Source organism: Prosthecobacter sp. (assembly GCF_044227185.1).
Classification (GTDB): Bacteria; Verrucomicrobiota; Verrucomicrobiia; order Verrucomicrobiales; family Verrucomicrobiaceae; genus Prosthecobacter.
On record NZ_JBGAFO010000006.1, the window covers coordinates 457014 to 505529 of the forward strand.

Sequence of the window (48516 nt, forward strand, 5' to 3'; positions counted from 1 at the left end):
CGCTGGATTCCTTCACGATGAAGCTGGAGCCCGGGGTGTATTCGGTGATCGTGCCGTTTCCATAGGTGGTGGTTTGGGTGGTGGTCGTCGTGGTTTGCTGCTGGTCCTGCGCATTGAGGGCAGCCGCGCCCAGGAACGTGCAGGCGAGAACAAGAGACAAGGATTTCATAGAGGTTGTTTTTGTGAGTTTAGGTTTTGAACCATCCTGATGGATGGCTGGTAAAGATCGGGGTGTCTGCAGAGGGTGGATGTGAAGCAGCGCCCCCTGAAGGCGGACTCGGCCCCCAGGAGGTCAGGCGCCGGCATGAGGCATCCCTCAGCAGCGTGGCCGGAGGGGTGATCTGCCCCATGCCATCTTGATTTAAAACTGCCACCTGACCGGGCGAGCAGCCCAGTCCCCTAGAGCTCCCGGTTTTGCATGCGCGATGTACCATTATCATGAAAACTTCATCACACTTACTCACTGTTTTTTCGTTGGCGGCACTTTCGTGGCCGGTGGCCGCGCAGGTGGCGGGTCGGCCGGCAGCGTCTCCGTCTTCTTTTGTGGAACCTGCCAACACTCCTGCCGCGGCGCCCGGCGACGGGCTGGTGGTGGACCGAGGTCAGGCCTATCTGATGCGCAATGGCCGTGCCGCCCGGATCAGCAGGGCGCTCATTCCAGACGGGCAGGTGCTGACCTGGGAAGGGCGGCTGGTGCCGCTGCCTACAGGGTTCAGAATTTACGACCAGGCGGCTACTCAGCCTGACGGCATCATGATGTTTGGAGGAACTCCTTATTGGATTCATCAGGGACGTGCCTCGCTGATCAACAACACAGTCGTGCCACAGGGGCAGGTTCTCACCGCGCGTGGACAACTGGTGCCACTGCCGCCTGACTTCAGCGGTTTTGTCCCAGATGCAGGCGGTGCCGCGCAGCCCATCAGTACGGAATTGGGCGCATCACCAGCGCCAGCGCCGCGCACCATCCAGACCGGAGGCGCTGCCTCGCCCGGAAGTCCGGGCGGTGCACCTGCCGGAGGAGGCGCGAATGCAGGGAGCCCAGGCGCGAACGGAGCCGGCAATCTCCCGGCGGCCGGAGCTGCCTCAGGCGCATCCGGCGGGGGGGCGAATGTTTTCAGCGGAGCTGACACCGTCTTTATAGGCGACGGGGGAGGCGTGCGCCCGGTTGGTGGTGTCTCTCCTGCTTCGGGAGTACAAACCTTTCCGGGAAACTCCGCAGCACACATCACCAACGGGGCCACGCGACCGTTTGTCAACGGACCGCCGGGGAGCACCGCTGCGAGAACCGTGGGCAGCGGCCCCAGAGACAATGGCACCCGGGCGCAGCTCGCGGGGACGCCCTCCACGACACTGGGTGTGGGGTCGGGCGTGAACACCGGCGGGGGCGTTCCTGCAGTGAGTACGGCCGGGGCAGGCACCACGCTGCCTGGAGGCACCGCCGCGAATGGCGCAACGGTGAACGGAGCAGTCAATGGAACGACTGCAGCCAGCGTCGGTGTCAACGGAACCGCCGTCAATGGGGCGACGACGAACGGGATGACCACCAACGGAACAACCACCAATGGAACGACTAGCAACGGCGCCGCCACCAATGGGACGACGACGAATGGAACCACAACCAATGGCACAACGGCAAACAGCGCAGGCGGAGTGCCCGCGACCACGGCTGGCGGTGCCACCGCTGCGACGGCTGGCGGGGTTCCGGCGACCACCGCTGGAGGAGTCCCTGCAACGACGGCTGGGGGAACACAGGCCACAACGGCAGGTGGAACTCCCGCCACGACAGCCGGCGGTGCTCCTGCGACCACCGCTGGAGGTGTGCCAGCCACGACAGCCGGCGGAGCCCCTGCGACCACGGCCGGAGGAACTCAGGCCACAACGGCCGGCGGTGTCCCAGCGACGAGCGGAGGCACATCCAGCGGCGGAACTTCAGGCGGGACCACGAGCGGTGGTGCCTCGGGTGGCAGCACCGGAGGCGGGACTTCGGGTGGCAGCTCGGGCGGCGGGACTTCGGGTGGCAGCTCGGGCGGCGGGACTTCGGGTGGCAGCTCGGGCGGCGGAACTTCGGGCGGCAGCTCCGGTGGTGGTACCTCGGGCGGAACCAGCGGCGGTGGTGGCGGGGCCGCTGGCAGCGGGAGTTGAGGCGCACTGCTTCAGGATTCCAGATTCTTTTCACATTCACCTTCAATCTTCGCCAATTTATGAAAACATCCCTGCTTTTGCTTTTCTCGCTCGGTTTCGCCCAGGTGCAGTTGCGTGCCCAGGCTGTTGCGGCGCCGACGACGGCAGTCCCTGCCGTTACTGTCCGCACGCTGGATCCCCTGGCTGCGCAACGTCAACTGCTCATCACTCCGAAGTCGGTGCCTCTGCCGGCGTCAGCCGTGCCGCCGGTCACGGCACCACCGCAGCCGGTGGTGAAGACCACGAAAACCACCACGACCGTGGAGACGCCGGGTCTGCCGCCCCGTGTTTATCAATCTGAGCGGAGTGTGGTCGTGGTGGGAGATCAAAATCAAACGCGGGAGCTGCCGTATGTGACTCTGCCGGTGTTGTTCGTTCAAGGCACCGCGGACCTGCTCGATGCTGAATCGCGTTCTGCTTTGGAACAGATTGCCAACGTGATCAAAACCGTGATCGCGGCGGAACCGACGGCGATGTTTGACATCGAAGGCCACACCAGCACCGATGGACTGCCGGATTTCAACACCGCTCTCTCCGTGGCCCGGGCTCAGCGGGTGTATGACGAGCTGACGCTGCGCTACGGCGTTCCTGCCACCGTGCTGAGCGCCCATGGCTACGGCTCCAGCTATGCGATGTTTCCGAATGGTACGGAACCGCAACTGCAACTGGACCGCCGGGTGCTGGTGGTGCGGACGAGGTAGGAGTTCACGCCTTTCCCTCAGTGCTTCAGCCAGGGTACCCACACAAACCAGAGCATGTAAGAGAGGGCGAGTGCGAGCAGACCATTGATGCGTCCGGCAGGCGGCTGCCGGACGCAGCCTGCCAGGCCCAGCATGAGGACACCGCCGTGGACGAGCAGTGCCAGAAAAAACCACCACGGGCTGCTAAAAAGAACCGCATACCAGGCCACCGCGAGAAAGGCGGATGCCAGCGCCAGGCCCGCCGCCGTTCTAGGACCCCAGCGCACCGCGAGTGTTTTTTTGCCTGCGGCAGCGTCTGCCTCCCTGTCTGGAAAGCCTGCGAGAATGATGGCCGGAAGCACCGCGAAAAACATGGGCAGGGCCAGAAGTCCTGCGCCCTGCCAGTCTCCTCCGCCCTGCGAAACATGCCCCAGCAAAACCACCAGGGCGCTGTGGGTCAGTGCCACGGCCAACTCTCCCCAGGTGCGATACGCCAGCTTCAGCGGGGGCGCTGTGTAGCCAATACCCAGCACCAGCCCTGCGCCTATGAGTGTGGAGACGGCGGCCAGGGATGTCTCCGGCAGAATGGTGAGGCAAAGAATGACGCACGCGAGACCACCGGCGGCTACATTTCTCCCTTTGTGAAGCTGTTTGCTGCTCAGCACCCCCTGAATGATGACCCGTGAACCTCCCGTGAACGGGCCGCTGTTGCGGTTCAGAGTGTCAGTCTGCACGTCGTGGATTTCGTTCGTGAGCACCGCCATGGCTTCCAGCAGCCAGGCGGCGGCCCAGCAAAGCAGATACGGCTGCCACCGGAAAGCAGCGCCCTTGGCATCCGAGGCGCTGACGGCCCCCGCAGTCAGGGCCAGCCAGGGGAAAAAGTAAAACTGTGGACGCAGGGCCTGAAGCCAGGCTTTGATCCGCGCCCTGGCGCCAGTGCGCAAAATCCTCTCCAACTGATGGCCCTCCTGCCGTGCCCGCTGCAGCCAGGACTGCCGCTGTTCGGGAGTGGAGGTCCGGACCGGTGAGAAAAGCAGCACACGGACCGGACCGATGCCGCAGAATCTCAGCGTGGCATCCCGCAGGGCACGGATGCTGCAGGAGTGCAGGATGCTGCCAAAGATCCAGCGTGGAGTGTCCATGGTGGCGATCAGAGTCGCGGACCTCCCGCCCAGCAGTCCCTCCCATCCGCCGTCCTCCCGTTCCACGAAGGCAAAGCCGGGCTGCAGCACGCGGTCCAGCCAGCCTTTCAGCAGAGCGGGCATGGTTCCCCACCAGACCGGGTACACAATCATGAGGTGCTCCGCCCAGAGCAGTTCCTGTCTGGATCTCTCAAGGCAGGGTTCCAGGGCCTGGCCGGTGTGGTTGAAATCAAAACTCAGCTCACGCAGCGCGAGCCAGCGCACCTCATGCAGTGCGGCGGAAGCGCCATTGGCGGCGGCCGCGACGAGTCCGCTGCAGAAGCTGTCCGCACGGGGATGCGCATCGATCACCAGGACGTGACGCCTGTGCGGTTTTGCCGCTGTGGCTGAGGAAGCATTCATTGAAGTGTAAAGCCGGCGCACCGCCCGGCTGGAATGCCAGGGAATCGTTTGAGGCAGGCTGGATGCGTGTCAGCCTGTGGGGCGCGGCACGAAGATTTCGATGCACGGGCCAGCGGGGCTCAGGGTTCCGGCACCTCTGTTCCGTGAGCGCCACGTTTGTCTCCGGCGTTTTCCTGCTCTCTGGCCGCCGCGGTCCATTGCAGAATTTCCTGCGGTTTCATCTCCACGCCTGGCCCGAGCCGCGCATCGGTGTAGCCGCCGAGCTCCACATCGTCCAGATACTGAAGACGCGAGAGCAGCGTGCCGCGGCAGAGCCGGCCCGCCTCAAACACATTCACGGACCTGAGCTGGGAGACCAGGCGCTCCAGGACCCACTGCGGCACGGATGCCCGCTCTCCAGGAAAGACATAGGTGAAGAGCACCAGATGACTCAGCAGCACCGGCCAGTCCGGGCCGAACCTGCGCAGCAGGCGCTCCCAGTTCATTTCTTTGCCGCAGCTCCGCAGCAGGTGCTGCACGTCCGCGCCGTCGAAACGTTCGCGCTCCATGATGTAGGCCTTCTGCCAGATCATCTCCTCGGCCGGGCAGACGAGCAGCGGCGAGCCGAGGATTTCCTCTTCACGGGCGAATTCGAACCATTCGTCATCCACATCGCAGAGGCCGTTGCCGGAGCGGAAGATGAGGTCGATGAAATGATCCTCCTGCCATACCTTGGCCAGCCAGTGGGAGAAGGTCAGCTCCACGCGGAACCCCGCCTTGCGCAGGACATCCAGAGTGACCTCCACATCCCGCGGACGTATGAGGAGATCGAAGTCCTTTGTGTCGCGCCGGATGCCGGTGTGCACACGCAGTGCAAACGCCCCGCCGACGAGAAAATTCAGCGATGCGGCACGCATCGCCGCGATGGCGGAACGGTAGAATTCATGTCCGCTGCCGGACGATGGAGCGAGAGGTTGCATTCATGGGCTATCGGCTGCCGGACGGATGGTGCGCGTCCTGTTTAAACGGCTTTTTGACAAGGCAGAAGCGGAGCCTGGAACGATTGCATCATAAACCACCACCTCCTTTTCTATGCGGATCGCCGCCACTGCAGACCTTCACTACGCCAAATCGTCCCAGGGCACTCTTCAGGCGCTCTTCGCCGACGCCTCGGCCGCGGCAGACGTGCTTCTGCTCTGCGGTGATCTGACCGACTACGGCGAAGTGGAGGAGGCGCGCATCCTGGCTCATGACATCAAGGCGCACCTCACCATCCCCGCGCTCGCCGTGCTGGGGAATCATGATTTCGAGTCCGGCCATGCGGACAAGGTGACAAAAATTCTGGCGGAGGCTGGAGTGACCATGCTCGACGGGGAAAGCGTGGAGATCAACGGGGTGGGATTTGCGGGGGTCTGCGGCTTTGGCGGGGGCTTTGGCTCCAGCATGCTCAGCGCCTGGGGAGAGCCGCTGATCAAATCGTTTGTGCAGGAGGCTGTGAATCATGCGATGCGGCTGGAGCGGGCTCTCGCGCGGCTGGAGACGGAGCAGCGGGTCGTGCTTCTGCACTACTCACCCCTTCGTGAAACCGTGGTCGGGGAGAATCCGGAAATCTTTCCCTTCATGGGATCCACCCGGCTCGAAGGGCCGCTGAACCGGCACCAAGTCACCGCCGCGTTTCATGGTCATGCGCATCATGGGACAGCCGCAGGCCACACGAGCGCCGGAGTGCCCGTGTATAATGTCTCGCTGCCCCTGCTCAAAAAGGCAAATCCCGCCCAGCCATGTTTCAGGCTGCTGGACCTGGGAGAAGGCCCGGCAACCGAGGGCCTGCCCGCACAAAAAGCATGATGGCTACGCTCACTCGTTTTGTCCGGCGCGATAGATTTTCAGGTGCCAGCCAATGCCAGCCGCCCTGGATCTTTTTCCCTCTCTTCCCCGCCTGATCATGACTGAGACCCCCGATCCATCACGCCGTCTGCCAGTGGGAGCTGAAGTGCAGCCCGGAGGCGGCGTACATTTCCGGACCTGGGCTCCGTCATCGCGGCAGGTCACGGTGCTTCTGGCCGAAAAGGAGGACATGAGCGGCGTGGCAGAGATCGCGCTGAGCCCCGAGGCCGGCGGTTACTGGTCGGGCTGGCATGCGGCTGCAAAGAGCGGCATGCATTACCGTTACAGGCTGGACAGCGGCGAGTTTCCTGACCCGGCTTCACGTTTCCAACCGCAAGGTCCGCATGGCCCATCTCAAATTGTCGATCCCGGCACGTTTGCGTGGACGGACGACCCATGGCAGGGAGTCTCCCGGGAGGGGCAGGTGCTCTATGAGATGCACATCGGCACCTTCACTCAGGAAGGCACATGGGAGGCCGCCACGGAGAAACTGCCCCATCTTGCGGACCTGGGAGTGACGTTGCTGGAGGTCATGCCCGTGGCGGATTTTCCGGGTCGTTTTGGCTGGGGCTATGACGGAGTGAACCTGTATGCGCCCACACGGCTGTACGGGCGTCCCGACGACTTCCGCCGTTTTGTCGATCGTGCCCATGAGCTCGGGCTCGGTGTGATCCTGGACGTGGTGTACAATCATTTCGGACCGGACGGCAACTTTCTCAAGGAGTTCTCCCCGCACTATTTCACCTCACGTTATTCCACAGACTGGGGCGAGCCGCCGAACTTCGATGACGAAGCCAGTGCTCCTGTGAGAGAGTTCATCACGGCAAACGGTGGCTATTGGATTGACGAATTCCACTGCGATGGTCTGCGCCTCGACGCAACGCAGAACATTTACGATGCCTCCAAGGAGCACGTGCTTGCCGCGATCACGCGCTGTGCGCATGCCTCGGCACGGGGGCGGGGCATCTACATCGTGGGTGAAAACGAGCCCCAGGAGGCACGTCTGATCCGCCCGCGCGCGCAGGGGGGCTATGGTCTGGACGCGCTCTGGAATGACGACTTTCATCACACCGCCATCGTGGCGATGACGGGGCGCAATGAAGCCTATTACACCGATTACAAGGGCTCGCCCCAGGAATTCATTTCATCGGCCAAATGGGGCTTCCTGTTTCAGGGGCAGCGCTACAAATGGCAGAAGGCGCGCCGCGGGACGCCCGGCTTTGATCTGACGCCGGGCAATTTTGTCAACTTCCTGCAGAACCATGACCAGATTGCCAATTCGCTGTGGGGACGGCGGGCGCATACGCTGACCAGCGCGGCAAAGCTGCGGGCGCTGACCGCCCTCCTGCTGCTGGGACCGAACACACCGATGCTGTTTCAAGGGGAGGAGTTTGCCGCATCGACTCCCTTCCTCTATTTTGCCGATCACAAGCCGGAGCTGGCGACCCTGGTGGCCAAAGGGCGTGAAGAGTTCCTGGCGCAGTTTCCCAGCATCGCTTCCGAAGATGTCGCGGCGCTCATTCCGAATCCTGAGCGCGAAGAGACCTTCCGCCGCTGCAAGCTCGACTTTGCTGACCGGGAAAAGAACGCGGAGGTGCTGCTGCTGCACCGAGACCTGCTGCGACTGCGCAAGGAAGACCCGCTGCTGGGAAATGCGCAGAGAGGCACCTATGATGGCGCGGTGCTGGGCGCTTCAGCTTTTGTGCTGCGCTTTTTCGGGCGTGATCAAAACGACCGCCTGCTTCTGGTAAACCTGGGCGCGCACCTTCATCTGGATCCCGCACCGGAGCCGCTGCTCGCTCCGCCTCTGGGCTGTGTGTGGGAGACCGCCTGGTCCAGTGAGGATCCGCGTTATGGCGGCGGAGGCACGCCGGCCATCGACACCGACGACAACTGGAATCTTCCCGCCGAATCCGCCGCACTGCTCACCCCCATCTCAGCATCATGAACTCCGAACTCATCCGCCGTATCGACGTTGCCCAGGCGCAGGCTGACAACGCCCGTGAAATCCTGCGCCGTGAATGGCTCATCACAAACGGCCTTGGCGGCTACGGCTCCGGCACCATTTCTGGCATGGTGACGCGCCGGTACCATGGCCTGCTGGTGGCGGCGCTGCCCGCGCCCTTTGGCCGCGTGGTCATGCTCAATCATCTGTCCGAGCATCTGCGTTTGAATGAAAACCGCTGTGTGCAGATCGGCGGGGAGGAATCTCATCAGGCGGGTGAAAACGGCGAGCGGGAGCACTATGTGCGCGAGTTCCGCCTCGAGCACGGCCTGCCGGTGTGGGTGTTTGAAGCCTGGGGATACACGATCGAAAAACGGCTGCTTCTCATTCACGGGCAGAACACCGTGCACGTCACCTACCGGCTGTTGTCCGGACAGGAGAGTGCCAAGCTGGAGCTGCGCCCCTCGGTACATTTCCGCCGTTACGAGCATGATGTGGCGGAGCCTTTCACCTCCGGTTATTCGCTGCTCATTCATGAGCGCCGCTATGAACTGGCCACCGCCGGACTGCCGTATTCGCTGCGTCTGTATGTCAGCGACGACAAGGCCTGCTTCAGGCACGAAGGCGGCCAGGTGCGCGAAATCGGCTACCAGACCGAGGCCGACCGCGGCTACCATTCGCGGGGCGTCTTGTGGACGCCGGGGGCGTTTGTGATTGATCTGCGTCCGGACCGTCCTGTGACTCTGGTGGCCTCCACGGAGGAGTGGGCGTCCATCCTGGCGATCGAGCCCCAGTCTGCTCTGTCTGCAGATCTGGCTCGGCGTCAACGTTTGGTGACGGCCACCACACCCGATCTACAAAGCGCGCCAGCTTCAGAGCTGGTGCTGGCTGCCGACCAGTTCATCATCACTCCGGCGGGCCGTATCGAGGACGCCGCGCGTGCGAAGGCCGCGGGCGACGAAGTGCGCACGGTCATCGCCGGCTACCATTGGTTTACCGACTGGGGCCGGGATACAATGATCAGTCTCGAAGGCCTGACCCTCACGACGGGCCGTCATCACGAGGCGGCGTGGATTCTGCGCACCTTCGCGTATTACATCCGCGACGGGCTGATCCCAAACTACTTTCCCGACGGCGAGCGGGAGGGCGTCTATCATACGGCGGATGCCACGCTGTGGTTCTTCCATGCGCTGGACCGTTATGTGAGCGTGACGAAGGACCGCGGCACGCTGCAACTGCTGCTGCCGAAGCTGGTGGACATCATTGATCACCACCTGCGGGGTACGCGTTTCGGCATCGGCGTGGATAACGCTGATGGTCTGCTGCGTCAGGGCGCGGAGGGCTATCAGCTCACGTGGATGGATGCGAAGGTGGACGGCTGGGTCGTGACGCCGCGCCGTGGCAAAGCAGTGGAGATCAACGCCCTGTGGTACAATGCACTGTGCCTCCTGGCGGAGTGGCTGCGCACGGAGAAGAACCAGGAAACAGCCGCGCCCTATGAGGAGCACGCACGGCGGGCCCGTGAGTCCTTCAACCGCAGGTTCTGGTGTGAAGAGCGCGGGTGTCTTTTCGATGTGGTGGATGGAGAGCACGGAGATGATCCCGCGATCCGTCCGAATCAGATCTTCAGCTTCTCTCTGCGGAATCCGGTGCTTGATGAGGCCCGATGGCCGGCGGTTTTGGAAAAAGTGCGGTCCGAACTCCTCACGCCTGTCGGGCTGCGCTCCCTTTCGCGGGGTCATCCCGATTACAAGGCGCGTTATTTCGGCGATCTGCGCGCACGCGACGCAGCCTACCACCAGGGTACCGTATGGGCATGGCTCATCGGACCCTTCATCGATGCCTGGCTCAAAGTGCATCCGGAGGACAAGGCTGGGGCGCGGCGGCTTCTCGGCGGGCTCATCAAGCACCTCGACGAAGGCTGTGTCGGCTCGATCAGCGAAGTCTTTGATGCCGAAGAGCCTTACACGCAGCGCGCCTGCATCGCCCAGGCGTGGAGTGTTGCGGAGGTGCTGCGCTGCTGGGCCAAGACGGAGGAGCCGGGGAAATGATTGGGACGGTGCTTACATCCGCTCCGCGGCTGGTCTGCGATCCTGAGGCGAGTTTTTCGCATCCGACCACATGAATTCGTTTCGACTTAGGCAGGGCCATTCTTATCCCCTCGGGGCAACTTGGGATGGCAAGGGCACCAATTTTGCACTTTTCAGCGAGCATGCCGAGAAGGTGGAGCTCTGCCTCTTTGATCCGCAGCAGCCTGAGAGAGAAATCGCGCGGCGGAGGCTGGCGGAAAAGACGGATCACGTCTTTCATGGCTACCTGCTCGGAGCAAAGCCCGGGACGCCGTATGGATACCGGGTGCATGGCCCTTGGAAACCAGAGGAGGGCCATCGTTTCAATCCGCGCAAGCTGCTGCTGGATCCGTATGCCAAAGCGATCACGGGAGGCTTCAAGTGGAAGGACGAGATGTACGGCTACCGGATCGGTGGCAATGAGGACTTTGATCTGGACACACGGGATAATGCCGGGCTGACGCCGCGCTGCGTGGTGGTCGATGACAAGTTTGACTGGACGGGAGACCAGCGCATCGACCGGCCGATGGCGGAAACGGTCATCTATGAAGTTCATGTGAAGGGCTTTTCAAAGCTATGGGCATCGATGCCGAAGAAGCTGCGGGGCACCTACGCGGGCCTCGGCTCGCGCATGGCGATTGCGTATTTCAAACAGCTCGGCGTGACCGCGGTCGAACTTCAGCCGGTGCACCATTTTGTGAACGACCATTTCCTGGAGTCACGCGGGCTGACGAACTACTGGGGCTACTCCTCGATAGGCTACTTCGCGCCTGAGTCACGCTACTCCTCCAGTGGAACGGCCGGGGAGCAGGTGGTGGAATTCAAGCAGATGGTGAAGAACCTGCACGCGGCGGGAATCGAGGTGATCCTGGACGTGGTGTACAACCACACGGCGGAAGGCAACCACCTGGGCCCGACACTGTCGTTCAAGGGCATCGACAACCGCAGTTATTACCGCTGCGTGGCGGATTCGCCCCGGCACTACATGGATTACACAGGAACGGGCAACACCCTCAACATGCAGCACCCGCGTGTGCTGCAGTTGGTGATGGATTCACTGCGCTACTTTGCCACGGAGTGCCGGGTGGACGGCTTTCGCTTTGACCTTGCCTCCACACTCGCGCGCGGCCTGCATGAAGTGGACAAGCTGGGCGGCTTTTTTGACATCATTCACCAGGATCCGGTGCTGCAGCGGGTGAAACTCATCGCTGAACCCTGGGATGTGGGAGAAGGCGGATACCAGGTGGGAAACTTCCCGGTGGGGTGGGCCGAATGGAACGGCAAGTACCGGGACTGTGTGCGTGCCTACTGGAAAGGCGACGACTCCCAGGTCGCAGAACTCGCCGCGCGTCTGACGGGATCCAGCGACCTCTATCAGGACGACGGCCGGAGGCCTTACGCGAGCATCAACTACGTGACTGCTCACGACGGTTACACACTGCATGACCTGGTGAGCTACAATGACAAGCACAACGAGGCCAACGGTGAGAACGGCAACGACGGGGACAACCTCAACCACTCGTGGAACTGTGGTGCGGAGGGCCCCACCGAGGATGCAGGCGTGAATGCGTTGCGCCGCCGGCAGAAGCGAAATTTCCTGACCACGCTCATGCTTTCACTGGGAGTGCCCATGATCTGCGGCGGGGATGAATACGGACGCACGCAGCAGGGGAACAACAATGCATACTGTCAAGACAATGAAATTAGCTGGCTGAGCTGGAAACGGACCGCGGAGGAGGATGCGCAGATGGAGTTCACCGCAAAGCTCATCGCCTTCCGTCGCCAGCACCCCATCTTTCGCAGGCCGAAGTTTTTCTACGGGCGCAAGGTGCGCGGCGTGGACGTGAAGGACATCATGTGGCTGAACCCGCTGGGGCAGGAGATGAACGATGATGAATGGAACACGCACTTTGTGAAGACCCTGGGCGTGCTGCTGTATGGTGATGTGCATGACGTGAGGGACTGGCACGGCATGCCTGTGCACGATGACACTTTCCTCATGCTGCTGAACGCCTCCCATCAGCAGGTGGACTTCACGCTGCCGAACTACGCGGTACAGCGCTGGGCGGTGGTGCTGGACACGGTGTCGGAAAAAGGCTTCCTGGACACGCCTGTCGAACACGATGCCGGAACCGTGCTGCCGCTGCCGGAGCGCTGTTTCGTACTGCTGCGCCGCGTCGCGTGAGGATTATTTTCCCGCGGGATAGCCCTGCCAAAGCCACTCCAGCGCCTCTGGAAGGAGCTGCGGCTTCGCAGGCCCGACGCCGTGGCCGGTATTGAGGCAATAGACATACTGGTAGTGGTAGCCTTTTTCCTTGAGGACTCTGGCCATGCGATTGTTCGCCTCCACCCAGTCGTGCATGCCGTCGCGCATCACATTGGGATTGAGGAGATCGCGGTCGCCCACGGCCATCCAGATGCGCAGGGGCTTCACAGGGCTTTCAGGTATGATCTTGCTGTGGAAGCCCCAGGCGCCGTCCGGAGTTTCTGGATTGAAGGGCCACTGCTGATTCACAAAGGTTCCGGAGAAGGTGAGCACGCGGTGATACAGGTCCGGATGGTACCAGGCCATGGCCAGGGCGGCGGAGCCTCCGGAGCTGTTGCCCATGGTGGCGCGGCCTTTCGGGTCCTTGGTGAGTTTCACCCCGCAGTTCTTTTCGACCAGGGGCAGGACTTCGTTTTCGATGAACTCGGCGTAGAGCCCTGACATCGTGTCGTATTCGCGGCCGCGTTCGTGGCCCTGCGCGTCGCCGCCGCCGCTGGAAATCATGATGGCGATCATGGCGGGCACACGCTTCTGGGCGATGAGGTTGTCGAGGATGTGCGCCAGGTTCATGTCTGGCCTGCCCATTCCGGGCCCGTCATGAGTAACGATGAAGGGGGCTGCGCTTCCCGCCACATACTGCGCGGGGAGATAGACAGTGACCGTGCGTTTGTAGTCAACGGGGTGGGTTTCGACGATCAGCGTTTTGGGATTCTTGGGATCGACGATGCCAAACACGTCGCGCGCGATGCCGGGATTGAAGAGCTTGCAGTCTTTGGAGTCGATCTGGAACTGCTGAACCTTTCCTTGCGGGACACCCGCCACGACTTTGGTCTCTGGAGCGGGCGTGTAGTCGGGGCCGACAACGAAGTCACCTTCGGCTGCGACGGGCGGCACTGCGCCAGGTTTGCCATCCAGCCGCGTGAATTTCGGCGCGCCCGGTGCATCGAGCGGACGCGTGGGCGGCTGGGCACGCTCGGGCTTCTTCATCTCCACCACGTCCACCACATTGAGCTGGATGAACTGGCCGTTGTACGGCTGCGGGGCAGGGGGGACGTCTGGCACCACGAGCTTGGCGAAGTTGGTGATCATGTGGCCGTTCTGGCCGTCGCCGTGGAAGGAAAGGGTGGCGCCGCCGTCGATCTCAACCGTGGCGGTGTAGTCGATCGTGAAGATGCGGTGGCCGACCTTGTCGTCCCGATTGAAGAAGAAGTGGGAGGAAGGGGAGGAAATGCTGAGCTGGTAGATGTTGTAGGTGGCGTTGTTGGGTGTCCCGCCGACGTAGAAGCGTTCACCCACCTGCCGGCCGTCCTTGTACATCATCGGCTCCACCACGCCGCGAACGCGCAGCGTGACCCGGTAGCGCTTGCCGGGATCGCCGCCGAATTTCTTCACGTCGGTGAACTTGTCATTGGTGGCGGGGTCGCTGGTCATGCGCGCGGAGATGCCGTCCGCGCCGGGTTTCGGATTTTCCGGCATGGGGTCCTTGCAGGGAAACTCATAGCGGTAGCCGTCGATGGCGGCGGCGGTTTTCTTCAGGTCGGCATCGGCCCATGACGATGTGGCAGACAGGGCATGGAAGGACAGGAAGGCGAGGAGGCAGAGACGGTTCATGGTGGGAGGCGGGGTGCGGCGGCGAGTATGAAGCAGGCTGCGGCAGGGAGTCGAGGATTTGATGCATTTTTCCGCATGAGCCATCTTCCTAGCTTAGGATGGGCAATGGAGGTGCGGGGTCCTTCCTGCATGCCGCAATCAGGGAAACCCTGTACATTTCGTTCTTGTATTCAAAGTAGCCTCGGTTTCATCTTTGTTCATAGTTAAAGGAGCTGCCTTCAAAAGTGAAAAAATCCGAGCCTGCTTTTGTTTCCTCAGTACCGCATCACATGACCACCCCGCCCACCGAAACCATCCTCATTGTGGACGACCAGGAGGAGAATCTACGCAGTGTGGGCAATGTGCTGACCATGATGCGCTACGAGGTCATGCTGGCCAGCAATGCGGAGGAAGCCTTCCAGCAGCTCTTCAAGCGAACCCCGGATCTCATTCTGCTGGATGTGATGATGCCGGAAACCGACGGGCTGGCGGTCTGCCGTCGTATCAAAACCAACATCCAATGGGCGGACATTCCGGTGATTTTCCTTTCGGCTGACGATGACAAGAACATCGTTGTACAGGCCCTCGAAACAGGCGGGGTGGACTATGTGACCAAGCCTTTCAACCGCGCGGAGCTGGTCTCCCGCGTGCGCACCCAGCTCGCGCTCAAGCAGGCCCGGGACCGCCTGCACGCGCTGGCGGAAGACAAGGATGAGATTCTGGGCATTCTGGCGCACGACCTCAAAAACAGCCTGGCCGGGATGAAGCTCAGCGCCGGGCTGCTGCAGAGCCGCAAGACGGAGATGCCGCCGCGCTGCGTGCCCCTGGTGGAGAACATCATGAGCGCCACCGAGCGCATGCTGGCCTTCATGCAGGAGTTCCTGGCGAACCAACGTGCCGAGCAGATTCAAATCAAGCATGTGACGGTGGACCTGGCCAATGTGGCGGCGCAGGTGGCCGCCAGTCATCAGCCGGCGGCGCATGCCAAGACGATCACTCTGACCACGCACATTCCCAAGGTGCCGGTGCTGGTGGAGGCGGATCCCGAAGGGGTGATGCAGGCTCTGGAAAACCTGGTGTCCAATGCAATCAAATTTTCCTCTGAAGGCGGTGAGGTGACCGTCACCGTGCACCGGCCCATGGGGGGAATGGCGAAATGCCATGTGAGCGACACAGGCCCCGGCTTCACCGCGGAAGACCGGACAAAACTATTCCGGCGCTACGGGCGTCTGAGCGCCCAGCCGACAGGCGATGAACCCTCCACGGGGCTGGGCCTGTCCATTGTGAAGCGTTTGATCGATGCCATGGGTGGCAGCATCACGCTCGCGGAAGGCACCGCTGCAGGCGCTGAATTCATCATTGCCCTGCCCGTGCCCAATTCCAAACCCTCATCCGACTGAGAGGAGGCTGCAAAGACATGAACATTCTAATCATCGACGATGAAAAAATCATCCGCGAAGCTGTCAGCCAGCTGGTGGAAGACGCAGGCCATGGCGCGGTCAGCGCAGGCCGGGGCGCAGCCGCGCTCATAGCCATGAAGCGAACCCCCTTTGACCTCGTCCTGCTGGACATCAATCTGGGCCGTGAGAGCGGATTTGATCTCCTGGGGAAGATTCAGCAGTCGCATCCGAAAATACCGGTGGTTATTTTTACCTCCGCTGCGACCCTGCCGATCGAGGAGGAGGCCATCCGGCGCGGTGCGCTGGACTTTTGGGAGAAGCCCTTTGCTCCGGAGCAGCTGCACCAGATGCTCGTCCGCGTGGAAACCACCCCTCCGGCCCTGCGCTTGTGAGTGAATGGAGCTTGAGTCGGGCCCGCTGACAGGCCCGGCATCCTGCGTCATTTGGCAAGACCAGCACGCCACTGCGGGACGATTCATGGGTGTAACACACACCTATTCCAAATCCCATGAGAACTTCATTTTTTGCCCCCGCAACCCTCACTGCGGAAACACTCAAGAAAGATGTCCGCACCCTGGCTGACGACACAATGAAGGTGGCCCGCCAGCAGGTGGTGGAACCCACGCTGGAAGCCGCCCGCCGCGCCAGCGCCTATGCCCGCGATGCCGTGCAGGAAACCCGGCAGCGTCTGGCAAAGCAGGTCACGCAGGCGGAGCGCTATGCAGCGGCTCAATATGACCAGACGGCCCGCTGGGTGGTGACTCATCCTCTGAAGTCGGTCGGTATCGCCCTGGTGATCGGCATGGCTCTCTCCAGCCTGTTTGGTCATTCATCCAAGCGCTAGCGGCCTTCGACAAACCTCATTCATCCCCGATGGATCCTGCCTGGGAAACGGGCAGGATCTTTTCGTCTTCCTATGACAGTACGCACGGATTTTCTTTTATGAACGCCGGTTTTTGTCCACGATGGCGATGATAATGAGGACAAAGGCGACCAGACGGATCATGTAAACATAGGGGGTCCATTCAGTCTCCGCGGTTTCCACCGCCATGACGGCGCGGACGACGCGCTCGATCATCAGAAACACAAAGGCGCCTGCAAAAAACAGAAAGAGACGGTCGCCGGTGCGCTTCCAAAAACGCAGGAAGAAGAGGGAGATGACAATCAGGCTGATGGTGGCGGCGCCAGCAAGGAATTGGTTGAGCATGGCTAGTCGGATTCAAAGATAAGGCCGTAGATGAGCACCAGCAGGGCGATCTGGGAGACGCCGCTGCGCCAGGGGAGAATGTAAACTTCCGGGAGAAGCACGAGGTCGAGGATGAGCAGTCCGTTTGAGACCGCCATGATGGCAAAACACAGAGCGCTCCAGTACAAGAGGCGCTGACGACTGCGCCGATAACCACGCCACAGCAGGACCGCTGCTCCGAGGCAGGTGAGGGCGCAGAGAAGATAGATGATCGGGCCCATTACGAGTGTGATTCGGGGTTTTTGATTTTGAATGCGTCAGCAAAACTTTGCGCCGCATGAGTGTCGCGCCGGTAAATGGCTTCGATGACACGGACCGGAGAAATACGGTAGATTTCCGCCAGCATATCGATTTGGGACCGCAGGCCTGCATCCGAGCAGCAGCGGTAGCCGACAGGATCGGTGGCCTTTTCCAGGAGTCCCTGGCCTGCCAGTTCATTCAGCCAGCGCTCCACGGAGGAGGGGGTGCTCAGAATAGCATCATAGACCTCCCTGGCGGACCACAGCGTGCCGGGCTTCCGACTGAGGAGCAGCAGAATCTCCAACTGTTCGATTGAACGAACGTGGCGGGAGAGAAAGTCTCGTATGGAAGATGAAAATTCCGGAGGCGGCACGGATTCAGCATAGGACATTGGTTCTCATCAGCCAACTGATTGAGAATAAATCAGGGATACCCTGATCAAATTATGACTGACAGTCGAAGCCTAATACGGCCTGATAGTAGCCTGGGACAGCCATCCATTTAAACTCTCACCGCCATGGCCAAAACGAAGACTCTTTCCGCCTCCGCCTCTCGGGTATCAGTTGCCACTCCCAAACGGATGCCGCCTTCATCCAACGGGACGGGTGCGAATGGTGAATCCTGGGAGCTGGAATTCCTGGCCGCGATGCTCGCATTCCGAAAAGGCGACTTCACGATGCGGCTTCCTGAGGGCTGGACCGGTGTGCGCGGCAAGATTGCCGATGCGTTCAACGACGTGCTGAGCATGAGCGAGCGCCGCGCGCATGAGGCCGCGTGGGTCTCGCGCGTGGTGGGCAAGGAGGGGCGCCTCCGCCAGCGCATGGCCGTCACCGGCATGATCGGCGGCTGGGCGGATGAGGTGCAGGCGCTCAACACGCTGATGGATGACCTGGTGCGACCCACCACGGAGGTGACGCGCGCGATCGGTGCTGTGGCGAAAGGCGACCTGGGCCAGGCGATGGCCATCGAAGTGGACGGCCGGCCTCTGGAGGGCGAATTCCTCCACTCCGCCAAGCTGGTGAACCGCATGATCGACCAGCTCTCCGTGTTCACCTCCGAAGTGACGCGCGTGGCGCGTGAAGTGGGCACGGAAGGCAAGCTGGGCGGCCAGGCCCAGGTGAAGGGAGTGTCCGGTGTGTGGAAGGACCTGACCGAATCCGTGAACCAGATGGCGGGCAACCTCACGGCACAGGTGCGAAACATCGTGGACGTGACCATTGCGGTGGCTGCGGGCGACTTGTCCAAGAAGATCACGGTGGACGTGCGCGGTGAAATCTTGCAGCTCAAAGAAGCCATCAACACCATGGTGGATCAGCTCCGCTCCTTCGCCTCTGAAGTGACGCGCGTGGCGCGCGAAGTGGGAACGGAAGGCCGTCTCGGTGGTCAGGCCGTGGTGCCTGGTGTGGCGGGGACGTGGAAGGACTTGACCGACTCGGTGAACGCGATGGCCTCCAACCTCACGGCGCAGGTGCGCAACATCGCTGCCGTGACGACGGCCGTGGCGCGCGGCGACCTTTCCCGCAAGATCACGGTGGACGTGAAGGGTGAAATTCTCGAACTCAAGGAAACCATCAACACGATGGTGGACCAGCTCAATGCCTTCTCCTCCGAAGTGACGCGCGTGGCGCGTGAAGTGGGGACGGAAGGCAAGCTCGGCGGCCAGGCGGAAGTGTCTGGTGTGGCGGGAACGTGGAAGGACCTCACCGACTCCGTGAACTCGATGGCCTCCAACCTCACCGGCCAGGTGCGAAACATCGCGGACGTGACGACGGCGGTGGCGCGCGGTGACCTTTCCCGCAAGATCACGGTGGACGTGAAGGGGGAAATTCTGGAGCTGAAAAACACCATCAACACCATGGTGGACCGCCTCAACTCCTTCGCCTCTGAAGTGAGCCGCGTGGCGCGCGAAGTGGGTACCGAAGGGAAGCTCGGTGGTCAGGCGGAAGTGGGCGGCGTCGCCGGTACGTGGAAGGACTTGACCGACAACGTGAACTCCATGGCCTCCAACCTCACGGGCCAGGTGCGAAACATTGCCGATGTGGCCACGGCCATCGCGAAAGGAGACCTTTCCCGCAAGATCACGGTGGACGTGAAAGGGGAAATTTTGCAGCTCAAGGAAACCATGAACACGATGGTGGACCAGCTCAACGCCTTCGCCTCTGAAGTGAGCCGCGTGGCGCGCGAGGTGGGAACGGAAGGGAAGCTCGGCGGTCAGGCGCAGGTGCAGGGGGTGGCGGGAACGTGGAAGGACCTGACTGACAACGTGAACTTCATGGCGAACAACCTCACCGACCAGGTGCGAAACATCGCCGACGTGGCGACGGCCATCGCCAGCGGTGACTTGTCCCGTAAGATCACGGTGGACGTGAAGGGAGAAATTTTGGAGCTCAAAAACACTCTCAACACGATGGTGGACCGCCTCAACGCCTTCGCCTCTGAAGTGAGCCGCGTGGCGCGCGAGGTGGGGACCGAAGGCAAGCTCGGCGGCCAGGCGGAAGTGGGTGGCGTCGCGGGTACGTGGAAGGACTTGACCAACAACGTGAACTCCATGGCCTCCAACCTCACCGGCCAGGTGCGAAACATCGCGGAAGTGGCCACGGCCGTGGCGAATGGCGACTTGTCCAAGAAGATCACGGTGGACGTGAAGGGAGAAATCTTGGAGCTCAAAAACACGCTCAATACGATGGTGGACCAGCTCAACGGCTTCGCCTCGGAAGTGAGCCGCGTGGCGCGCGAGGTGGGTACGGAAGGCAAGCTCGGTGGTCAGGCCCAGGTGCGTGGTGTGGCCGGTACGTGGAAGGACCTTACTGATAACGTGAACTCGATGGCCTCCAACCTCACCGGCCAGGTGCGAAACATCGCTGACGTGGCCACGGCCATCGCGAAAGGAGACCTTTCCCGCAAGATCACGGTGGACGTGAAGGGGGAAATCTTGCAGCTCAAGGAAACCATGAACACGATGGTGGACCAGCTCAACGCCTTCGCCTCTGAAGTGAGCCGCGTGGCGCGCGAAGTGGGCACGGAAGGGAAGCTCGGCGGTCAGGCGCAGGTGCCCGGTGTGGCCGGCACGTGGAAGGACCTCACGGACAACGTGAACTCGATGGCAAACAGCCTCACGGCGCAGGTGCGAAACATCGCGGAAGTGACCACCGCCGTGGCCCGCGGTGACTTGTCCCGCAAGATCACGGTGGACGTGCAGGGGGAAATTCTCGAACTCAAAGACACCATCAACACCCTGGTGGACCAGCTCAACGCCTTTGCCTCGGAAGTGAGCCGCGTGGCACGTGAGGTGGGCACGGAAGGCAAGCTCGGAGGTCAGGCCCAGGTGTCCGGTGTGGCCGGAACGTGGAAGGACCTGACTGACAACGTGAACTCGATGGCCTCGAACCTCACCTCCCAGGTGCGCAACATCGCGGAAGTGACGATTGCCGTGGCCAATGGAGACTTGTCCAAGCAGATCACGGTGGACGTGCGCGGTGAAATTCTCGAACTCAAGGAAACCATCAACACGATGGTGGAGCAGCTCCGCTCCTTTGCCTCTGAAGTGACACGCGTGGCGCGCGAGGTGGGTACGGAAGGAAAGCTCGGTGGCCAGGCGCAGGTGCCGGGTGTGGCCGGCACGTGGAAAGGCCTCACGGACAACGTGAACTCCATGGCCTCCAACCTTACGGGACAGGTGCGAAACATTGCCGACGTGGCCACGGCCATTGCGAAAGGCGACTTGTCCCGTAAGATCACGGTGGACGTGAAGGGGGAAATTCTGGAGCTGAAAAACACCGTCAACACCATGGTGGACCAGCTCAATGGTTTCGCCTCTGAAGTGAGCCGCGTGGCGCGCGAGGTGGGTACGGAAGGTAAGCTTGGCGGTCAGGCCCAGGTGTCCGGTGTGGCCGGCACATGGAAAGACCTGACCGACAATGTGAACTCGATGGCCTCCAACCTCACCGGCCAGGTGCGAAATATCGCGGAAGTGACCATTGCCGTGGCCAATGGAGACTTGTCACGCAAGATCACGGTGGACGTGCGCGGTGAAATTTTGCAGCTCAAGGAAACCATCAACACGATGGTGGAGCAGCTCCGCTCCTTCGCTTCTGAAGTGACGCGCGTGGCGCGCGAAGTGGGTACGGAAGGCCGTCTCGGCGTGCAGGCCGTGGTGCCTGGTGTGGCCGGAACGTGGAAGGACCTGACCGACTCCGTGAACGCCATGGGTACCAACCTCACGGACCAGGTGCGAAACATCGCGGAAGTGACCACGGCCGTGGCCCGCGGTGACCTTTCCCGTAAAATCACGGTGGACGTGAAGGGGGAAATTCTGGAGCTGAAAAATACCATTAACACGATGGTGGACCAGCTCAACGCCTTCGCCGCGGAAGTGACGCGCGTGGCGCGTGAAGTGGGTACGGAAGGGAAGCTCGGCGGACAGGCCCAGGTGTCTGGTGTGGCCGGAACCTGGAAAGACCTCACCGACTCCGTGAACGTGATGGCCGCCAACCTGACTGACCAGGTGCGCGGCATCGTGAAAGTGGTGACGGCCGTGGCGAACGGCAACCTCCGCCAGCGCCTCACGGTGCAGGCGAAGGGTGAGGTGGCCGCTCTTGCGGAAACCATCAACAACATGACGGATACGCTGGCCACCTTCGCCGACCAGGTGACGAACGTGGCACGCGAAGTGGGCGTGGAAGGCCGCCTCGGCGGCCAGGCCAACGTGCCCGGTGCGGCCGGTACCTGGAAGGACCTTACGGGGAACGTGAACCTTCTCGCCGCGAATCTGACCACGCAGGTGCGCGCCATCGCCGAGGTGGCCACCGCTGTGACAAAAGGGGACCTCACACGTTCCATTCAGGTGGAGACGCGTGGTGAGGTGGCCGAACTTAAAGACAACATCAACACGATGATCGACAACCTCCGTGTGACCACGGAGCGAAACAAGGAGCAGGACTGGCTGAAGACGAACCTGGCCAAGTTCACCCGAATGCTGCAGGGCCAGCGCGACCTCTACACGGTGGGCCAGATGCTTCTCTCCGAACTCGCTCCGCTGGTGGACTCGCAGCAGGGGACTGTGTATCAGCTCACCTCAGGCGACGAAGAAAATCCGCGCCTGCAGCGCCTTGCCGCATACGCCAATGAAAAGGAGCTGCCCGAGCACATCGCCCTGGGAGACGGTCTCGTGGGCCAGTGCGCCCGGGAAAAACAGCGCGTGCTGCTGGTGGATGTGCCGGAGGATTACACGCCCATTCACTCCTCTCTCGGCAGCACACGTCCTGCCAATGTGGTGGTGCTGCCCGTGCTCTACGAAGGCCAGACCAAGGCGGTCATCGAACTGGCGGCCATGCACCCCTTCACAGACGGTCACCTCAACTTCCTCGAACAGCTCACCCAGTCCATCGGCGTGGTGCTGAACACGATCGAGGCGACGATGCGTACGGAAGGTCTTCTGCAGCAGAGCCAGCAGCTCACCGCAGAGCTGCAGGCCGGGCAAAAGGAACTCCAGCAGACCAACGAGGAGCTGGAGCAGAAAGCGCAGGAGCTTGCAGATCAGAACGCCGAAGTGGAGCGCAAGAACAAGGAGATCGAGCAGGCGCGCCGCGCGCTGGAGGAAAAGGCGGCCGAACTCGCGCTCACCTCGAAATACAAGTCCGAGTTCCTGGCAAACATGTCGCACGAGCTGCGCACGCCGCTCAACTCCATTCTCATTCTGGGGCAGCAGCTTGGCGAAAACTCCGGCGGCAACCTCAATCCCAAGCAGGTGGAGTTTGCCCGCAACATTCACTCCGCCGGTTCCGACCTGCTCAACCTCATCAATGACATTCTCGACCTGTCCAAGATCGAGTCCGGCACGGTGTCGGTGGATGCCGAGGAGATCAGCTTCCTTTCTCTGCGAGACTCCGTGGAGCGCAGCTTCCGCCACATTGCGGAAAGCAAGAACCTGCCCTTCATTCTGGACTTTGACAACGGCCTTCCCCCCGCTTTCACCAGTGACTCCAAGCGTCTGCAGCAGATCATCAAGAACCTGCTGTCCAACGCGTTCAAGTTCACCGCGGCAGGCCAGGTGAAAATGAATGTAAAGATCGCCTACGACGGCTGGAGCCCGGACCATCCGAGCCTGAACCGCGCAAACGCGGTGATCGCCATCGCCATCACGGACACGGGCATCGGCATTGCTCCCGAAAAGCAGCGTCTGATCTTCGAAGCCTTCCAGCAGGCGGATGCCGGCACCTCGCGCAAATACGGCGGCACTGGTCTGGGGCTAGCCATTTCGCGTGAGCTGGCCTCGCTGCTCGGCGGTGAAATCAGGCTGGCCAGCACGCCGAATGAAGGCAGCACCTTCACGCTCTACCTGCCGCTGGTTTACTTCGGCCCGGCATCTGCGACGACCAGTCCGGTCGGCATGAGCCGCAGCTCCCGGACTCCCTCCATTGCACTGCCGGTGGCCGCGGCGCGTGATGAGCATATCGAAGATGACCGCGCGACCGTGATGCCCGGAGATCTGGCGGCCCTCATCGTCGAAGACGATCCTCATTATGCGAGGGTGCTGCTCGGCCTGGCTCGCGACAAAGGTTTCAAAGGCCTGGTGGCGACACGCGGCCATGAGGCGCTTTCGCTCGCGCGGCAGTATCACCCCACGGCGATCACTTTGGACATCTTCCTCCCGGACATGCTGGGCTGGACGGTGCTGAACAACCTCAAGCTCGCGCCTGAGACACGACACATTCCGGTGCAAATCATCACGCTGGAAGAGGAGCGCAGCCATGGTCTTTCCCGCGGCGCCTTCTCCTATCTGGTAAAACCGGCGACAACGGAGGATCTGGAGAGCGCCTTTGACCGCATCAAGACCTTCGTCGCCCCGCGGACGAAGCATCTGCTCGTCGTCGAAGACAATGACACCGAGCGCATGAGCATCGTGGAGCTGCTGGGCCATGACGACATTGAGATCACCACGGTGGCCAGCGGGGAGGAGGCCTACCAGTCCCTGCTCGACCGTCACTTCGACTGCTGCGTGCTCGATCTCCGTCTGCCGGACATGAGCGGCTTTGACCTTCTGCAGCGCATCCATGAGGAGTCCAGCCTTCGCGACATTCCGGTGGTGGTGTTTACCGGCAAGGACCTGTCCGCCGAGGAAGAGACGCGGCTGCGCACCATGGCGAAAAGCATTGTGCTCAAGGATGTGCAGTCGCCCGAACGGCTGCTGGATGAGACGGCGCTCTTCCTCCACCGTGTGATGTCGGACCTGCCTGAAGGCAAGCAGCAGATGCTGCAGCGCCTGCACAGCACCAATGAGGTGCTGCGCGGCCGGAAGGTGTTGATCGTGGACGATGATGCGCGCAACATCTTCGCCCTCTCCACCGTACTGGAGAACCAGGAGATGGAGATTCTCAGCGCCACCAACGGACGTCAGGCCATCGAGCTGATTCGATCCAGCCCCGACCTGGCGATGGTGCTGATGGACATCATGATGCCGGAAATGGACGGCTATGAAACCATGCGCGAAATTCGCAAGCAGCCTGAATTTCGGCACCTGCCGATTCTTGCGCTGACCGCCAAGGCGATGAAGGGTGACCGGGAGAAATGCCTGGAGGCAGGGGCGAGCGATTATATTGCCAAACCCGTGAACACCGACCAGCTTCTCTCCCTGCTTCGAGTCTGGCTGCATCGCTGATCACCACCTACATGAGTGTCAATTTCATCGTCCACCCCACGCCATCACGTGCAAACCAGCCGGCTGTGCTGGTGGTGGACGATGATTCCAAAAACCTCATGGCCATCGAGAGCGTGCTCGATGGCACCAGCTACAAACTGATCAAGGCCCAGACAGGCGCCGAGGCCCTGCTGGCGCTGATGGACGGGGATTTTGCCGCCATCGTGCTCGACATCCAGATGCCCGACATGAGCGGGATTGAGCTGGCGCGGATGATCAAGGAACGCAAGCGCACGCAGCACATCCCGATCATTTTCCTCACGGCCCACTACCGTGAGGATGAGCACGCGGTGCTGGGCTACGATGTAGGCGCGGTCGATTACCTCACCAAGCCCATCAGCCCCGCGGTGCTGCGCTCGAAGGTCAATGTCTTCGTGGATTTGTTCGCCAAGACCCGGGACCTGGCGGAGATGAACCGGACCGCCCAGGCTGCGGAGGAGGCGCTGCGTGTGGCCAATGAAGAACTGGCGGCACGCAATGAGGCGCTGGAGCGCGAGGCGGAGGAGCGCGAGCGCCGCATTCGCGCAGAGTCGGCGCAGGCCGAGGCGGAGGAGGCCAATGCGGCCAAAGACCGCTTTCTCGCGATGCTATCCCATGAGCTGCGCACTCCGCTGTCCCCCATTGTGCATGCCGTGACTTTGATTGAGGAAATCGAGTGTCCGCCGTCGATCCGTGAGCACATCGCCACCATTCGGCGGAATGTCCGCCTCGAGGCACGGCTGATCGACGACCTTCTGGATCTGGCGCGCATTCGCAATGGCAAGCTGCGGCTCGAATTTCAGCCGGTCGACGTGCACGAGGTTTTGCGGCATGCGCTGGACATCTGCCATGCGGATCTCGCCGCGCGACGGATCAGGGTGGTGGAGAAGCTGGAGGCGCCGGACGCGCATGTGCGGGGCGACTTCGCACGTCTGCAGCAGGTGTTTTGGAATCTCCTGACCAATGCGGCCAAGTTCAGTCCGGAGGAGGGAATCGTTGAAGTGCGCACCTTTGCCGCTCCGACGGGCGGAATGATCGGAATCGAGATTTCGGATCACGGCGTGGGCATAGCGAGCGAGAAGCTGGACCGGATCTTTGACGCCTTTGAGCAGGGGGCGCGGCACTCGCACACTGGGCTCGGTCTGGGGCTGGCCATTTGCAAGGCGCTGGTGCAGATGCACAGCGGCGACATTGTTGCCTACAGTGAAGGCCCTGATTGCGGGGCCAGGTTCACCATCCATCTGCCGGGTACGGTGGTGACTTCCCAATCCAATGGTACGCACAGCCAGGATGTGGCGCCCTCCCCGGATCTCCGGTTGCTGGTGGTGGAGGACCACCACGACACGCTCGCCACCCTGGAGCGGCTGCTTCTGCGCCGCGGGTATGTGGTGCGCACCGCCTCAAGCATCGCGGAGTGCATGGAAGTGGCGCATGAGTATGACTTCGACATCCTCATTTCGGACATAGGGCTGCCCGACGGGCGTGGCACCGAACTGCTGGAGCAGCTGCGGAAGAAGCTCGGCCAGGTGCCGCGGGCCATAGCGATGAGCGGTTTTGGCATGGACGAGGACATTGAGCGCAGCCGGCATGTGGGTTTCGCGGAGCATCTGACCAAGCCCATTGAATTTCCCGCCCTCCAGCAGGCGATTGCACGCATCACCTTGTCCGTCTAGGCTGGGAGGCTAAAAGAAAGCCCCTGAGCATTTTCGAATACGAATGAAACGAAAAAAAGAACCACCGCCACCTGCCACTCTTGCCAAAACTCCCACCGGTATCCAGGGACTGGATGAAATCACCGAGGGCGGCCTTCCGTCCGGACGACCCACGTTGATCTGCGGCGGCGCGGGGTGCGGCAAGACGCTGCTGGCGCTGGAGTTTTTGGCGCGTGGCGCCATCGAGTTTCGTGAACCCGGTGTCTGCATGATGTTCGAGGAGAGCGCCGCGGAGCTGACGGCCAATCTCCGCTCCCTGGGGTTTGACCTGGACAAGCTGGTGAAGCAGAAAAAGATCGTGCTCGACTATGTTTATCTGGAGCGCAGCGAGTTCGAGGAGACGGGGGAGTACAATCTGGACGGACTTTTCATCCGTCTTCAGCATGCGATCGACGCCCTGGGGGCAAAACGCGTGGTGCTGGACACCATTGAGGCGCTTTTCGCGGGGCTGCCCAACCACGCCGTGCTGCGCGCCGAGCTCCGCCGTCTCTTCCGCTGGTTGAAAGACCGGGGCGTCACGGCGGTGGTGACCGGGGAACGCGGAGATTCCACTCTGACGCGCTATGGACTGGAGGAGTATGTGGCGGACTGTGTGATCGTTCTGGATCATCGGGTGGAGGCGCAGATCTCGACGCGGCGCCTGCGTGTGCTGAAGTATCGCGGCACGACCCATGGGATGAACGAATATCCCTTCATCATCGCCGCTCACGGCCTTTCAGTGCTGCCCATCACCTCCCTGCGGCTGGACCATGAGGTCTCCACCCAGCGCATCTCCACCGGAATAGCACGGCTGGATGAGATGCTGGGCGGCAAAGGGGTGTACCGCGGCAGCAGCGTGCTGGTTTCCGGCTCCCCGGGCACGGGCAAGAGCAGCATCGCCGCGAGGTTTGCGGAAGCAGCCTGCCAGCGTGGGGAGCGGGCCCTGCTCTTTGCGTACGAGGAGTCCGCTCCGCAGATCATGAGAAACATGCGGTCTATTGGCATTGATCTGGAAACATGGGTGAAGAAGGGGCTTCTGCAGATCCACTCGGCACGGCCAACGCTGCAGGGGCTGGAGCAGCACCTGGTGACGATGCATGACCTCGTGTCCACGTTCCGGCCGGCTTTTGTCGCGGTGGATCCGATCAGCAACCTGACCTTTGAAGTGGAGGAGGCGGAGGTGAAGTCCACGCTCATGCGGTTGATCGACTTTTTAAAGCAGCGCCAGGTCACCGCTATTTTCACCAGTCTGACCAGCGAGGGGGCCACTGCCCGGGAAGACTCGCAGGTGGGCGTCTCCTCTCTCATGGATGTATGGCTGCTTCTTCGCAACAACGAGATCAACGGCGAGCACAACCGCACCCTTTACGTGCTGAAGGCACGCGGCATGAGCCATTCCAACCAGGTGCGGGAGTTTGTGCTTAGTGACAAAGGCATCGATCTGCTGGACGTCTGCCTGCTGGAGGACCGGGTTCTCACAGGCAGCGCGCGTGCGGCCCAGGAGGCGCATTCCGCCGCCTCCAGGGACCTGCGTGCACAGAACCACCAGCGCAGGCTGCGCCAGCTTGCCAGCAAACGGAGGGCGGTGGAGGCCGAGATCGCGCGGCTGCAGGCGGAGGTGGATGTCGAGGAAGAGGAAACAAAACTCGCCATTCAGCATGAGCTTCTTCAGGACAGGAATGCACAGAAAAACTCAGCCAGCATGGCGGCTCTGCGGGGCGGTCCCAACGGCAAATCACACCCCCGGCCACGGCAATGACGCGCACCAGCAACACCACCCAAAAGAAGGCCGCTCAGTTTGAGCTGCGATTGTATGTTGCCGGACAGACCGCCAAGTCCCAGGCCGCATTCAACAACCTCCAACGGCTGTGCGAAACCCACCTGGCCGGGCAGTATTGCATCGAGGTCATCGACCTTTTAAAGACTCCGCAGCTCGCGGCGGGAGACCAGATCCTGGCCGTGCCCACGCTGGTGCGTCGTCTCCCCGAGCCTATCAAAAAAATCATCGGGGACTTGTCCAATGAAGAACGCGTTTTGGTGGGGCTGGACGTGCAGCCGGTGAAACCTTTGAAGCCGGCTGCTGAATGAACCTGACGCCTCCACCACTGGCAGACAGCACCCTCACCTTTTTGGAGGAGGCCGCCGCCGTCAGATCCCAAACTCGTTATGTACTGCGGCTTTTTGTCACAGCCCATACGCCGCTTTCCAACCGGGCTATTGTGAACACCCGCAGGATCTGCGAGCAGCATCTGGCTGGACGCTATGACCTGGAAATCGTGGACATCGTGAAAAACCCGCTGCTCGCCGCGAGCGATCAGGTGATAGCCTCGCCCACTTTGATCAAGAAGGGGCCGCTGCCGCCGCGCCGTTTCATAGGCGACATGTCTCAAACCGAGCGCATCCTAACAGGGCTGGGGCTGCGTAAAACGGTTGAAACACAAACGCCGCAGCCATGAGTCCCGCTTCCAGCCCCGCTTTGAATCCGCTGCAGGATGAGGTGGACCGGCTGCAGGTGTCCAACGCCGAAATAGGCGCCCGCCTGGAGGTGGCGGAGGAGACCCTGCGGGCCATCCGCAGCGGGGAGGTGGATGCTCTCGTGGTACAGGGGCAGACGGGGACGCAGATTTTCACGCTGCGGGGCGCCGAGGCCGAGTACAACCAGTTCCGCGGAGACATTCTTTCCCAGATCAGTGATTCTGTCGTCGCGGTGGATCTGGATCAACACGTCACCTATCTCAATGCCGCTGCTGAGAAGCAGTACGGCATCACCGCTTCTGAGGCGCTGGGGCGCAGGTTGAGCGAGCTTTGGACCGTGCAGTGGCTCAATTCCGAGGCTGAGGAGGCTGCCGCCGCCGCCCTCCGCGACATCGGGCGCTGGCGTGGCGAGAGCATTCACATCAAACACAGCGGTGAGAAGATCTACGTCGAATCCGCCGTCATCCGGCTGCATGATGTCCATGGCAATATCATCGGTTTGCTGGCAACGATTCGCGACGTCACGGATCGCAAACGCACCGAAGAGAGGGTTCAGAACATTGCACAGCAGCTTCGCCTCATCGCTGACACTGCGCCAGTGCTGATCGCGCATTGCGACCGTGACAGCCGCTATAAGTTTGTGAACGAGCCTTACGCCCGCCAGTTTGGCCTGCGGCGTGAGGAAATCATCGGGCGGCAGATCGCGGATGTCATCGGAGCGGCGGCCTGTGAGAGCCTGCAGCCTTACATCGACTCCGTCCTGGCTGGTGAGACCGTGGAGTTTGACACCGTACATCCTCGCCAGGAGGGGGAGCCGTACTACATGCGCTGCGCCTACGCGCCGGAACGGAATGCGGCTGGAGAGGTGATCGGCCTGGTGGCCGCCATCATCGACATCACGGACCGCAGGCGGGCGGAAGACCGGCTGGTGGAGCAGTCGCGGCTGCTGGACCTGAGCTTTGACGCCATCTTTGTGCGCGACGCGGAAAACCGCATCACCTACTGGAGCAAAGGGGCGGAGGATGCCTATGGATTCAGCCGGGAGGAGGCCCTGGGGAGGGTGAAGGAAGACCTGCTGCGCACCGAGTTTCCAGAGCCGCTGGAACGGATCATGGAACAGTTGAACCGCGACGGCCGCTGGGTCGGGGAGGTGAAGCACATACGGAAGGACGGGGCGGTCATCATGGACAACACACGCTGGGTTCTTGATCGTGATGCCCAGGGACGTCCGGCATCCATTCTCGAAACAAACACGGATGTGACGGAGCGCCGCCGGGCGGAGGGCGCCCTGAGAGCGAGCGAGGAAAAATACCGAAGTTTGATTCAGTCACTCCCCGCGGCTGTTTACACCTGTGACCGGGAGGGGTACATCCAGCTCTACAATGCGGCGGCTGTGGAGCTCTGGGGGCGCGAGCCCGAGATCGGCAAAGACCTGTGGTGCGGCTCATACCAGCTTTACAGGGCGGACGGCTCGCCGCTGGAACTGATACACTGTCCGATGGCACGCACACTGCAGGAGGGCAGGGCGGTGCGGGGCGAGGAAATCATCGTGGAGCGTGCTGACGGCACGCGGCGCCATGTGCTGCCTTATCCTGACCCCATCTTCGACGACGAGGGCCGCATGACAGGCGCGGTGAACATGCTGCTGGATGTCACCGAGCGCAAACGCACCGAGATGCTGCTGCGGGATGCGAAGGACGCGGCGGAGCTGGCCAGCAAAAGCAAGGACCGCTTTCTGGCGGTGCTCAGCCATGAGCTGCGCACGCCGCTGACTCCGGTGCTGCTGGCCGTTGCGGCCATGGAGCACGATGCCGCGCTGCAGCCCGAGATGCGCGAGGAGCTGATGATGATCAAGCGCAACATCGAGCTGGAGACCAAGCTGATTGATGACCTGCTCGATCTCAGCCGCATCACCAGCGGCAAGCTGGCCCTGGACATTGAAGCTGTGGACCTCAATGACACCGTGCGCCAGGTGTGCAGCATCTGCGCTCCGCAACTGCGTGAGCGGGCGGTGTTTCTGGAAGTCGAGCTCGATGACGAGGCGGGAATGGTGGCGGCAGACTCGGCGCGTCTGCAGCAGGTGCTTTGGAATGTGTTGAAGAACGCCATCAAGTTCACCCCGGAAAAAGGAGTGATCCAGGTGAGCACGGCACGGCGGGACGACGGCTACTGCGAAGTGCGGGTGATTGATCCGGGCATCGGTATTCCGGCGGACAGGCTGCCGCATGTGTTCAACGCGTTTGAGCAGGGCGGGAGCAACATCACGCGCCAGTTTGGCGGGCTGGGGCTGGGACTGGCGATCTGCAAGGCCCTCATGGAGCTGCATCATGGGAGCATACGGGCGGAGAGCGCCGGAGTGGGGCAGGGGGCGACGTTCATCATCGAGCTGCCGTCCAAAACGATGACCACCACGGCGAAGATACGGCTGGCGGCGCCGCCTGTGAATGCGGTGCTGCCGCAGTTGCGGCTGCTGCTGGTGGAAGACCATGCGGACACGGCGCGCATCCTGAGCCGTCAACTGTGCAAGGCGGGAGTGACGGTGCTGCAGGCTGCGGATGTGAACAGCGCCATCAAGCTGGCGGAGCACGAGTCATTTGACCTGCTGGTGAGCGATCTGGGGCTGCCGGATGGCAGTGGCTACGATGTGATGCGCCGGGTGCGCGCGGCGCGGGGCATGCCGGGCATTGCGATGAGCGGCTATGGGATGGAGGAGGACATGCGCCGCAGCCGGGAGGCGGGCTTTTCCGAACATCTGGTGAAGCCCATCGACCTGCGGGAGCTCATTGCCGCCATCCGCCGGGTGGTCAAAGAGCACCGCAGATGAGCCGCGGAGGCGTCAAACTGCACCCTTTTCATATCGCAGGGTCAGCGCGGCAAAAGGAAGCTCCGCCAGGAGCTCACTCAGAGGAAGGTGCGGGCCCAAATGTTCTCGTCCGGTGAAAACATCGCGGCCGGTCTGAGCCGTGATGGGAGCGAGCACCGCCGTGTCCTCCCATGGGGCGCCGACCGGTGGAAAGCCCAGCGCCGCCGTATGGCGCGGCACGATGACAAGAAGCGCTTCATCTCCCGCGCGTCGTTCAAACGCGATGACCTTGTCCGCGTGCGTGCCCTGGACAGGAAGCGCGGTGTAGCCCCCTTCGGAGAAAAGTCCAGGATGGCTTCTCCGCAGCTCGAGCAGCCTGTGGATGGCGAACATTTTGATCCTCCCGTCGCGCCAGTGCTCCAGCAGTACACGAGGTTCCGCCTTATTGATGCCCCCCAGCCGCTGCTGCCTCAAAGAAAAGTCCACCGGCCGGCGGTTGTCAGGATCCACGAGGCTGAAATCCCACAGCTCGCTGCCCTGGTAGAGATCCGGCACGCCGGGGCAGGTGAGCTTGAGCACCGTCTGGGTCAGGGAGTTGATCGCGCCCTGCTGGGCGGTGCGCTCCGCCAGCAGTTGCAGGCTTTGCGGAAAGCGGTTGCGCCTGCCTGGAGCAAGGATGGCCGCCACGAACTGGCCCACTGCTTCATCCCATGCGACGTTGGGCTCCAGCCAGCTGCTGTTGACCTTGGCCTCGTGACCTGCCTTCAGCATGTAGTCCTGAATGCGCTGCACAAAGTCCGCCCGGCTGCCTTCATGCAGTCCTTCGGACGGCCACACTCCGAGCAGGGTCTGGTACAGCAGGTATTCCTCATTCGCGTCAGGAGCCGTCTCACCGTCGATCTCGCGTGAATGCTTGCGGTTCATGATATGCCAGCGCCGTACTGCGCGGCCCCACTCCTCCGGCCACTCCGAAATGGCGGCAAGACGTGCACGGGTGTCCTCGCTGCGTTTGGTGTCATGCGTGGAGGTGGTGAGAAGACAGTGCGGCAGCGCCGCCTGCCTCAGCGTGTTTTGGCGGTGAAACGTTTCCACGGCAGCGCCCGGAGACATTGGATCACCCCCGACTTCGTTCAGGGCGGTCAGCCGGTTAAAGACATAAAAGGCCGTGTCCTCCACGCCTTTGGCTGTGATGGGCCCGGTGCATTGCTGGAACTTGAGCACAAAGGTGCGCCGCAGCTCTTCATCCACAGGATGCGGGTTGTCCTTGGGTGGAAGCAGCACATCCCGCAGAAACTCAAAGACGGTGTGCTCCAGCGCCTGATTGCGCCGCCGCGCGAGGGCCAGCGCGCGGTTGATGACGCGTCTGTCTGCTTCGTCCGCCGGCTGCGCTGGATCCAGGTAGGTACGGTACACCGAGAAGCAGGCGATGACCTCCCGCACGGCCGTGGTCAGCGCATTGACGGTGAAATCACGGTACCAGCGGTGACTTTCTGAAATGCGGTTGAGCAGCATGCCGAGCACGTTTACCTCGCTTGCGATGGAGGACTCCATCACCAGCTTTTTGCTGCGATAGACGATCTCACGGTAGTTGGGGCGGTGGCCGAGAAAGCGCTCGTAGGCGGCAGCCAGAGAAGGGGCGTTTTGTGACGAGACAAGCACCTGCACAAGTTGATTGGCAAACTCATAACCCGTGGTGCCCTGCACGGGCCAGTCCGCGACCAGTTTTTCGTCAGGCCCCAGAATCTTTTCCACCATGAGATACAAGCCATCCCCTCCGCGTTCACGCAGGCGGTCGAGGTACTGGCGCGGATAGGCGAGGCCGTCGATGTGATCGATGCGCACGCCGGCGAGATGGCCGGCATCGATCAGTTCAAACAGCAGCCGGTGCGTGGCGGCAAACACCTCCGGCAGCTCCATGCGGATGGCGGCCAGCGTATTGACATCAAAGAAGCGGCGGTAGTTGATTTCCTCCGCCGCCACCCGCCAGGAGCTCAGCCGGTAGGACTGCAGGCTGAGCAGTTGGTCCAGCCGGTCAAAGTGTTCGGTGTCAGAAGGATCGTTCCATGCCTTGACCACGTCTTGAATGGCCTCTTCCACGGCTGGAATGGCGGCGCAAAGGCGTGTCAGGCGTTGATGGATGATCTGGCACTCACGCACGCGTTCAGCGAGGCGCTCCGGCGCCGTCTCGGTACGCGGCGGCAGGTGTTCGATGGCGGTGAGAATGCTTTCCAGCTCCGGCGGCGCAGGCGTGAGCAGCGTCACCGCCTGCCTCAGCAGCGGGCGGGTGGTCTGTGGTGCCAGAGGCAGGGAGAGCTCGCCATGGCGCACGTTAAAGCGGCCGGCCGCATATTCGAGCCGGAAGCCACCGCCCTCCAGTGTCCGTCCGTATTGCTCCCCCAGCACCGGCAGCAGCACCTTGCCGGCCAGTTCGCGTTTCAGCGGCCGCCAGTCGATGTCGAAAAAACGCGCATACATTGAGGCCTGTCCATTTTCCAGGACATCCCGCCACCAGGGGTTCACCGCGTGCTCGATCCCCATGTGATTGGGCACGAAATCGACAATCAAACCGAGCCCATTTTTTTTCAGATCTTCTGACAAGGACTCAAACTCCTCCCGTGTGCCGATCTCGGGGTTCAGCTCATTGTGATCACAGACATCGTAGCCGTGCGTGCTGCCCGGCGAAGCGCGGAAAATGGGAGAGGCATAAACATGGCTGATGCCCAGCTCTGCCAGATAAGGCACTACCTCGCGTGCCTGGGAGAAGGTGAAACCTCGGTGAAATTGAAGACGGTAGGTGGCAGTCGGGACATCGTTCATGCACCGCATGATTCGGCCCCCGGTTCCATGCTGGCTGCATCACCTCGCTGAAGAGACCTTCAACATCAAGCCCCACCGGGCGGAGGAATGAAGTGATGGCTGCGGGCGGCGTTTTGCACCTGCCGCCTCACCGAAGGGTGAATGAATGCAGGCGTGCGTCTGCAAAGACCGCACGCCCTTTCAACAGCCCTTTCAGACTGTGACGAAGTGAGAATCAGCGCTCAGACTCCTGCTCCCGGCGTGCTCTGAGCTCCTTCTAGCTCAACATGCTGGCAAACACGGGGCGCGGAGCCGACCCGCCAAACAGCGGCGTGTTTTGCGCCAGTTGAGCAAACTCCCACTGGGCAATACGCCAGCCGGAGGTGCTTTCGGCCAGATCAAAGACGTCCTCCTTCAGTTCTTCGTCTTCCCTGGTCTCTTCCACCGGGGACAGGTAGCTGGCGATGATCTGGGGCAGATGAAGCTCCAGCCATTCCACCATGCGTTTTTCCTCGGTCAAGATTTTGTCGCAGGTGCGCACAATGTCCGTGAGCCCCAGCCGCGCCGCTCCTGTGCGCAGAATGGTGTGGCAGGAAATTTCAAAATGCTCGGTGACGAAAACCGTGAGCACCTCCTTGATGCGTTCGTCGCGCGCAAAAGCGGCACCGACACCCCGCGTGAGGTCCATCCCCTGGGCCAGCACCGTTCTCAAAGAAGAGGTTTCCGATCCCAGACGCTTCAGGCAGTGGGCAAGGGCCGCGGCGTGCTGCCGGGTCACATTGCAGTGCAGCGCTGCCTGATGGCGCAAGGCCGGGTGCGTGTGAGGATAAACCGCCAGTTTGTGAAGGGCGGTTTCCTGGGCTTTTTCCATGGCATAGGCGTTGCGAAGCCATTCGATGAGGTCTGCTTGGGTGTTCATGAGATGGGGTGGGATGGTTAGCGGTTTGCCGCTTGCGACGGCGTGCTCCGGGTTGCACATCTTTTCGCATTCCGTCACATGTCCGCGTTTCAGGCAGAAGATGGGAGCGACTTCGGGGAAACCCCGACAAGCCCTGTCACCGCCCACGCTTCAGGGGTGCATCATGCAGGGACCGCCAGGAGGTGCTCGAGCCTGTCCAAAGCGTTGTTCCACTCATTGATGCGGTTGTCGCGCGACTGCTCGTCTGGGAGCTTGTCGTGGGTCAGGCGCACTTCGGTGACCGTGTTATCTTCCTTCTCGAGAAACTCGACTGTGACGAGGCTCAAGGCGTCCTTCCAGGCGGCGTTTTCGACCCATTGCCAGGTGTGAACGATCTTTTCGTAAGGACGAACTACGCGGAACTTCCCCTCGATCGTCAGCTTCTCACCATCGGCCGGGCGGGCCACCCAGCGGAACCTGCCGCCGCGCCATACATCAAGAACCAGCTCGTCCGTGGAGCAGCCGTCCGCTCCCCACCATAGCCTGGCCAGATCAGGGTCCGTCCATGCGGCGTACACACGTTCACACGGAGCATTGATCATCCGTATGATTTGCAGGGCGGTGGTGTCGGTGGACAAGGTCATGGCGTTTTATTCGCATGGTGTTGTAAAGTGGCCGGGTCGCCCCGGGGAGATCCAAGCCGCCGCTCAGCCTTCCTGGGCGGCAATCCACTCCATGGCAAAATTCATCAGCTCATCGGCATCCTTAAACCCCAGTTTTTCCTTGATGTGGGTGCGGTGGGTCTCGATGGTTTTCACGCTGAGGTGCAGTGTTTCGCTGATCTCACGCGTGCTCTTGTTGCGTCCGAACAACTGCAGGACTTCGAGCTGACGATCCGAAAGCTTTTCAACGGGGGAGCCCAGGTCTCCGGTGCTGCCCGCAATGGTCTTGAAAATCAGTTTCTCACTGAACCGCGGGCTGACGTAAATGCCGCCGCTGCTGACCTTGCGCAGCGCATCCAGGATGTTTTCCATAGTCTGCTGCTTCATCACATAGCCCCTGGCTCCCGCCCGCAGGGCACGGAGGGCGTAGAGGGATTCATCATGCATGGAGAGCATGAGAATGAGGAGCGTCGGCCGCTCCGCGAGCATGTGTTTGACGAGTTCAATGCCGTTCGTCCCGGGAAGGGACACATCCAGCAGCACCATGTCAGGCTGATGCTGACGCATGGCTTCGAGAGCGTGTTGCGCATTGGCCGCTTCGGCGCAGATCGTTACATCCGAAACCTGGCTGAGATACTGGCAAATGCCGTGCCGGAAGACCGGATGATCATCCACGACAAGCAGGCGTTTGCCAGCTTCGGCCACTGCCGGTGCGCTGGGAACGGCGGTTGCTTGCATGTTCATTTTAAAGTTCAGGGGGTGCTCACACGGGAAGCAGCATCCATGTTTGAATGCAGGGTCCCAGGAGGTCAGGCTTGTTTCCTCACAAATCGCACCTGGCACGGCTTCTGGACGTCCTGATTTCACAATCTGCCCCTGAAAACATACGGCGACGTGGCTTCTCCGGGCCGGAGGCCAGGGTGGCCCCCCAAGGACCTACGGGTGGAGGCATCCTTCCGCTGCGTGAAGAGACTTCGATCTGTGCATCCGTCCGAGCGGTGGGATGCGATGTTACTGACACCGTGATTACCCACGGGAACGAACTTCATCCAAACCTTAACATGAGCTATCGCGCCGTTATTCATGATCTTACCACCGGACGTTTTCTGCTGCGCTGCGATGTCGAGGCCCACGACCTGCACGAGGCGGAGAATGCGGCCATCTCCAAGGCTGCCCTTGTGACCAGGGGACACCCGGGGGACATGGATGTCAGGCATCTGCATGAACGTGCATCACGGTCCTTTGTCCAGGCGACGGATGCGCAAGGAGTCTCCTGCGTGCCTTGAGGCTGCTCCGGAGAATGGGCCCGCCTTACTTAGCCTCCACCTCAGAGACATCACAGGGCACCACAAGCACGGGAAAAGACGCGCGTTTCAGCACATCGGCTGTGGTGCTGCCGATGAACAGATTATAAAGCGCACTGTGATGATGGGACGCCATGACGACGAGATCGGCATTTAGGCGCGCGACCTCGTTTTGGACGGTCTCAGCCACCGGCCCTTTGATTTGCAGGGCCCTCGCCCCTACACCGGCCTGGGTGAGGGAATGCAGAAACTCGTCAAGCTTTGCCTGGTTGGCCTGCAGGGTGGCCGGCGAGGGCTCGATCGGAACGGGCGGGACTTCAGCGCCATAAAGAGCAACTGGAATCTCAGGAGGGACAACATGCAGCAAAATCACCTGGCTGCCGAGAGAGGAAGCAAGTGTCTGCGCATAATTCAAAACCTTGGACGACGCATCACTAAAGTCCACGAGGGCGACAATGGTTTTCATGGGAGGCATGGGTTAATGACGGAACGTCAGGAGGAGGAAAAAGGATGTACGGAAACGGGGGGGCGCCGTGCGGGGAGGCTCACCCCAAGGTGTCGTGCTGCGTGCCATAAAAGGCGCACTGTGGGCCAGCGAAGCAATAAACCTCGTGAAAGCCCTCCTGCATCAGGATGTCGGCCGCCGCATCCGCATCAATATCAGCCGAGCCTCCTTCATACAGCACGATCGGCTCTTCGCTGCGAATCCCCAGCCGGAAGATTTTTTCCAAAAACTCGTGTGTCCGCTTTTCCAGGCGATGCCGGTCCGGATGCAGACTGCTGGGCTGCACGTCGATCAGTGCAAAACTGCGGTTGTTGTCCTGCCACTGTTCCAGTTCAATGCGGCTGATTGTTTTCATGAGCGGCCTGGTTTCTCCGTAAGTCGGATGAGCCTGCCGGCGCGGGCACGTCCGAAAGGGTTGCTGTGATCATTGCCTCGAGATTGGAAATGTTGATGGGTTTGGTGAGGTGGTCGATGAATCCGGCCTCGCGACTTCTCCTCACATCATGCTCCATGCCATAGCCGCTCACTGCGATGGCGCGCACCGGCCCGTGCTCGTGCAGTTTTTTCATCAGATCCCAGCCCGTGCCATCAGACAGGCCGATGTCACAGATGACGAGGTCGGGGGCGGTGAGGGCAAACTGTCTGACGGCGGTGGCCACGCTTCCGGCGGCGGTCACATCGTAGCCCCTGCGTCGCAGCACGGAGGAAAGGGCGCGCCGCGTGTCATCGTGGTCTTCCACTACGAGGATGCTTCTGCCCCGGTGGGCGGTGCCGAAGGCCGGAGCCGCGGACAGTTCATCCATGACCGCCCCAGGGGCAGAGAGCGGCAGCCGGATGCGGAAGATCGTCCCGCAGTTTTTGCCTTTGCTTTCGGCGCGGATTTCACCTTCATGTCCTTCCACAATCGCGCGGGTGATGGCCAGGCCCAGGCCGACGCCTGTGCCGGTGGGACGCGGCTTGATCGGATGAAAGGTGCCAAAAACGGAGGCCAGCCGTTCGGGCTCTATCCCCTGGCCGTCGTCACGAATTTCGATGGCGATGTTGTCTTCGTCATTGGATGTGACGATTGTGATGTGACCGTGAGGCTTGGTGAACTTGATGGCATTTTTGAGCAGGTTCCAAAACACCTGGTTGAGGCGGGCAAACTCACCCAGCACCATGGATTTTGTGGCGGCGAGGTCGGTGCGGACGACGAGCCGCTTTTCGGCAAAGCCCTCGTGGCAGACCCCCAGTGCAGCCTCGATGCAGCGGTGAATGTCCACCGGCGATTTTTCTATCTTGAGCCGGCCGCTGGCGATCTGTGTCAGGTCCAGCAGGTCATCGATCAGGCGTGCTTCCAGCTCCACATTGCGCTGGATCATCGAAAAGGTTTCGCGCAGCTCCGGGGGCAGCGCCTTGTCATGAATGCTCGAGGACACCAGCGAGAGCACCGGTGTCAGCGGAGTGCGCAGCTCATGGCTGAGCATTGCCAGGAAATCATCCTTCGCCGCATTGGCCGCGCGCAGGGCGGCATTGTTGACGCTCGCTTTGGTGTAAAGCAGCTTCAGCTCCGTCTGCTGCTCTTCGAACCGAAGTTCCAGGTGATCCTTGCAGATGGCGTGGTTTATCGCGAGGCGGATCGTGTCGGGGCGGGTGTTGGCCTTCACGAGATAGTCCTGCGCGCCCGCTTTCATCAAAGCCACCGCAAACTCCAGGTCGCCGGTGTCCGCCAGGATGACGACCGGGAAGGGCTGGTGTCCGTGCCAGGTGTCGGCGCCCAGCAAGAAATCGAGCGCGGTGCCATCGGGCAGCCGCTGGGCCAGCACCATGCAGTCGGGCCGCGTTTCGGAGACCGCCTTCCGCGCTTCCGCGATCGTCGCCGCCTCGGTCACCTGATAGTCGAAGTTTGCATCGCGCCGGATTTGACTGATGGCGTTTGCGCGCTCTTCAGCGTTTTCGTCAACGATCAGTAAAGTTCTTTGCTCCATAAGAATTCAGGGGTCTTAAACGCAGCGTTCCGCACCGGGGCTCCCCGAAGCAGGGTATCGTCCGTCGAGCCGGAAATGGCTTTGTGGATCGGCATATTTTGCCCGTGAAGCGGGGGCTGACAGGGGAACCGGGGCATGCCCTGACGGAAGGGGCGGCTTCCCTGCGCCCGGAGAGGAACCGAACTGCGTATTCATCGTCAAAGCTCGTGCAGACCTCTCTTTTTTGGCACTGGGGCCGAAGGAGAGGTCTGCCTTCAAAATTCCACCCACGACACATCATGAAAACCATATCAATGACCATTCTGGCGGCGCTGCTGATGAGCCTGACCTCCAGCCTTGCCGGGGATGCTCCGGGCAAAGAAGAATCCGTGATTCAGGAAATGCGCGATTTCTGGGTCAAAAGCAAAGCCTACCTGAGCGATGACTGGGGCACTTTCAAGGAGGGCGCCCGCCTGACCCTGAGTGATCTGAGCAAACAGATCGATGCAGTGGCTGCCAAAACCAACGCGACAACTCCCGGGTATTTTCAACTGCGCCTGCAGGCATTGAAAGAGCAGCGGGCCTTCCTCGCGGCCAAACTGGACGCATTGGACAGCGAGACGATCAAGACCCGCATGTCGGGGCCGCGGTACGTCTTTGACAAGTGCGTTTCGTCACTCGAGGCGGCCGTCACTCAGGCCAACGACGAGGCCGATGTTCTGCTCAGGCTCAGCAAAGAAGAGAAGCACGACAACAGCTAAGCAACGATTGGGCTTCGGGGCCGGGCCTGAAGCCCGTTCCCACACTCCATTTTTTTGCCTCGTCCGCGTATTCGGGACGAAATGAGGGGCCTGGCGTAATTGTGCTTCAGGCCATGATTTAAGTGTCGCCAACATCAATGATGCTGGCGTAAATGTCCGCATGGATGAAACCACCATACCCTGGTCACGTGCGGCGGCCTTTGTACGCCAGCACACGCACGACGTGCGCAATGGATTGAACAGCCTGGATTTGGAGATGGAATATCTGAGCGAACTGGTGCCCGCGGAAGGCGAAGCTGCGGACAGCGTGAAGCGGGTGCGCAGGCAGGTGCGCGCGGTCACGCAGCAGTTGCGGACTCTTTCCACGCTGTTTCAGGAGCCTTCGGCGGTCGCAGCGAAGCTTCCTGCCCGCGTGTTGCTGAAGATCTGGCGTGAAAAGCATGCGGCGCTAACGGCCGCCCCTGAGGTAAGGTGGACGGACGAACTGGGAGAGGAACAGGTGAGCGTGGACGTCGAGATGATGGCCACGGTGTTTCGCGAGCTGCTGACCAACGCCACCCTGCACTCTCCGGGCGCTCCTCTGATGATCTCCGCACGGTGCGAAGGGAATGAGGTAACCTTCGAACTTCGTGAACCCAAGAAGGCTGCGGTGGACCCGAGCGCCTGGGGCCAGCCGTTTTCCTCCACCCGGCGCGACCACTACGGCCTGGGCCTCTGGAACGCCCGGCGGCTGATGCAGGCCTCCGGTGTGTCCTTCCGGCAGAGCTATCTTGCGGATGAAGCTTGTCTGCTCACACGGCTCGCGCTCCCGGTGGTGTGAACAACCCTGGCTGCGCCAGCTTGCCTGCGGCGAACGGGTGCCCCCATGCCGGTCGGTGCACGAAGGGCTCCTGCAAGTGCCTGAGCCAGCCCTCAGGGAAGCGCCCGATCTGGTGATAACTGGAGAGCAAGTTGTAAGAGACCCGACGAACTCGTGGCAATGCATCCAGCCACATTCCATGGCGCGGCTTTACTGCGTCGTGCTGCATGTTAGTCTGTCTTTGTGTATTTCAGTGCCGCCGCGCCACTGCGGCCCCGATTCCTTTCAATACCATGAACCGGTCGCTTTTTCATTACATCATCCTTCTGACGAGCCTCGCGCTGCTAGCCGTCGGGGTTTATCTCTCCCTTGGAATCAGTGCCGCGGACTTTTTCATGCCGCACTCGCATTGCTATCTGTTCAACAGGCAGCTCATGACGCTGCATGGCGGCTCGGACCTCCTCATCGGCCTGGCCTATGTGGCGATTTCCGCCACGCTCGTCTGGCTCGTCTATCGTGCACGGCGCGACCTGCCTTTTCATTGGATGATGCTCTCCTTTGCCACCTTCATCGTCGCGTGCGGAGCGACTCATTTCATGGAGGTATGGACGCTCACGGCGGCAAATCCTCACTATTGGCTGTCCGGATGGGTGAAACTTGTCACCGCCATCGCCTCCGTCACGACGGCGCTGGTTCTGCCACCGCTGGTTCCCCACGTTCTCAGACTGATGGAGGCCGCGCGCACTTCCGCGGAGCACCGTGAGAAGCTGGAAATCGCCTATCGCGAGCTCAACGAGCTTTATTCCAAGGTGAAGCAGGTGGATCAGATCAAGACGAACTTTTTTGCCAATGTCAGCCATGAACTGCGCACGCCGCTGGCCCTGATTTTCTCACCCGTGGAGCGGCTGCTCCAGGCAAAGCCGGACCCCGCGACCCGGCGGGAGCTGACGGTGGTCCGGCGCAATACGCTGCTCCTGTACAAGTACGTCAACGATCTGCTGGATGTGTCCAAGCTGGAGGCCGGCAGGCTGGAGCTGCATTATTCACGGCTGGATCTGGCCGCCATGGCGCGCGCCATGGCAAACATTTTTGAATCTGTGGTCGGTGAACGCGGCATTCGTGTGGAGCTGCAGACACCGCAGGAAACCCTGGCCGAGGTGGATGGCGACAAGGTGCAGCGTGTCTTTATGAACCTGCTTTCAAATGCCTTCAAATACGCCCCCAATGACAGTGTGGTGCGGCTGGCGCTGGCCGAGGAAGGAGATCACCTCACGCTCACCGTGGAGGACGCCGGGCCGGGCATCCCGCCGGAGCTGCGGGCAGGGATCTTCGAGCGCTTTCAGCAGGGGGACAAGGAGACGCAGCGGCGTTATGGCGGTACTGGCCTCGGTTTGTCCATCGTGAAGGAATTCGTGGAGATGCATGGTGGTAGCATCACAGTGGGAGAAAGCCCCTCAGGTGGCGCCCAGTTCCGGGTCCGCCTGCCGCGCCGTGCCCCTGGCGGGATGGAGGTCGGCAGTTCTCTCTGGACCGGCACCGACGAAACACTGGAGCGGCTGGCAAACGCGCCCGCCCATGAACGCGCTGAAGAGGGGCTGATGCCCGCGCAGCCCGAGAAGACGCCGCGGCCGGAGATCCTCGTCGTGGAGGACAACCGTGACATGCGGGATTTCATCTGCCGTGTGCTCAAGCCCGACGCGCAAACCCGTGTCGCAGAGGATGGTCTGGCCGCGTTGGAGGCGATCCGGGAGCGCGTTCCCGACCTCATCCTCACGGACATGATGATGCCACGCATGACGGGGGATGAGCTTCTGGCCAAACTGCGTGAGGATGACCGCCTGCGTGACGTGCCCGTGATTCTGCTCACCGCCAAGGCCGACGATGAGATGAAGCTGAATCTCCTCGTCGAAGGCGCGCAGGACTATGTGATGAAGCCCTTCGGAATTGATGAGCTTCGCGCACGTGTTCGCAACCAGTTGCAGACCAAGCTCACACGGGATGCCCTGCGCCGCGCCCTGGACAGCCGCTCAGAGGATCTGGAGGTGATGGTGGAGGAGCTGGCGGCGGCAAAGTCCGCGGCGGAAACAGCCAATGCCGCGAAGGACGATTTCCTCGCGGTGCTCAGCCATGAGTTGCGGACGCCTCTCACTCCGGCTCTGGCCGCCGTGTCCGCTCTCCTTGGCACGCCAGCGGAAAACCCTGTGGAACTGCGTGAATCTCTCGAACTGATCTGCCGCAACATCGAGCTGGAGGCCCGGCTGGTGGATGATCTGCTCGATGTCACCCGCATCACGCGTGGCAAGCTGCGCATCCATTCCACACCCGTGGACGTCCACATCGTGCTGCGGGACGCCCTGGCCATGACGCAGGCGAAACTCCGGGAAAAGGAGATCGCCGTGGTCATGGAGCTCGCCTCCGGTCAGCCGCTGGTTCGCGGAGACGCCGCACGTCTCGCCCAGGTGTTTTCCAATCTTCTGGCCAATGCCGTGAAATTTACCCCGCAGGGAGGGCAGGTCACCATTCGCAGCATTCTCACCGACGCCGCCATACGTGTGGAAGTAGAGGACAATGGCATTGGCATTGCACCGGAAATGCAGCCGCAGATCTTCGACCCCTTCCGTCAGGGGCATGTGGGCACCACTCAGCGCTTCGGTGGCCTGGGCCTGGGCTTGAGCGTGGCAAAAGGACTGGTGGAGGCACATGGCGGCACCATTTCTGTAGCCAGCGGGGGGCACAATCAGGGCGCGATTTTCAGGGTGGAACTGCCCGCGCTCAAGGAGCGGGACGCCCCTTCGGCCGAAGCACCGCCTGTGGACAGTCACGAAAAGGCCCTTCGCATCCTGCTGGTCGAAGATCACGCTGACACCCGGCGGGTGCTCCACCGGCTGATGTCCCGCTGGGGGCATACGGTCGTCACCGCGAGCACGGCGGCGCAGGCCCGGCAGGCGCTGGCAGAAGAGACGTTTGACCTGCTTTTGAGTGATGTGGGCCTCCCGGACGGGTCTGGTCTGGATGTGGTGGCGAAGCTGCGTGAATCTTCCCAGATCCCAGCAGTGGCCATGAGCGGCTATGGCATGGCCGCCGACATCGAGCGTACGCGGGCGGCGGGTTTTAACCAGCACCTGGTCAAGCCCGTCACCGCTGAGACTCTGCTGCAGACGCTGGCGCGGTATTCAAGGGGCTCCTGACTGCGGAAAAATGAACATGAACACGATCTTCAGGCATGCGCCTGAGGCTGGCATCATGACAAAAATCATCCAGTGAACGCACGTCCGGCAGGTTCCGGCCTGCCGAAGTCTGGGCGCTAACGCAACCCTAAACACAACCCAGACCATCATGAAACTCCAAACTCTCCAGGATCTGCTCGTCCATGAACTCAAAGACCTCTACAGCGCTGAAAACCAGCTGGTGAAGGCCCTTCCAAAAATGGCCCGGGCCGCCACCAGTGAAGCCCTCCGGGCCGGGTTCGAAGAACATCTGGAACAGACCCGCAATCATGTGGCCCGCCTCGAAGAAATCGCCAAATCCCTGGACTGCAAGCTTGGCGGTCATCGCTGCAAGGCCATGGAGGGATTGATCGAAGAGGGCAGCGAACTCATCAGCGAGGACGCCGAGGACGCCGTGCGTGATGCCGGCCTCATCGGTGCCGCCCAGCGGGTGGAGCACTACGAGATCGCCGCATACGGCACTGCCCGCACCCTCGCAGAATGCCTCGGCTACGGGGATGCGGTGAAGCTTCTCAATGAGACGCTGGATGAGGAGAAAGCGACTGATGAAAAGCTGACCGAACTGGCGGAAACCACGATCAACGTGGAGGCTGCGGAACTGACCCCGGCCGAGTCATGAGCGGGAGCGTCTTCCCCGGATGGGAAAGCAAATGCTTTCCCATCCGGGGGAGCGCCTAGATCCGGCCGAAAAACGGTGTCAAGGGCGCCGTCCGCATATAGGGGTTTGCCTGATCGGAGAAGCAGGCAGCCGCCCGATTGTCGGAACTGAAGATCGCGTTCATCATCGGTGCTAATCCACACCATGAAAACCTCCGCCACTTCAAAGACCGCCACGGCCAAAAAAACGACTTCTCCCAGCAAAAAATCCCCGGCGCAGAAAGTCTCGCTGAACACCACCGCCGACGCCAAGTCAGGAGCCGGAAAATCTCCCGGCCAGAACGCCCTGCCAACGGATCAAAAGAGAGCTGCAACGAGCTCTCATGCGCATGCGGACGAGATCGCCGCCCGCGCCTACAAAATCTGGCAGCAGCAGGGCTGTCCGGAGGGCTGTGACGAGCAGCACTGGCGTCAGGCCGAACAGGAAATTCTCCGTGAGGGCTCCGGCGTTTTGGTTCCCTAGTCTCGGTAAACCTGAACAAAAAGCGACCATGTCCACCAGTCACTCACTTCAGCCCTGCGCCTGGCCATGCCCGTGGAAGGGAACTAAAATGTGCGCCCAGTGTTTGCTCAACTCCCAGTCTCTGGCAGACCGGCGCGTGAGCCTCGGCGTCTTGTATGGGCTGAAGTCCCTGTATCACGCCCACGATTTGCCGCCGTGCATTGTTGGCAACAAGATTGACTGGTCCGGCCCGCGCGAGGCCGTCAATCTCACGGCAGTGATGGCCTGAGAATACGGAAGGATCCGCTGCCCTGCGTGAACGGCCGGCGGATCAGAGGTTGAACCTGTTTTGCGGCGTCACTCTTTAACTTCATGATCACGCACTCTGTCTGTTTCTTCTTTGCAAAATCCAAATCATGAAACCCCAGCGGCAGGCCAAGGAAACATCTTCATCGCCGCCACGGGATGCCGTGCGCACGAAGAAGGCCGGACCTGCGAAAGAAGGGGCGAGATCACTGGACGGCCATGCCGCCCCGATGGCGCGCCAGAAGGTGATGCATGACGAGCTGAACGCAAAGAGACTGGCGCTGGAGGAGGCCCAGGAGCGCCTCAAAGCGCAGAGTGCGGAACTGCGCGAGAGCGCGGAGCGCTTCCGCACCATGACCGAGCGGATTCCGGTCTTCATGTACACCACCAATGCGGTCGGGCAGAGCGACTATGTGAACCAGCACTTTCTTGATTACACCGGTCTCACCCTCGCTGCGGCGTCGGGAGTCGGGTGGATGAAAGCCATTCACCCCGAGGATCATGCTTCTGTCATCGCCAACTGGCAGAAGGCCATCGTTGAGCAGAAACCCTTCGAAATGGCATTCCGCTTCCGCGCGGTGAACGGCAGCTACCGCTGGTTCCGCGGCGACACCCAGCCCGTGCGGGATGAGCAGGGAAATGTGACCAAATGGTTTGGCTCCTGTGCGGACATCGATGATCTCATGCGTGTGCAGGCGGACCTGGCTGCAGTCAATGAACGGCTGGAGGAGCGCGTGATCGAGCGCACCGCCCAGCTCGCGGCGGCGAACAAGGAACTCCGCCATGAGTTCAAGGAACGGCAGCGTCTTGAGCATGAAATCACCGAGATCAGCGAGCAGGAGCGCCGCAGCCTGGGCCAGGTTTTGCACGAGGGCGTCTGCCAGCACCTTGCCGGCGTGGTCATGATCGCCACCACCCTGAGCGACGTGTGCGAGCAGAAGTCCGACCCTGAGATGGCGCGGCGGCTCAAGGAGATCGCCAGTCTCATTCGCAGCGCGGCCAACGACGCCAGGGACGTGGCCAAGGGGCTGCACCCCGTGGATGTGGATGCCGACGGGCTGGTGGCCGCCCTGCGGGATCTGACCGCCCGCTATGATGTGCCCGGGCAGACCCGCTGCGTGCTGCATTGCCACGAGCCCGTTCCCGTGCATGACAATGATGTCGCCATGCACCTTTACCGTATCGTGCAGGAGGCGGTGGTCAATGCCTCCCGCCATGCGCATGCCCGCAACATCAGCGTCCATCTAGGGATCCGGCAGCAGGACATCACCCTTTCCATCACGGATGACGGCGTGGGCCTGCCGGAAAACCACGACCAGTCCACCGGCCTCGGATTGAAGCTGATGCGTTACCGCGCCAGCTCGATTGGAGCCGTACTCTCGCTTGCAGCCCGCACGGGCGGGGGCACCGTGGTGCGGTGCAGACTTGCTTCTCCGACTTGACCATTCTTGATTTGCATCAACTCCTGCTTCTGAACTCCACTCCTGCATCTTATGGCGAAGACTGCTTCCAAATCCCCCACTAATGGTGCTGCATCACAACCGCCGCCCATGGCTGCGACGACTGCGAAGCGGAGGGTCCTCATTGTGGATGACCACCCGATCTTCCGCAATGGCATCACCCAGCTCATCAATCACGAGCCGGATCTTCAGGTCTGCGGGGAGATCTGCTCCGCCGCCCAGGCGCTCACTTCCGTGGAGGAGCTGAAGCCGGACATCATCGTGCTGGACATTTCCATTCAGGGCACCAACGGCATCGAACTGATGAAGTCCGTCCGAGCCCTGCACCCCCAGCTTCCCGCACTCATGGTCTCCATGCATGACGAAAGCATTTACGCCGAGCGCGCGCTGCGTGCCGGAGCCCGCGGTTATGTGATGAAGGCTGCGCCCTCTGAAAAAGTCATCGAAGCCATCCGTCGTGTTCTCAGCGGCGGCCTCTATCTCAGTGAAGCCATCGGCGGCCGGCTGCTCGACACCTTCCTCAATGGGCGGACCAACAACGTCGGCACTTCCACCATTGAGCAGCTCAGCGACCGTGAGATCGAAGTTTTCCGTGCCGTGGGCGAGGGGCGTGGCACACGCGAGATCGCACGCACGCTCTTCCTCAGCGTGAAAACTGTGGAAACCCACCGTGCTCACATCAAGGAAAAGCTTCAGTTGAAAACCGCCCCTGAGCTGGTGCGTGCCGCGGTGGAATGGGTCAATCGGGAAGCCAATCTCTGAGGTCGCCGCCCTTTGTGGCGCATCCTGGAGATTGACGGAAATCGAGGCATCCATTCGCGGGCTCGCATCCGATCCCTCCCGCGAACAGGCAGTGAAGGAGTGGAAGACTTCTCATTCCCTCCATTGCAACCCCCACTCTGTCTGTTCCCAGCCCTGGCCGGCGCTCGTCGGCCAGGGCTCTTGTTTGTGCGCCCGGCAGGGCGCACTCACTTGGCGGTTCAAGTCCGCCGCACACCCGGCAAGGGGAAGTGCTAGCCGAAAGACAGGGGCGTCAGCCGCGAGGCTGGGTCCGAAGGAAGTCAGAAGCAAAACGCTACACC

At 61.5% G+C, this 48516-nt stretch carries 38 protein-coding genes (1 of these 38 cut by a window edge); 24 read left to right on the forward strand and 14 right to left on the reverse strand.

Going from position 1 to position 48516, the window contains the following annotated elements; all coding sequences use genetic code 11:
• Positions 1-169 carry the beginning of a hypothetical protein gene (locus ACILSQ_RS16785; RefSeq protein WP_395744808.1) on the reverse strand. It extends 173 nt beyond the left edge of the window, so the window shows 169 of its 342 coding nt (coding positions 1-169); its start codon is at positions 167-169; its stop codon lies beyond the left edge, outside the window.
• A 374-nt stretch (positions 170-543) separates the two neighbouring features.
• Between ACILSQ_RS16785 and ACILSQ_RS16790 the strand changes: the two genes are divergently transcribed.
• Positions 544-2142 carry a hypothetical protein gene (locus tag ACILSQ_RS16790; RefSeq protein WP_395744809.1) on the forward strand — a complete coding sequence of 533 codons (1599 nt, stop codon included), beginning with the start codon at positions 544-546 and terminating at the stop codon, positions 2140-2142.
• 59 nt (positions 2143-2201) lie between these two features.
• Complete coding sequence (locus ACILSQ_RS16795) at positions 2202-2882, forward strand: OmpA family protein (protein ID WP_395744810.1); 681 nt, start codon at positions 2202-2204, stop codon at positions 2880-2882.
• Positions 2883-2899: 17 nt separating this feature from the next.
• Here the strand turns inward: ACILSQ_RS16795 and ACILSQ_RS16800 are convergent, their stop codons facing one another.
• Positions 2900-4405, reverse strand: a complete 1506-nt coding sequence (locus ACILSQ_RS16800) for an NAD(P)H-dependent oxidoreductase (RefSeq protein WP_395744811.1) — start codon at positions 4403-4405, stop codon at positions 2900-2902.
• A gap of 119 nt (positions 4406-4524) precedes the next feature.
• Positions 4525-5364, reverse strand: a complete 840-nt coding sequence (locus ACILSQ_RS16805; protein WP_395744812.1) for a nucleotidyltransferase family protein — start codon at positions 5362-5364, stop codon at positions 4525-4527.
• A 112-nt stretch (positions 5365-5476) separates the two neighbouring features.
• On the opposite strand from ACILSQ_RS16805, the gene ACILSQ_RS16810 reads away from it, so the two are divergent.
• The 4 genes from ACILSQ_RS16810 (at position 5477) to glgX (ending at position 12470) form a co-directional block, all read left to right on the forward strand.
• On the forward strand, positions 5477-6232 hold the full coding sequence (locus tag ACILSQ_RS16810; RefSeq protein WP_395744813.1) for a metallophosphoesterase: 756 nt from the start codon (positions 5477-5479) through the stop codon (positions 6230-6232).
• Positions 6233-6329: 97 nt separating this feature from the next.
• Positions 6330-8219, forward strand: a complete 1890-nt coding sequence (treZ, locus tag ACILSQ_RS16815; protein ID WP_395744814.1) for a malto-oligosyltrehalose trehalohydrolase — start codon at positions 6330-6332, stop codon at positions 8217-8219.
• Positions 8216-10267, forward strand: coding sequence for an amylo-alpha-1,6-glucosidase (locus tag ACILSQ_RS16820; protein ID WP_395744815.1), 2052 nt, complete (start codon positions 8216-8218; stop codon positions 10265-10267). Before treZ ends, ACILSQ_RS16820 begins: the two co-directional genes overlap by 4 nt.
• 70 nt (positions 10268-10337) lie before the next feature.
• On the forward strand, positions 10338-12470 hold the full coding sequence (glgX, locus tag ACILSQ_RS16825; protein WP_395744816.1) for a glycogen debranching protein GlgX: 2133 nt from the start codon (positions 10338-10340) through the stop codon (positions 12468-12470).
• Between the two features lie 3 nt (positions 12471-12473).
• On the opposite strand, the gene ACILSQ_RS16830 is transcribed toward glgX, so the two are convergent.
• Positions 12474-13538, reverse strand: a complete 1065-nt coding sequence (locus ACILSQ_RS16830) for an alpha/beta hydrolase (protein ID WP_395744849.1) — start codon at positions 13536-13538, stop codon at positions 12474-12476.
• Positions 13539-14431: 893 nt separating this feature from the next.
• Between ACILSQ_RS16830 and ACILSQ_RS16835 the strand changes: the two genes are divergently transcribed.
• From ACILSQ_RS16835 to ACILSQ_RS16845, 3 genes are all read left to right on the forward strand, one after another.
• Complete coding sequence (locus tag ACILSQ_RS16835; protein ID WP_395744817.1) at positions 14432-15541, forward strand: response regulator; 1110 nt, start codon at positions 14432-14434, stop codon at positions 15539-15541.
• Positions 15542-15558: 17 nt separating this feature from the next.
• Positions 15559-15933: a response regulator gene (locus ACILSQ_RS16840; protein ID WP_395744818.1), complete on the forward strand. Its 375-nt coding sequence runs from the start codon at positions 15559-15561 to the stop codon at positions 15931-15933.
• A gap of 116 nt (positions 15934-16049) precedes the next feature.
• The gene (locus ACILSQ_RS16845) at positions 16050-16385 is read left to right on the forward strand and encodes a hypothetical protein (protein WP_395744819.1); all 336 of its coding nucleotides are present in this window, start codon (positions 16050-16052) and stop codon (positions 16383-16385) included.
• 96 nt (positions 16386-16481) lie between these two features.
• Here ACILSQ_RS16845 and ACILSQ_RS16850 read toward each other — a convergent pair whose 3' ends face one another.
• From ACILSQ_RS16850 to ACILSQ_RS16860, 3 genes are read right to left on the reverse strand one after another with little or no spacing between them, the layout of a single operon-like run.
• Positions 16482-16748 carry a DUF5985 family protein gene (locus ACILSQ_RS16850; protein WP_395744820.1) on the reverse strand — a complete coding sequence of 89 codons (267 nt, stop codon included), beginning with the start codon at positions 16746-16748 and terminating at the stop codon, positions 16482-16484.
• 2 nt (positions 16749-16750) lie between these two features.
• On the reverse strand, positions 16751-17008 hold the full coding sequence (locus ACILSQ_RS16855; protein WP_395744821.1) for a DUF5985 family protein: 258 nt from the start codon (positions 17006-17008) through the stop codon (positions 16751-16753).
• Complete coding sequence (locus ACILSQ_RS16860) at positions 17008-17241, reverse strand: hypothetical protein (protein ID WP_395744822.1); 234 nt, start codon at positions 17239-17241, stop codon at positions 17008-17010. The genes ACILSQ_RS16855 and ACILSQ_RS16860 overlap by 1 nt, the downstream gene beginning before the upstream one ends.
• Before the next feature lie 366 nt (positions 17242-17607).
• Here ACILSQ_RS16860 and ACILSQ_RS16865 point away from each other — a divergent pair, with 366 nt between their 5' ends.
• Genes ACILSQ_RS16865 through ACILSQ_RS16890 form a run of 6 tightly spaced genes read left to right on the forward strand, consistent with a single transcriptional unit; the run spans position 17608 to position 31692 of the window.
• Positions 17608-24684 (forward strand): HAMP domain-containing protein, encoded by a 7077-nt coding sequence (locus ACILSQ_RS16865; RefSeq protein ID WP_395744823.1) that lies wholly within the window; start codon positions 17608-17610, stop codon positions 24682-24684.
• Between the two features lie 11 nt (positions 24685-24695).
• The gene (locus ACILSQ_RS16870) at positions 24696-26375 is read left to right on the forward strand and encodes a response regulator (protein WP_395744824.1); all 1680 of its coding nucleotides are present in this window, start codon (positions 24696-24698) and stop codon (positions 26373-26375) included.
• A gap of 43 nt (positions 26376-26418) precedes the next feature.
• Positions 26419-28152, forward strand: coding sequence for a circadian clock protein KaiC (gene kaiC / locus ACILSQ_RS16875; RefSeq protein WP_395744825.1), 1734 nt, complete (start codon positions 26419-26421; stop codon positions 28150-28152).
• Complete coding sequence (locus ACILSQ_RS16880; RefSeq protein WP_395744826.1) at positions 28149-28481, forward strand: circadian clock KaiB family protein; 333 nt, start codon at positions 28149-28151, stop codon at positions 28479-28481. The genes kaiC and ACILSQ_RS16880 overlap by 4 nt, the downstream gene beginning before the upstream one ends.
• Positions 28478-28849 carry a circadian clock KaiB family protein gene (locus ACILSQ_RS16885; protein WP_395744827.1) on the forward strand — a complete coding sequence of 124 codons (372 nt, stop codon included), beginning with the start codon at positions 28478-28480 and terminating at the stop codon, positions 28847-28849. The genes ACILSQ_RS16880 and ACILSQ_RS16885 overlap by 4 nt, the downstream gene beginning before the upstream one ends.
• Positions 28846-31692 carry a PAS domain S-box protein gene (locus ACILSQ_RS16890; RefSeq protein WP_395744828.1) on the forward strand — a complete coding sequence of 949 codons (2847 nt, stop codon included), beginning with the start codon at positions 28846-28848 and terminating at the stop codon, positions 31690-31692. Before ACILSQ_RS16885 ends, ACILSQ_RS16890 begins: the two co-directional genes overlap by 4 nt.
• A 12-nt stretch (positions 31693-31704) precedes the next feature.
• Here ACILSQ_RS16890 and treY read toward each other — a convergent pair whose 3' ends face one another.
• From treY to ACILSQ_RS16910, 4 genes are all read right to left on the reverse strand, one after another.
• Positions 31705-34488: a malto-oligosyltrehalose synthase gene (treY, locus tag ACILSQ_RS16895; protein ID WP_395744829.1), complete on the reverse strand. Its 2784-nt coding sequence runs from the start codon at positions 34486-34488 to the stop codon at positions 31705-31707.
• A gap of 256 nt (positions 34489-34744) precedes the next feature.
• Positions 34745-35386, reverse strand: a complete 642-nt coding sequence (locus tag ACILSQ_RS16900) for a DUF892 family protein (RefSeq protein WP_395744830.1) — start codon at positions 35384-35386, stop codon at positions 34745-34747.
• Between the two features lie 161 nt (positions 35387-35547).
• Complete coding sequence (locus ACILSQ_RS16905) at positions 35548-36009, reverse strand: SRPBCC domain-containing protein (RefSeq protein WP_395744831.1); 462 nt, start codon at positions 36007-36009, stop codon at positions 35548-35550.
• Positions 36010-36072: 63 nt separating this feature from the next.
• On the reverse strand, positions 36073-36771 hold the full coding sequence (locus ACILSQ_RS16910; RefSeq protein WP_395744832.1) for a response regulator: 699 nt from the start codon (positions 36769-36771) through the stop codon (positions 36073-36075).
• A 317-nt stretch (positions 36772-37088) separates the two neighbouring features.
• Here ACILSQ_RS16910 and ACILSQ_RS16915 point away from each other — a divergent pair, with 317 nt between their 5' ends.
• The gene (locus ACILSQ_RS16915) at positions 37089-37313 is read left to right on the forward strand and encodes a hypothetical protein (RefSeq protein WP_395744833.1); all 225 of its coding nucleotides are present in this window, start codon (positions 37089-37091) and stop codon (positions 37311-37313) included.
• A 25-nt stretch (positions 37314-37338) separates the two neighbouring features.
• On the opposite strand, the gene ACILSQ_RS16920 is transcribed toward ACILSQ_RS16915, so the two are convergent.
• The 3 genes from ACILSQ_RS16920 to ACILSQ_RS16930 form a co-directional block, all read right to left on the reverse strand.
• On the reverse strand, positions 37339-37797 hold the full coding sequence (locus tag ACILSQ_RS16920) for a universal stress protein (protein ID WP_395744834.1): 459 nt from the start codon (positions 37795-37797) through the stop codon (positions 37339-37341).
• Positions 37798-37876: 79 nt separating this feature from the next.
• Positions 37877-38191 carry a hypothetical protein gene (locus ACILSQ_RS16925; RefSeq protein ID WP_395744835.1) on the reverse strand — a complete coding sequence of 105 codons (315 nt, stop codon included), beginning with the start codon at positions 38189-38191 and terminating at the stop codon, positions 37877-37879.
• Positions 38169-39803, reverse strand: a complete 1635-nt coding sequence (locus ACILSQ_RS16930) for a response regulator (protein ID WP_395744836.1) — start codon at positions 39801-39803, stop codon at positions 38169-38171. The genes ACILSQ_RS16925 and ACILSQ_RS16930 overlap by 23 nt, the downstream gene beginning before the upstream one ends.
• Before the next feature lie 278 nt (positions 39804-40081).
• On the opposite strand from ACILSQ_RS16930, the gene ACILSQ_RS16935 reads away from it, so the two are divergent.
• From ACILSQ_RS16935 to ACILSQ_RS16970, 8 genes are all read left to right on the forward strand, one after another.
• Positions 40082-40543, forward strand: coding sequence for a hypothetical protein (locus ACILSQ_RS16935; protein ID WP_395744837.1), 462 nt, complete (start codon positions 40082-40084; stop codon positions 40541-40543).
• A 160-nt stretch (positions 40544-40703) separates the two neighbouring features.
• Positions 40704-41363 carry a hypothetical protein gene (locus ACILSQ_RS16940; RefSeq protein ID WP_395744838.1) on the forward strand — a complete coding sequence of 220 codons (660 nt, stop codon included), beginning with the start codon at positions 40704-40706 and terminating at the stop codon, positions 41361-41363.
• A 272-nt stretch (positions 41364-41635) separates the two neighbouring features.
• Positions 41636-44530, forward strand: coding sequence for an ATP-binding protein (locus ACILSQ_RS16945; RefSeq protein ID WP_395744839.1), 2895 nt, complete (start codon positions 41636-41638; stop codon positions 44528-44530).
• A gap of 148 nt (positions 44531-44678) precedes the next feature.
• Complete coding sequence (locus tag ACILSQ_RS16950; RefSeq protein WP_395744840.1) at positions 44679-45188, forward strand: ferritin-like domain-containing protein; 510 nt, start codon at positions 44679-44681, stop codon at positions 45186-45188.
• Between the two features lie 183 nt (positions 45189-45371).
• Entirely contained in the window at positions 45372-45689 is a 318-nt protein-coding gene (locus ACILSQ_RS16955; protein ID WP_395744841.1) for a DUF2934 domain-containing protein, read from the forward strand.
• A 28-nt stretch (positions 45690-45717) separates the two neighbouring features.
• The gene (locus tag ACILSQ_RS16960; RefSeq protein ID WP_395744842.1) at positions 45718-45957 is read left to right on the forward strand and encodes a hypothetical protein; all 240 of its coding nucleotides are present in this window, start codon (positions 45718-45720) and stop codon (positions 45955-45957) included.
• Between the two features lie 127 nt (positions 45958-46084).
• Positions 46085-47416 carry a PAS domain S-box protein gene (locus tag ACILSQ_RS16965; protein WP_395744843.1) on the forward strand — a complete coding sequence of 444 codons (1332 nt, stop codon included), beginning with the start codon at positions 46085-46087 and terminating at the stop codon, positions 47414-47416.
• Positions 47417-47524: 108 nt separating this feature from the next.
• A complete protein-coding gene (locus ACILSQ_RS16970) occupies positions 47525-48196 on the forward strand; it encodes a response regulator (protein ID WP_395744844.1) in 672 nt (223 codons plus the stop codon).
• Positions 48197-48516 lie beyond the last annotated feature (320 nt).

Bases quoted from the DNA above. Each gene is read 5' to 3' on its own strand.
- ACILSQ_RS16795 (WP_395744810.1), top strand. From the start codon at position 2,202: ATGAAAACATCCCTGCTTTTGCTTTTCTCGCTCGGTTTCGCCCAGGTG.
- ACILSQ_RS16800 (WP_395744811.1), bottom strand. From the start codon at position 4,405: ATGAATGCTTCCTCAGCCACAGCGGCAAAACCGCACAGGCGTCACGTC.
- ACILSQ_RS16805 (WP_395744812.1), bottom strand. From the start codon at position 5,364: ATGCAACCTCTCGCTCCATCGTCCGGCAGCGGACATGAATTCTACCGT.
- ACILSQ_RS16810 (WP_395744813.1), top strand. From the start codon at position 5,477: ATGCGGATCGCCGCCACTGCAGACCTTCACTACGCCAAATCGTCCCAG.
- treZ (WP_395744814.1), top strand. From the start codon at position 6,330: ATGACTGAGACCCCCGATCCATCACGCCGTCTGCCAGTGGGAGCTGAA.
- ACILSQ_RS16820 (WP_395744815.1), top strand. From the start codon at position 8,216: ATGAACTCCGAACTCATCCGCCGTATCGACGTTGCCCAGGCGCAGGCT.
- glgX (WP_395744816.1), top strand. From the start codon at position 10,338: ATGAATTCGTTTCGACTTAGGCAGGGCCATTCTTATCCCCTCGGGGCA.
- ACILSQ_RS16830 (WP_395744849.1), bottom strand. From the start codon at position 13,538: ATGAAGAAGCCCGAGCGTGCCCAGCCGCCCACGCGTCCGCTCGATGCA.
- ACILSQ_RS16835 (WP_395744817.1), top strand. From the start codon at position 14,432: ATGACCACCCCGCCCACCGAAACCATCCTCATTGTGGACGACCAGGAG.
- ACILSQ_RS16840 (WP_395744818.1), top strand. From the start codon at position 15,559: ATGAACATTCTAATCATCGACGATGAAAAAATCATCCGCGAAGCTGTC.
- ACILSQ_RS16845 (WP_395744819.1), top strand. From the start codon at position 16,050: ATGAGAACTTCATTTTTTGCCCCCGCAACCCTCACTGCGGAAACACTC.
- ACILSQ_RS16850 (WP_395744820.1), bottom strand. From the start codon at position 16,748: ATGCTCAACCAATTCCTTGCTGGCGCCGCCACCATCAGCCTGATTGTC.
- ACILSQ_RS16855 (WP_395744821.1), bottom strand. From the start codon at position 17,008: ATGGGCCCGATCATCTATCTTCTCTGCGCCCTCACCTGCCTCGGAGCA.
- ACILSQ_RS16865 (WP_395744823.1), top strand. From the start codon at position 17,608: ATGCCGCCTTCATCCAACGGGACGGGTGCGAATGGTGAATCCTGGGAG.
- ACILSQ_RS16870 (WP_395744824.1), top strand. From the start codon at position 24,696: ATGAGTGTCAATTTCATCGTCCACCCCACGCCATCACGTGCAAACCAG.
- kaiC (WP_395744825.1), top strand. From the start codon at position 26,419: ATGAAACGAAAAAAAGAACCACCGCCACCTGCCACTCTTGCCAAAACT.
- ACILSQ_RS16880 (WP_395744826.1), top strand. From the start codon at position 28,149: ATGACGCGCACCAGCAACACCACCCAAAAGAAGGCCGCTCAGTTTGAG.
- ACILSQ_RS16885 (WP_395744827.1), top strand. From the start codon at position 28,478: ATGAACCTGACGCCTCCACCACTGGCAGACAGCACCCTCACCTTTTTG.
- ACILSQ_RS16890 (WP_395744828.1), top strand. From the start codon at position 28,846: ATGAGTCCCGCTTCCAGCCCCGCTTTGAATCCGCTGCAGGATGAGGTG.
- treY (WP_395744829.1), bottom strand. From the start codon at position 34,488: ATGAACGATGTCCCGACTGCCACCTACCGTCTTCAATTTCACCGAGGT.
- ACILSQ_RS16900 (WP_395744830.1), bottom strand. From the start codon at position 35,386: ATGAACACCCAAGCAGACCTCATCGAATGGCTTCGCAACGCCTATGCC.
- ACILSQ_RS16905 (WP_395744831.1), bottom strand. From the start codon at position 36,009: ATGACCTTGTCCACCGACACCACCGCCCTGCAAATCATACGGATGATC.
- ACILSQ_RS16910 (WP_395744832.1), bottom strand. From the start codon at position 36,771: ATGAACATGCAAGCAACCGCCGTTCCCAGCGCACCGGCAGTGGCCGAA.
- ACILSQ_RS16915 (WP_395744833.1), top strand. From the start codon at position 37,089: ATGAGCTATCGCGCCGTTATTCATGATCTTACCACCGGACGTTTTCTG.
- ACILSQ_RS16920 (WP_395744834.1), bottom strand. From the start codon at position 37,797: ATGAAAACCATTGTCGCCCTCGTGGACTTTAGTGATGCGTCGTCCAAG.
- ACILSQ_RS16925 (WP_395744835.1), bottom strand. From the start codon at position 38,191: ATGAAAACAATCAGCCGCATTGAACTGGAACAGTGGCAGGACAACAAC.
- ACILSQ_RS16930 (WP_395744836.1), bottom strand. From the start codon at position 39,803: ATGGAGCAAAGAACTTTACTGATCGTTGACGAAAACGCTGAAGAGCGC.
- ACILSQ_RS16935 (WP_395744837.1), top strand. From the start codon at position 40,082: ATGAAAACCATATCAATGACCATTCTGGCGGCGCTGCTGATGAGCCTG.
- ACILSQ_RS16940 (WP_395744838.1), top strand. From the start codon at position 40,704: ATGGATGAAACCACCATACCCTGGTCACGTGCGGCGGCCTTTGTACGC.
- ACILSQ_RS16945 (WP_395744839.1), top strand. From the start codon at position 41,636: ATGAACCGGTCGCTTTTTCATTACATCATCCTTCTGACGAGCCTCGCG.
- ACILSQ_RS16950 (WP_395744840.1), top strand. From the start codon at position 44,679: ATGAAACTCCAAACTCTCCAGGATCTGCTCGTCCATGAACTCAAAGAC.
- ACILSQ_RS16955 (WP_395744841.1), top strand. From the start codon at position 45,372: ATGAAAACCTCCGCCACTTCAAAGACCGCCACGGCCAAAAAAACGACT.
- ACILSQ_RS16960 (WP_395744842.1), top strand. From the start codon at position 45,718: ATGTCCACCAGTCACTCACTTCAGCCCTGCGCCTGGCCATGCCCGTGG.
- ACILSQ_RS16965 (WP_395744843.1), top strand. From the start codon at position 46,085: ATGAAACCCCAGCGGCAGGCCAAGGAAACATCTTCATCGCCGCCACGG.
- ACILSQ_RS16970 (WP_395744844.1), top strand. From the start codon at position 47,525: ATGGCTGCGACGACTGCGAAGCGGAGGGTCCTCATTGTGGATGACCAC.